Origin of the sequence: Sphingomonas sp. PP-F2F-G114-C0414 (assembly GCF_003688595.1) — a bacterium.
Taxonomy (GTDB): domain Bacteria; phylum Pseudomonadota; class Alphaproteobacteria; order Sphingomonadales; family Sphingomonadaceae; genus Sphingomonas.
The window spans coordinates 1-53,725 of record NZ_RCWT01000001.1 but is presented as its reverse complement, the minus strand read 5'-3'; the positions used below and the strand labels follow the sequence as shown (position 1 = coordinate 53,725).

Here is a 53,725-nt window from a genome sequence, read left to right as displayed (position 1 = left end):
TGCGTGTCGCTCCTCAAGCGAGGCGATGGCTGCGGAAGCCTCTGACTGCGTGACGTTTAAGGCCGCGCCGCGACGGTCATATGCTTGCGCTCGGCCACGCCGACGAAGATGCGCAGTTGCTCCAGTGTCACACCGCACCTGATATAGAAACCGATCACGATTGACGATCGGAATGACAACAAGGCTAAGTTGGAGCGATCGGTAGGCAGGGTTTAGATCGTGCGACGGAAGGAACACCGCCGTGGCCAGTTTTGCCTATCCCGATCGTATATTCCCGACCGTCCAGACTAGCAGATTGCCCGCGCTGCTGCCCGGCGTCGGCCTCTGCCTCGCCGTCACCGGCTCGGCCTACGCGCTGGAGGTGGGCGAGCGCGCACTGGCCGGCAAGGCGTGGCTGGAGGCGCTGGTGCTCGCCATCCTGATCGGCACCGCCGTGCGCAGCCTGTGGACCCCGGATGAAAGGTGGCACGAAGGCATCGCATTCAGCGCCAAATACTTACTGGAGGTGGCGGTCGTCCTGCTCGGTGCTTCGGTCAGTGCCGCGACCATCTTGGCGGCCGGGCTGCCGCTCCTCGCCGGTATCGCCGGCGTGGTCGTGAGCGCAATCCTGCTCAGCTTTGGGATCGGCCGATTGCTCGGCTTGCCAACGCGGATGGCGCTGCTGGTGGCTTGCGGCAATTCAATCTGCGGCAACTCCGCCATCGCGGCCGTGGCACCGGTAATCGGCGCCGACAGCGACGACGTAGCTGCCTCGATCGCGTTCACGGCGGTACTGGGTGTGGTGGTAGTGCTTGGCCTGCCACTGCTCGGGATTGCGCTCGGCATGGGCGGGCTCGCCTTCGGGGCGCTCGCCGGGCTCACTGTCTATGCCGTGCCGCAGGTGATCGCAGCCGCCTCGCCGTTGGGCGCCACCGCCGTGCAGATGGGTACGCTCGTCAAGCTGGTGCGCGTGCTGATGCTCGGGCCGGTGTGCCTTGTTCTGTCGCTGGTGGCGCCTCGTCTCGCGCCGCAGTCGGTTCCCGAAGGCGAGTTCGTCGCCGGTGCGCCTACGGCCAAGCGGATGGACCTCGCCCACCTCGTGCCCTGGTTCATCATCGGCTTCCTCGCACTGGTCGCCTGCCGCTCGCTAGGTCTGGTGCCGACCGTCGCCATCGCGCCGATCGGCCGGAGCGCCACGCTGCTGACCGTCGTTTCCATGGCGGCGCTCGGGCTCGGCGTGGACGTCCGCACCGTCGCCAAGGCCGGGGGCCGCGTGACCATGGCCGTCGTGTTGTCGTTGCTCGGCTTGGCCGCGATCAGCCTGACGCTGCTGGCCGCGCTGCACATCGCATGATCGGGCAAGATAGTGAAGATGAGGCCGAGGCCAAACCGATTGTCAGGCGTTACAATAGCATGAGCGAGCTGATGATAGAGCGGAACCCCGAGCCCTACAACGCCGAGCCGGTGCCCGGCGCCTTGATCGAGCGGTTTTTGACGCCACAGAACCTGTTCTATGTGCGCAGCCATGGGCCCGTGCCGGACCTGCCGGCCGATCACCGGATTGAGGTGGGCGGGATCAGTGTGGGCGAGTGCTCCATCTCGATTGCGGAGTTGAAGGCGCGCTTTCCGGTCCGGACTGTCACGGCTGTGCTTCAATGCGCCGGCAACCGCCGGACCGATCTCCAACAGGTGGGCAAGACTTCAGGCGATCCATGGGACATAGGCGCGATCGGCAATGCCGAGTGGACGGGCGTGCGGCTCGCAGACCTGTTGGATGCAGTTGGAGCATCGGACGCGTCCAACCTGTTCGTCTGCTTCACCGGCGCTGACGAGGTGGATGTGGAAGGCGAGGTGGCACCGTTCGGCGTCTCGATCGCTATGACCAAGGCGCGGGCGCCCGACGTGCTGCTCGCCTGGGCGATGAACGGCGAACCGCTGGCACCCGAGCACGGTGCGCCGTTGCGTCTGGTCGTGCCAGGCTATGCTGGCGTGCGTAGCGCCAAGTGGCTGACCCGGATCGAGGTCAAGGACACGCCCTCCGAGGCGCCGATCCAGGCGCACGATTACAAGCTTTTTCCGGCCGACGTGACCAGCGAGACGGCGGACTGGACGCAAGGGCTGACGATCAACGCCATGCCGCTCAACGCCGCGATCTGCTCGCCTGGTTCGGGCGAGAGCCTGCCCGCGGGCAAGGTCCGGATCGAGGGCTATGCCGTCGCCTATGAGCGCGGCGTGTCGCGGGTAGAGGTGTCGCTGAACGGCGGTCGAGACTGGCGGCAGGTCGATTTCTCCGACGATCCGGACGGGCAGTGGAGCTGGCAGCGCTGGTCGCTAGATGCGGAACTGCCCAAGGGGCGCCAGCACCTTGTGGTGCGCGCGTTCGACGATGCGGGCCAGGGTCAGCCCGAACTACCCGATACGATGTGGAACTTCGCCGGATACCTCTGCACGGCCTGGCACCACGTCCACGTGCTGGTCGAGTGAATCCGCCGCCTTTGTCGGTCGATCTCGCCTTCTGGGTCGACGCGATCGGCAGGATGATCGTGGCGACGGCGGCCGGCATGACGCTCGGCTGGGAACGGTCACGCGAGAACCGACAGATCATGGGTCTGCGGACGCTAGGGCTGGTCGGGCTCGCGAGTTGCATCGCCGTCCAGGCGATCGTCCACAGCGGCTTGCCGAACGTGAACGCCGATGCAGCAGGTCGGGTGATGCAGGGCATCCTATCCGGCGTCGGCTTCATCGGCGCGGGCGCGGTCCTGCGCGTCGGCAGCGGGCAGGAGGTGCATGGGCTGGCAACGGCGGCGTGCATCTGGGTGTCAGCGACGCTCGGAGCGGCAGCGGGATTGGCGGTGTGGCCACTGCTTGTGGGCGGTCTGCTGCTGGCGATGCTCGTGCTGTTCGTCGGCGCACCGCTCGAACGCCGTATCCGCGAACGCGCCCGGCAGACCCCGGCCGAAGCGGACCGGCGGGACGCCGAGCAGAAACCCTGAATAATCCTTGGCGCGAAACGGTGTACCAGTAGTTTTGCAGACGGAGGACTTCATGAGCGATATCGACAAGAAGAAGCCCACCACGCAAGAATCGGCCGAGATTCTGGAGCTGGAGGAGTCGGTCCGCGCCAAAGACAAGGCGAAGGTTGACAACGTCAAGGAAGATGATCGCTTCTGAGCCGGTTGGCGCCGCTAAGCCGGGCTGAAGGAGCGAACGAGAGCGAGGCCGCCGAACAGCGCGAGCACGCCCAGCCCAACCGATCCGACAACATAAAGGGCAGCTTGCCCGACTTCGGCTCTCTCCTAATGCAAGGCCGCTTCCAGCGAGAAGGTCGAGAAGGTCGTGACGCCGTCCAGCCCGCCGGTGGTGAGGAACAATCGCCATCCCGGGCTCGATCCGCTTCGCAACAAGAACCAGCCCCCCAGCAGACCCATAAGGAATGAGCCGAGCACGTTGATGATGGGCGTTCCGATCGACAGGTCGGGGCCGAACAGGCGCAGGCTGAGGCCGTTCAGCCCATACTGCAGCATGCCGTCGGAACCAGCCCCGGCGAACACAATCAGGTATGGCCCCATGCCTCAGCCAACCAGCTCGGCCGTATCCGCATCTTCCTGGCGCAAGCCCGCCGGGCTGACCGTCCAATGCTCCAGGTGCTTGTAGACGATGACCTTGTTCGCAAGCAGGTCGCCATGCGCCCGGCAGAAGCCTTCGAGCTGCTCGCGCTGGCCGATCAGTTCGACACACATGGTGAGGTGTGGATCGGCGATCTCGGCGCCGTTCTCATGCACCGGGCCGTGGTTGCTGTAGCCGTAGTGGGTATAGTGGGCGACAGCGTTCATGATTCCGTCCGCCTTGGCCTGCGCGACGAGCGTTCGGTCGAGCGGCTTGGCAGCCCAGCGTGAGCGCGTGCCCGGCTTTACCGCCTTATCGGCTAGCTTCATGTAGATGCGGACCAGCCGATCTCGGTCTGCGACACGTGGTGGGCGTTGGACATGGATACGCCTTCCGTGAGGTAAGGAGCGAACAGGTCTGAAAGGTCGGACACGGGACGGAGCGCGCGCGCATCGCGCAGCGTCAGGTCCGGCGGCAGGGTGCTGCCCGCCCGCTTCGGCACCGCCACCCGTTGCGACAGGTAGATGCCGTTATGCCCGGAGCAGGCGTAAGCGACGAAACAGGCGACCGCGACCGGCACTGCGGTCTCGGCGCCGAACAGCTCGACGCCCATGATCGTGCAGGCGAGCGGCGTATTGGCCGCGCCCGCGAACACCGCCACGAAACCGAGCGCGGCAAGGAGGTCGACGGGGACACCGATCGGGCCGGCGAGCGCATGACCCAGCACCGCGCCGATGAAGAACAGCGGCGTGACCTCGCCGCCCTTGGGCGGCGGCTCTTCGCCTGCTCCGCCGGCCACAGCAATCGGATGGCTGCGAGCAACAGTATCGGTCCGTCAGTTATCCTGCCGTTTCGGGCCTGTCATCCGGCAACCATACAGTTTCATTTCTACATCGGATTGACGTTGCCGCACCGCGGCGACATATAGCGGCCGAAGGCGATGGATTTCCGCCTGGCTATGTTGGCCGAACCGCCCTCGCAAGGGCCGATGATTCCTACCGGGCGCCGCAAGGCAGCAAGGAGGAATTGTGTGCGCGACGTTTCGCAATCTCTATAACGAATTAAATTTGGCCGCTTTTTTTCGCGATCGCCATGACCATGCCCTGTCGGTGTTGCGCTGGACGCTGATCCTCGTGCCGATGGCGGCGCTGGTGGGAACACTCTGCGCGGCTTTCCTCTGGAGCCTCGACGCCGCGACACAGGCGCGGTTCGACTATCCCTGGCTGCTTTACCTCCTGCCCTTAGGCGGAGCGGCGGTCGCGTTGCTCTATCACCTGACCGGCCGTTCGGTCGAAGCGGGCAATAATCTCATCGTCGAGCAGATACACGAGCCCGGAGGCGGCGTTCCGCTGCGCATGGCACCGTTGGTCTTCATCGGCACGATCGCCACTCATCTCTTTGGCGGTTCCGCAGGGCGTGAGGGCACTGCGGTCCAGCTCGGCGGCAGTCTCGCCAGCGCCGTTGCCGGCCTCTTCCGGCTCGATCCTGCCAGCGTCCGCATTCTGCTTATGGCAGGTGTCGCAGCCGGCTTCGGTGCGGTCTTCGGGACCCCGCTCGCCGGGGCGGTGTTCGCACTCGAGGTGCTGGCCGTCGGACGTATCGAATACGGCGGCATCATCCCCTGTCTGCTAGCCGCGCTGGTCGGCGACTGGGCATGTCACGCCTGGGGCATCCATCATACGCCTTACCACATCACCTATGTGGCCTCCGCGAGCGGTGCCTTGTTCGTCGAGCCGGTGTTGCTCTTCAAGGCGGCAATAGCCGGCGTAGCGTTTGGTCTCGCCGGACTTGTGTTTGCAGAAGCCAACCACGCCTTCGGCGGAGTTTTGAAGCGCCATATCCCTTACGGCCCTGCGCGTGCGGCGCTGGGCGGGGTGCTGGTCATCGCGCTGGTCTGGATCGTTGGTACACGCGCTTATCTCGGCCTAGGCGTATGGTCGGCCATTCCCGGTGATCCCACGATCGCCGGCTTTTTCACCGGCCCTGCCGATCGGTGGAGCTGGGCGCTCAAGATGCTGTTCACGGTCGTGACGCTTAGCGCCGGCTTCAAGGGCGGCGAGGTGACCCCACTATTTTTCATCGGCGCAGCGCTCGGTAATGCGCTCGGTTGGCTGCTTGGCGCACCGCTCGATCTGTTCGCGGGACTAGGCTTCATTGCGGTGTTCGCTGGCGCGGCCAATACGCCGCTCGCCTGCACGATCATGGGGATCGAGCTGTTCGGAGCGGCCCACGCCGTCCCAATCGCAGTCGCTTGTTTCATCGCCTACATCTGCTCGGGCCATAACGGCATCTACCTGTCGCAGCGGATCGCGGTGCCAAAGCGCGCGTCTCGCGCGCATACCGGGGCTGCGACCCTGCGCGATGCTCGTGCGTCACGGCGCGGCCCCCGTCCATCCCCGACCCCCGTCATCACCAAGGAGCATGACTGATGTCTCAACAGCATAAGGTGACGCCGAGCGAGATCGGTATGATCCGCATCTATCTAAAGCCATCCGACAAGATCGCGACCGGATCGCGCAGCTTCTGGTCGCGCAAGCCGCTCTACCGTGAGCTTGTCGCGCAAGCGAAGCGCGACGGCATCATGAACGCGGTCGCTCACAACACGCACTACGGCTACAGCAATCACGGCCCGGTGCGCGAAAATGGTTCCGAAATCGCCGATCCGCACCTGACCATGTGTGTCGAGTTGATCGGGCAGCGCCACGAACTGGAACGCTTCTGCGAAGCACATGGCGAGATCCTTGGTGGCAAGGTTATCGTCTACAAGCATCTCGAACACTGGAGCATTGGCTCTGCCGGTATCCGTCACGAAGATGCCGCGCCCGCGATCCTCGCGGCAGAGCCGGAGTGAGCGCGAGGATGAGAAGCACCGCTTCAGCGTCCTGGCTCGTCTGGGCATTGGGCTCCGCCGGCTTCGCCGCGATGACCGCGATTTTCGCGAAGATCGGCGTCGAAGGGATCGACTCCGATTTGGCCACGCTCTTTCGGACGCTGGTGATAGTTGCCGTGCTGACCATCCTTCTTGCGGTCACGGGCAAATTTCAGCCACTCGATGCGATCAGTCCGCGAAGCTGGCTGTTCCTTGCCCTTTCGGGCCTTGCGACGGGTGCCTCCTGGATTTGCTACTTCCGCGCCTTGAAGATCGGCGATGCCGCCCGCGTCGCACCGATCGATAAGCTGAGCGTCGTCCTCGTCGCGGTGCTCGGCGTGGCGTTTCTCGGTGAGCATCTTTCCACCCGCGGCTGGCTTGGGATCGTCCTGATCGGTGCGGGAGCCGTGCTCGTCGCCCTCGCCTGAACCTCGAAACCGGAACCCAACGATGCGCCTCCTTGCGACACTCTCTGCGACCCTGGTCCTCACGGTCTCGCCCACGGTTCAGGCGCGCACGCCAAAGCGCCACCCGGCGCCCCACAATGTCATTCTTGTCGTGATCGACGGCCTGCGAGGCAAGATCGTCACATCCCAGAGCGCGCCGACGCTCGCGCAATTGCGGGACACCGGCACCTATTTTTCCAACAGCCACTCGGTCTTCCCGACGTTCACCACCGCCAATGCGTCGGCGCTCGCAACCGGTCACCAGCTCGGCGACACCGGAGACTTCAGCAACACGATATGGACTCGTGCGCCGATTGCTGCAGCTGCCGGCAGCGTGACGCCCTTCCTCGAGAACGATGCTGTTCTGGGCGAGGTCGACGAGCATTTCGGGGGCAATTACCTCAACGAGACCACCGTTCTCGAAGCGGCGCGGCAAGCAGGGTACGGCACGGCCGCGATCGGCAAGCTCGGTCCCGCATTGATCCAGGACCATCGTGCACGCGACGGAGCCACCACACTCATCATCGACGATTCAACCGGGCGTCCCGGCGGGATTCCGCTGTCTGCCGACGTTGCCGCTCGCCTCACGCAGGCAGGGCTTGCGCTGCAAGCACCGGACCGCGGCAGTAACGGACGGTCCGGGGATGCCCGAATCCCCGGAACGACGAGTGCCAACCGCGTGCAGCAGGACTATCTCATCGACGTCGCGACCCGGGTCGCTTTGCCGGTCTTCCGAAAGCAGCACCGGCCGTTCGCCATGGTGTTCTGGTCGCGCGATCCCGATGGCACGCAGCACAATCAGGGCGACAGCCTCAATCAGCTGACGCCGGGCATCAACGGTCCCACGACCTTCGCCGCGATCCGCAATGCCGACTATGATCTAGCGAAGCTGCGCGCAGCACTCGATCGCTTGGGTCTTGCGAAGACGACCGACATCATCGTCACGTCGGATCACGGCTTCTCTACGATCTCCAAAGAAAGCCGGACCAGCTCCGCAGCACGCGGGCGCTATGTCGATGTTCCCGAAGGTTTCCTACCGCCCGGCTTCCTTGCGCTTGATCTGGCGTCCGCCTTGAACATGCCCGTATTCGATCCAGAAGCGGGCAACACGCGGGTCGCGGACGGCAAGCATCCGAGCCGCGGCAACGCGGTGCTCGGTGCCGATGCGACGAGACCTGACGTAGTGGTGGCGGCAAATGGCGGGTCCGACCTCCTCTATCTACCGACCCGCGATCCTGCCCTAGCGGCACGGGTCGTTTCCGCACTGCTGGATCAGGACTATGTCAGCGGTATCTTCGTCGATGACCGCCTGGGAGCGATCGCCGGAACACTGCCGCTTTCCGCGATCAATTTGAAGGGCGAGGCACTCCCGCCGGTGCCGTCGATCGTCGTCAACTTCCGATCCGCCAACACCGGGTGTGCGATTGCGACAAACTGCCAGATCGAAGTCTCCGATACGACCCTCCAGCAGGGGCAGGGCATGCACGGCAGCTTCGGCCGCGGTGACACATTGAACTTTACCGCAGCGACCGGCCCGGACTTCAAGCGCGGCTTTGTCGATCCAGCACCGGTCAGCAATGTCGACGTGGGCCGCACCATGATGGCATTGCTGAATCTCCTCCCCACCCCGCGCGGCCATCTGACCGGCCGGGTACTGCGCGAGGCGATGCCGGGTGGAACGGTGCCGCGCTACGAGGGTCGCGAAGAGCGCTCGCAGCCTGCTGCCAACGGCCTCGCGACCGTCCTGCAATATCAGCAGCTGGGCGGCATCCGCTATCTCGATGCCGGCGGCTTCCCCGATCGGACGCTCGGTATAGGAACAGCATCCGTCCCATCGGGTGAAAAGGCGATGCGGCGATGAACCGGCTCCCACAGATTTGGCTCGTCCGTCACGGTGAAACCGCTTGGAGCGTTTCGCGGCAGCATACGGGACGGACTGACATCTCGCTGACCGAGGCAGGAGAAGCCGCGGCGAAACGAATAGCCGAACGTCTGCCAAGCTTGGACTTTACCGCCGTCTGGTCGAGCCCTTCGATACGGGCGCGCCGGACCGGGGAATTGACCGGTTTCGCGACCCGCCTGGTGCCTGCCGACGATCTCGCGGAATGGGATTACGGCGCCTACGAGGGACGAACCAGGAAGGAGATCCTCGCCGACCGCCCGGACTGGAACCTGTTCCGCGACGGCTGCCCGCAAGGAGAGACTCCGGAGGCGGTCGCAGCCCGAGCCGATCGCGTCATCGCATCGCTGCGTGGGCGCAACGCCGATGTCCTGATCTTCTCGAGCGCTCATATTCTCCGCGTGCTGACAGCGCGCTGGCTCGGCTTACCCGTCGGGGCCGCTGCCTATTTCCTGCTCGATACGGCCAGCATCAGCGTCCTCGGGTACGAACATGATGGCGACGAGCCGGTCATTCGGTCGTGGAACCAGTCATGATGCGCCTTGTGACGCGGTACTTCGCGTATCCAAATGAGGGTGCCTGGATGGGATGGGCGGGGAAGAGCCATCCTGCGCCGTCGCAAGGGTTCAAACGATCCGGTGCCCAGCATTCCGGAAACTTCACACACGCCTTCACCCCCGCCCGGGAGACGATGCCATGAAACTGCTTGCCGTGATTGTCGGTGCCGACAGCGCTGCCGCCTGCCTCGATGCGGCGGTTCTCGCCGCCAGATCTCTTGGCGAGTCATCGATCGAGGCCCTCAATGTTGTCGTCGATCCCGAGCAGATCGCGGTTGCGAGCGAGGAGATCGACTTTCAACGCCTACGCGCGCGCGACGAGGGGACAGCCCAAGAGCGCGCGGATGCGGCGCGGGCCGCCTTCGTTGCCTGGACCGCAGCTACCAGCGATGACACACCCGAGGTCGCCTGGCGCTCGATCGTCGGCACCGAAGAAGCGACGGTCAAACAGGAGGCGGCAAATGTCGATGCGCTGATCGTCATCGCGCGCGAGCAGACGATGGACGGCGGCGACGCCCTGCACGCCGCAATTTTTTCGACCGACAAGCCCGTCCTCATCGTCCCGGCTGGGTGGAGAGCCGGCGCGCGAACCGGCTTCGAGCACATGGCCGTCGGGCTCAGCGACAGTGACACGGCGTGCCACGCCATTGAGGAGGCAGCCCCGTGGCTTCGTGTCGCCAAGCGTGTCACGGCAATCCGCATCGGTGAAGAAACCGATCCGGCGCTGGGCTTGGAAGCCTTGCTCGACGAAATCTGTGTTCGTCACGAATTGCATGTGGTGCCGCGCTCCAGCGAGAATCTGGGTGCCCAGCTCGTCGCCGAAGCGAAAGCGATCGGCGCCGAGCTTCTCGTGACCGGCGCCTATCGGCACAACCAGGTCATCGAGTGGTTCATGGGCGGCACGACGCGCCACATCCTCGCCGCTGCCGATATACCCCTGCTGATGGCGCACTGAGGGGTGACGATGCTCCCGCACGCGCGTCTGGTCCTCGTTCGACACGGCGAAAGCGAAGCCAACGCAGCCAACCGATTTACTGGTTCTGCGGATCCGGCGCTAACGCCTCTGGGGCACCGTCAGGCCGAGGCGATCGCACACCGCCTGATCGCGCAAGGCATTCGGCCTGCACGGATTTTCCGCTCTACCCTTCGGCGTTGCGCGGACACGACGGCTATCGTCACTGCCGTGATGGGGGCACCAGATGTCCCTATCACGGTAGACCGGTCGCTCAACGAGCGCGATTACGGTGCGCTCACTGGTCTCAACAAGACCGAGGCGTCGGATCGCTACGGTAAAGATCAGGTCCGCCAATGGCGACGCTCCTATGCGGCTGCCCCGCCACACGGCGAGAGCCTGCGCGACACCGTCGCGCGCGTGCTCGCCTATTACGTTCGGACGATGCTGCCTGCCGTGATGAGTGGCGGCACGACACTCGTCGTCTCCCACGGCAACGCGTTGCGGGCGCTGGTTATGGCGCTCGACGGCCTTGATGCCGCCCGGGTCGAGACCCTCGATATCCCGACCGGAGGCGCGATCCTCTACGATTTCAGTTACACGACCGCGATCATCGGTCGCGCTATCCTTCAGTGACAAGGACTCCGACCATGCCGGCCAGCAGCCACATCACCAGCCTCCGTGCCCTCGAGATCCTCGACTCCCGAGGCTATCCGACTTTGTCCGTCACCGTGACCTTGGACAACGGCATCACAGCATCGGCATCGGTGCCGTCGGGTGCGTCGACAGGCGCACATGAGGCCGTCGAGCTCCGCGACAACAACCCCGATCGTTTCGCCGGAAAGGGTGTTCGGCAAGCCCTGCAGAACGTCGAAGGCGAGATCGGCAGCGCGATCATCGGAATGGATGTCTGCGCGCAGCCGGACATCGACCGGGTGATGATCGAACGCGATGCCACGCCGAACAAGGCGCGGCTTGGCGGCAATGCGATTCTGGGTGTTTCGATGGCGGTCGCGCGCGCCGCATCATCGGTGCTCGGGCAGCCGCTTTACGAGACGCTCGCCGGTACGACCGACTACCTCCTTCCGATGCCGTGCATGAACGTCCTGAATGGTGGCAAGCATGCCGATAGCAGCCTCGACTTTCAGGAATTCATGATCGTTCCGGTGGGAGCCTCCAGCTTCGCCGAAGCGATGCGCTATGGTGCGGAAACCTATGCCGCATTGCGCGACCTCCTCCATGGTCGCGGCCTCAAGACGGCAGTCGGCGACGAAGGCGGATTTGCCCCGAACCTCAAAAGCAACGAGGCCGCCTGCGAGTTGATCGTCGATGCGATCGAAGCCGCGGGTTATCGACCGGGTACAGACATCGCCATCGCGCTCGATCCAGCCGCATCGTCCTTATCGGATGGGGAGCAATACGATCTTGCGCGGTCGGGAACGGGCCTGCTCGACCGCGCAGGCTTGCTCGCGCTCTACGGGCGCTGGATCGATGCGTATCCGATCGTTTCGATCGAGGACGGGTTCGGTGAGGAGGACTGGCAAGGGTTCATCGACCAGACCGTAAGCCAGGGTAGCCGGATCCAGATCGTCGGCGACGATCTCCTGGTCACCAATCCCCGGATCATCCGGGAAGGCATCGCTCGAAAAGCTGCCAACGCGGCCCTCATCAAACCCAATCAGATCGGCACCGTCACGGAGACGATCGAGGCGGTTCGCATCTGCCACGCTGCGGGATGGGGAACGATGGTGTCGCACCGGTCGGGCGAGACCACGGACGCCTTTATCGCCGATCTCGCGGTTGCGGTCGGCGCCGGGCAAATCAAATCCGGCGCACCCTGCCGGGGTGAGCGTTTGGCCAAATACAACCGACTGATCGAGATCGAAGCCGAGCTCGGCGCCAAAGCACGTTTCACCAATCCCTTCGTGTCGCGACCGAAGCCCCGGACGTGACGGATCTACCCTCGCTGATCGCTCCGATCGTCCTCGGCATCGTCGAGGGATCGACCGAGTTCATCCCGGTTTCCTCTACCGGCCATCTCATTTTGACCGAACGACTGATCGGCTACGAAGGGCGGCAAGCCGGGATCAGCGATGTCGTCATTCAGGTCGGGGCGATCCTCGCGATCTGCTGGTTGTACCGCGCGCGGCTCTGGTCGGTCGTCTCCGGCTTGTCGTCCGATGCCGACGCCCGCCGCTTCTCGAGAAACGTGCTGGTCGCCTTCCTTCCCTCGGTCGTGGTCGGCGCGTTGGCGCATGATTTCATCAAGCGCCTTTCGGTGCACCGTTTCCAATTGTTGGTCGCCGCTCTCCTCTCGGTGACGGCAGTTCAGATGATAGTGACGGGGTGAACGATGCCGATCTGGCTTGGCTTTCTGGTCGTGTTCCTGGGCTCGGGCGTGGGCGGCATGCTGCGTCACGGCGTCGGCATCGTGGCACTACGTCTTATGGGGCCAACCTTCCCTTGGGGAACCTTGGCCATCAACGTGGTCGGCTCGGCGCTGATGGGCATGATGATCGGCCTGTTTGCCGCCAAGAGCATCGAAAATGCGGAGTTGCGCCTGTTCGTGACGACGGGACTTATCGGCGGATTTACGACCTGGTCGACCTTCTCGCTCGATGCCGTGACATTATGGGAGCGCGGCGAGACCGGCGCCGCGATCGGCTATGTGCTGGCAAGTCTTGTTCTCTCGGTCGTCGTTCTGGCGATTGCTCTCGTTATCACCCGACGGTGGGGATGATTTCGGAACGATCGGCGCGCGGGCCGCATTGGATTCAGAGTTTCCATGGACCTTTAATCGGACGTCTTTTCCATGCTCAAATATCTCGCTGCCGGCGCGCTGGCACTCGTCATCGCTTCCCCCGCCCTCGCTGACGACGATCGGGTGACCCCGCGCCAGCGGGCCTCGACGCTTACCGCCTTGAAGCGGATCGGCTGCACTGCGCCACGCTCGATCGAGCGCGACGATGGTGGCTTCGAGGTCGACGACGCACGCTGCCGTGGCGGCCGCTATGACATCAAGCTAAACCGCAACTTCAAGGTCGTTTCCCGCGAAAAGCAGGACCGCGACGACGACTGATCCGACGCCTGCGCGTCTCCTCGCATCTAATAGCGAGCCTTTGGCGTTGATGCTTTAAAGGAGACGCATATGGCCGAGACGGACAAGGATGAGCCGACCACGCAGGAAACCGCGGAGATGGTCGAAGTTGGCGAAATGGTCGCCTCGGAGAAGCGTAAAGACGACCGATCGTCTCCAGAAGCGCCGGGGCTAGGGGACAACATCGAACGTCGCGAAGACTGATCACGTAGTCGGTTTCGACGGTCGACGACTAACAGCCCAGCAGGCCATTGGCTGGTATTGCACAGTAGCCGCTCTGATCTTCCATCGCGTCGGGGCGAGGTCAAACACCTCGAGGGGGTGCCGTGGTCGCGATAGTCGACAAGTCTGTCGTCAGGTCGATCCCTACGCGAACTTCCTTGCGCTCGGAATAGCGGTCGACGAGTTGTGCCGCGTGCGGGCGCAGCAGCACCGTGAACCGCACCAGTTCCTCCATTACGTCTACGATGCGGTCATAATAGCTCGACGGCTTCATGCGATCGTCCTCGCCGAATTCGGCGAACGCCTTGGCGACGCTCGACTGGTTCGGTATCGTCACCATTCGCATCCAGCGGCCGAGCACGCGCAGCGTGTTGACGCTGTTGAACGACTGCGAACCCGCCGATACCTGCATGACTGCCAGCGTGCGTCCCTGCGTCGGTCGCATCCCGCCCATCGAGAGCGGCAGATGATCGATTTGGAGCTTCATGATGCCGGTGATCTGGCCGTGCCGTTCAGGGCTGCACCACACCTGACCTTCCGACCACAACGACAGTTCACGCAGCTCGTGGACGGCCGGATGGTCGTCGCCGACGACCTGATCGGGCAACGGCAGCGCCGAGGGATCGTAAATGCGCGTTTCGCATCCGAAGAATTGCAGTAGTCGCGCCGCTTCCTCGACACACAGCCGCGAGAATGACCGCTCGCGCAAGGAACCGTAGAGCAGAAGGATTCGTGGCGGCGGAGCACCCGCGCCGAGGCCATGAGCAGGTCGTTCGATCGCATAGCTTCGATCGAGCGCGGGCAGATGGTCGGGGTCGGAGAGCGTTCGAACAGGCATCAGGCGGTTCGTGGTCCCAAGAGGATGATACAGGTGCCGATCAGACAGAGCGCCGCGCCGCTCACATCCCAGCGATCGGGCCGCACGCCTTCGACGGTCCAGAGCCAAGCAAGCGATGCACAGATGTAAATGCCGCCGTAAGCGGCATACGCTCGTCCCGCGGCATCGCTGTCCACGCGGGTGAGGAGCCATGCGAACAGGATCAATGAGACGACGCCCGGAGCAAGCCACAAGGGTGACTTCGCCATGCGAAGCCAGGCCCAGAAGGCAAAGCATCCGCCAATTTCAGCAAGCGCCGCGCCGATGTAGATCAGGGCTGTCATCCGATCGTGATCCTCAATGCCAAGGCGGCAAGCGTGACCAGCAATACCGGCACAGTCAGCGTGATACCGACACGGAAATAATAGCCCCATCCGATCCGAACACCTTTCTGGCCGAGGACGTGGAGCCATAACAGCGTTGCGAGCGAGCCGATCGGCGTCAGCTTGGGGCCAAGATCGCAGCCGATGACATTGGCGTAGATCATTGCTTCTTGCACGGCGCCAGTGGCATGGGTCGCGTCGATCGACAGCGCGCCCACCAGTACGGTCGGCATGTTGTTCATCACGGACGACAGGATGGCCGCGATCACGCCTGTCCCGAACGCCGCCCCCCACACGCCGCCCTGAGCGGTGCGATCGAGCAGCGCGGCGAGATGGTCGGTCAGGCCCGCGTTTCGCAGCCCGTAGACGACCAGGTACATGCCGAGAGAGAAGATCACGACCTGCCACGGTGCGCCGCGCAGCACCTTGCCGGTCTGGATCACATGGTCCCGTCCCGCAATTACCAGCAGCAGGATCGCGCCGGCAGCGGCAACGGCGCTGACCGGCACGCCGATCGGTTCGAGCAGGAAGAAGCCAGCGAGCAGCAGCGCGAGGACGATCCAGCCGGCACGGAAGGTCGCGGGGTCTCGGATGACATCGCGCGGCGCGCGGAGCGCCCCCACGTCATAGTCTTCTGGGAGGTCGCGCCGGAAGAACAGCAGCAGCACGCCCAGCGTGGCGGCGATCGACACCAGATCGACCGGGACCATCACGGACGCATATGTGCCGAACCCGATCTTGAAGAAGTCGGCTGACACGATGTTGACGAGGTTCGAGACCACCAGCGGCAGGCTGGCCGTGTCGGCGATGAACCCGGCCGCCATGACGAACGCCAGCGTCGCCTTGTCCTTGAACCCCAGCGCGCGCAGCATGGCGATGACGATCGGCGTGAGGATCAGCGCCGCACCATCATTGGCGAACAACGCCGACACCGCCGCGCCGAGCAGCACGATCAGGACGAAGAGTCGGCGCCCATGTCCCCTGCCCCAGCGCGCAACGTGGAGCGCCGCCCATTCGAAGGATCCAGCTTCATCGAGCAACAGGCTTATGACAATGATCGCGACGAATGCAGCCGTCGCGTTCCAGACGATGCCCCAAACGACCGGGACGTCGGACAGCGTGACGACGCCCGCGAGCAGCGCCAAGACGGCCCCGGCGATCGCGCTCCACCCGATTCCGAGCCCCTTGGGTTGCCAGATGACGAGCACGATCGTGACGACGAAGATCAGGACGGCAAGAAGCATCAGGCGATGCGCTGGCCCGAGGCGTTTACCACCTGTTGTCCGTCTTCCTTCGCGAACGCGCCGCGCTGATCGCCCGGCAGCAGATCAAGCACGGCTTCGGACGGCCGGCAGAGCTTCACGCCGAGCGGTGAGACGACTATCGGCCGGTTGATGAGGATCGGGTGCGTCATCATCGTATCCACCAGCGCGTCGTCGGACAGCGATGTGTCGCCCAGGCCGAGCTCCGCATAGGGCGTACCCTTTTCGCGTAGCAGCTCGCGGGGCGTTATGCCGGCGCGGTCGATCAGCTCGACCAGCAGCGCGCGCGAGGGCGGGGTTTTCAGATATTCGACCACGTGCGGTTCGATGCCGGCATTGCGGATCAGGCCTAGCGTGTTGCGCGACGTGCCGCACACGGGGTTGTGATAGATCACGATATCGACGGCCACGGGCGTCCTTTCAGCAGCATGGGGTGAGTTCGGCGATCAGCGGGGCGCACAGCTCCGCGTTGCCGGCGCAGCAATCCTTGACGAGAAAGAGCGTTAGCGCGCGCAGGCCGTCGAGATCGGCACGATAGATGATCGAGCGGCTATGACGTTCGGATCGCACCAGCCCGCCACGGGCGAGGATGCCGAGGTGTGCGGACATCGTGTTTTGCGGTACGTCGAGCTGACGGGCGATTTCGCCGGCAGCCAAGCCATGCGGTTCGTGCCGCACCAACAGGCGGAACACGTCGAGGCGTGTTCCTTGTGCGAGCGCGCCGAGCGCTGAAATTGCCGTGTTGTTTTCCATATATCCAGGATAGCAGCTATATGGTTTCGGTCCAGACGTTGATAGCACCAAGTAGGCAGGCAGTCGGCACCCTACGCTCTTTTCCGAAGTCCCCAACGAGTGGGGCGGGACCCCGCGGGCACGGCTCTATCGGCCCGCTGGGCGTGCCGACCGAGCCATCGTGCCGGCGTCTCGGCCCTGCCGGTGACGATTCTCGCGTAAGGTGTGCCACATGGCACACCTGCGAACGCGCAGGGCGCGAGCAGTGTTTCGATTGGCGTCGACGCCCTCCCCCGGAGGCCACGCCGCACAGCACTTCGCGCGCAGAACCGCGTGTCGTGAGTTGATGGGCTTAGCCTGATCCCCCCGATACGTCGGGCGCAGCCTTCGGATCGGGGTCTTGCGCCTTGCCCTTCGCGGCACCCGGCTGCTTTGCGCTCATGGCGGTCAGATAAGCGACGATCGCCGGCACGTCAGCCTGTGCAACGGGAGCCTTGTAGACCTCGCGCATCTTGGTGACCTCCGCGGTCCACTGGTCGGAAGAGAGTGGCGGCTGGTTCAGCGCCATGCTCGCCGAATGACACGAGGTGCAGTTGGCGTTGATGACGTCCGCATGCGGACCAGCCGGATATTGCCCTTCGTCGGTCGGGAGATCGACCGAGGTGGACGCCAGCGAGAAGCCGCGCGCCGAAACGCTTGGCGGCGGTGGTGCGGCCGGGGCGGCAGGCGGCGGGGCTATGCGGCTGTTCGGGGCACCGATCGCAAGTAGCAGAACGACGGTCGCGCCGACGAACCCAAACGACAGCGTGCCGATGGAAGGCGTTTTCATGGGGGAGCGCTCCTCAGCCGACGACGATGTTGGTGGTTTCAATGTTGCCGCGCATGAACCCGCCCGGGTTCCAGATCGGCGTCATCGGCTGCGCGATGCCGGCGGTGTTCCAGCAGCGCGACATCAGCCTGGTCGGGCCCGCATGCGTGAGCGGCACCTGCGCGTCCCAGCGGCGGAAACTGTATTTGCCGTGATCGGGGCCGAGCGTCGTCTTGTACCAGGTCTTGCCGTTGTCGGTCGACACATCGACCTTGGCGACGCCGCAATCGCCCCCCATCGCAATGCCGCCCAGCGGGATCGACCGGTCGAACGCGATCACCTGCCCTTCGTCGAGGCTCGTGACCCAACTGCGCGGGATCATCTTGTTGATCGGAACGGCCGGGAAATCCTTCTGGCCCGGCCGCACGTTCGCGCCTGGAGTGTCAGGGATTTTGTACGCCTTGGCCATCCAGTAACCGTCGTCGGGCGCGGCGAGCACCTCGATGTCGTTCAGCATCTTGACCCAATAGGTCGAATACCAGCCGGGTACGATCAGCCGGACCGGGAAGCCGTTGAGGAGCGGCATCTGTTCGCCGTTCATCCCGAAGGCGAGCATCACTTCGCCGTCGCGTGCGTGGTCGATCGACAGCGACTTGGCGAAATCCGGTCCACCCGCGACCACCGGCTGGTCGAGCGCACCGAACCGCACTGCAACCGCGCCCGGCTTCACGCCGGCGATGTCGAGCACGTCGCGCAGGCGCACGCCGAGCCATTTGGCGTTGCCCATGGCCCCGTGACGCCACTGCGCACCGGCAACGGGCGGCTGGAACAGCGCACGCGAATTGCCCGAGCATTGGTTGATCGCCGCCAGCTCGACGCGTGGCAACTTCAGCAGTTGCGCGAGCGAGATTGACAGCGGCCGCGTGACCGCGCCGTGCACCTTGATCCGGAACGCCTCGACATCGATCGCGGTGGGGATGTCAGCCCAGTGCCAGCGGACGAAGAACTGGTCGTTTGGCGTGAAGACGTCGCCATTGAACACGCTCATCGGCGTTTCCAGCAAAGGCGGGTGGATACGCTGGAGGATCATGTTGCCCTTGCCAGGGAACGCACTGGTCATCGGTCGTTCCGACGGACCGCCAGGCAGGTGCAGATCGACAATGCTCTGCGCCAGCGCGGGTGCGGCGATCAACGCGCCGCTGCCGATCGCAGCCTCTGCGAGAAAGCGACGGCGGTTCGTCGCCTGCGCCAGTTTCATATCCAGGCTGTCCACCAGCATTCTCCCTTCGATGTCATGCTCTTATGCGCGATCCGTCCGACGGTCTGCCCGGTACGGGTCGATCGGATGCGCCGGTTCGATCCGGCAGGACGATCAGTTCGGCCCATCAATTGGCTTGGGCGATGCAGGGCGACACGAACAGGTTTCCGCGCCAGCCGCCTGTGACCGTCTTGGCGCCGACCAGCAGCCACATCGCTGCGAGCGCGATGGTAAGGACGGTGCCGACGATCCCGAAAAAGCCGAGCTGGAGCGTCGTGCCGAGCTTGAAGGTGGCGACCGTGTAGACGCCGAGCGGGAAGGTGTAGCCCCACCACCCGAGGTTGAACGGAATGCCCGCGCGCCAGTAGCGGATCGTGATCAGCGTCGCGAGCGCCAGCCACCACAGGCCGAAGCCCCAGAGCAGCAGCCCGGCGATCGTGCCGATCCCCTGCGCTACCGCGCCGATCTGGCCGAGGCCGTTGGCGGCGAGGATCGCGGGCGCGTCGCTGCCGAGCACCAGCATCCCGAGCGCACCGGTGCCGATCGGGCCTAGTGCGAGCCAACTCGATGCGGCCATGCTCTCGTGCGGCAGCTTGTGCAGCGCCATCCGCAGGATGAGGATCGCGAGGATGCCGAACGCGACCGGCACCGAATACGCCCAGAGGACAAAGGAGGTCGCCAGCACCACGAACTGGTGGTGCGCGTCCGCCAGATGCGGTGCGAGCAGGCCTCCGCTCGCGCCTGCGACCTCGGCCGCGACCACTGGCAGGAGCCACACCGCGGTCATGCCGTCGAGCGAATGTTCGTGCCGGGTAAACATGAGGTAGGGGATCGCTACACCGCAGGCGAGCGACATCGCGACGTCGATCCACCACAATGTCTCGGCGATCGGGATAACGCCGGCGCCGAACCGCGGCAGGCCGAACGCCAGGAACCCGTTGATGATCGTCGCGAGGCCCATCGGGATCGTGCCGATGAACATCGACACGGTATTGTGCCCGAAGATCCGACGCGCCTCGTGCCCGAACATCGTCCAGCGCGCGGTGTAGAGCCCGGCGAACAGCGTGAAGAGCGCGATGTTGAAATACCACAACGCCTCGCCGACCGGGTGCAGCGATGCGCCGACGCCCGGCACCTGCGGCAAGGCCAGCGCGAGGATGCCCGTGCCCATCGTAGCGGCGAACCAGTTGGGGGTGAACTGGCGGATCATCTCGCGCGGAGAATCAAGCCGGCTGAGCGGCTTCAGACCATCGAGAACGGGTTTCAGATCGGCAGTCACTTCCCAGTCTCCTTGATGAGATCGGTCAGCGCGTCGGCCGCCCGGGTACGATAGCGCTCCTTGTGCCGCAGCGCGTAGAATGGACGCCGCGGCAGACCGAGCGGCAGATCGTGCAACGTGCCGGCCGCGATTGCAGGTGCGACGACATGCTGCGACAGCACCGCGACGCCCGCGCCGGCCTCGACCGCGCTGCGGACCGCCTCGTTCGATGGCAGGGTCAGCGCTATGGTAAGGTCCGACGGATCGACGCCGCGCTGGCGCAACACCTCCTCGAACGACGAGCGCGTGCCCGATCCCTGCTCGCGGACGATCCAGCGCGCGGTCCGGATCCAGTCCTCGTCGATCGTGTCGGCAGCGCGGTCACTCACCAGCACCATGCGGTCGTTCGCGACGGTCCAATGCGCGAGCGCGGGCTCGTCGATCATACCCTCGACGAAGCCAAGCTCGACTGCACCGTCGAGCACGCGCGCCGCGGCCCCTTCCGTGTTGTCGATCGCCAGTTCTATCGTGATGGACGGGTAGCGCGCATGAAACGCCGCCAGCTGGCGGGGTAGCCAATAGCCCGCGATCGTCTGGCTCGCGACCAGCCGCAGTGTGCCGCGCTCCAGTCCGGCATATTCGGCCAATGCAAGTTCTGCACTGGCAGCACGGCCAAGCACTGCGCGTGCGTCGACCAGAAACATACGGCCCGCTTCGGACAGTTCGATCCCACGGCCGACCCGGTGGAACAGCGGCACGCCGTGCCGCGCTTCTAGCGCGGCGATGGCAGCGCTTGCGGCCGACTGCGTCACATTGAGCGCTTCGGCAGCGCGCGTCATGTGCTCGCGCTCTGCGACACCGACGAAAATCCTGAGTTGTTCCAGGGTCATGCCCGATCTCCTTGCCCCAATGATAGGGAAAGGAGATCAATCGCACCAACCAAATATTATGGTCGTTTCAATCATAATTACAGATTGGTCATTTCAGAATGTCGATAACCGCCTCACGTTCATCGACCAGTTCGGCAATCGTGCGATCGAGCATCGTTCGCTGGAATGGATCGAGGATCAGTCCTTCGATACGCCCATAGCCACCGCTTTTGCAGAGCACCGGCACGCCGCACACCAGCCCTTGCGGGATACCGTAGGAGCCGTCTGACACCACGCCCATCGACACCCAATTGTCGCCTGCGCCGTGCACCCAATCGCGCAGATGGTCGATCGCCGCATTTGCGGCCGATGCGGCCGAGGACGCACCCCGTGCTTCGATGATCTCGGTGCCGCGCTGCGCAACGGTGGGGATCAGGGTCTCGCGGTACCAGGCCTCGTTTCCGATACGGTCGGCAAGCTTTTGGCCATCGAGTTCGGCATTCCCCCAGTCGGCAAACATCGTCGGCGAATGGTTTCCCCAGACGACGAGCTTTGTAATCGCATCGACACCGACACCCGCTTTGGCCGCAAGCTGTCCCTGCGCGCGATTGTGATCGAGGCGGATCATCGACGTGATGTTTTCGGCAGGGAAACCCGGCGCGCTTTGCGCAAGGATCCAGGCATTTGTGTTGGCGGGATTGCCGACGACCAGGATCTTGGCGTCGCGTTTGGCCACTGCGTCCAGCGCTGCGCCCTGCGTCTTGAAGATCGCTGCGTTGGCAGCGAGCAAATCACGGCGCTCCATGCCCTTCGAGCGGGGACGAGACCCGACCAGCATGGCCGCATCGATGTCCTTGAAAGCCACCATCGGATCATCAGTAATGATCACATCTGCCAGCAGCGGAAACGCGCAATCCTCCAGTTCCATGACCACGCCGCGTACTGCGTCCAGCGCCTGCGGCACGTCGAGCAGTTGAAGGATAACGGGCTGGTCCGGTCCGAACACGTCACCCTGCGCGACCCGGAAGAGCAGCGAATAGCAAATTTGTCCTGCGGCACCGCTGATCGCGATCCTGACGGGGGGCTTGGTCATTTTGGAAAGGGCTTTCGTTGGAAGATTACAGACGGTGTGAGACCGATTAACGCGCCGCCAGGGCAAGCGCCGCATCGCGCCCGGATGGCACCAGATTGGCGAGACCTTTTCCTGATCTTACGGCACCAGGAACGTAGATCAGGCTTTGCGCATCCGTACTGATCGGGATCGTCGACACGGTGGTGTACGTCAGCGTGTCGATCCCAGCGACCTTGTTGGTTCCGGCCAGGCTGGCATAGATCCTCGTACCATCGCCCGACGGCCAAACCGCACTCGGAGCCGCTTGTAGCGGGACGGTTGCCACAGCCTCCAGGCTGTCGGTTCTATAGACCTTGATTGCAGGTTGATCGCCGCCAACGCTGACATAGGCAAAGGAATCGTCTGCGCGCTGGGCGAAGTTGACCGCGCCCGTCGCTGGACCAGTGTTTATCACTTCGTGTACCGCAAACGGCGGTTTGGCAGCAAAGACCGTGGTCGTGCCGCTCTCGCGGCGTGTTGCCCAGATCTGTTTGCCATCTGGCGAGACCGCGATTGCTCCCGCACCTGCACCGTTGCTGGCAACGTGTCCGACGACGCGCCGATCCTCGACGTCGACAACCAGGATGGACGGCCTTTCAGTAAGCGATACAAAGGCATAGCGTCCGTTTGGCGACAGGATGGTCGCGCCCGCTCCGCCACTTGCTGGTACGCGGGTGATCTCCCGCGCGGTCTTAGGATCCACGACCGCGATGGCATGTTCATCGCCGAGCGAAACCCAGAGTTCGTGCCCATTGGGCGTAAACGCGACGGCGGTAGGCGACGTCTGGAACACGGTCCGGCCTCGTTCCGTGTTCGTGGCCAGATCTACGAGCGTCACACTGTGCTGCGCTGATGCCGATACCGCCAGGGTCCGCCCGTCACGCGTTGCAGCCAGGTGCTGGACTCTGGGGCTGGAAAAGCTGGGCTCAGCTATCGCGCTTTTGGCGAGGTCGATGCGTCCCAGTTCGTTGCCCGCTGCAGGATCGATGACAACGATCTTCGTCGATGTAGGGTCAGACACATAGATCCGGTCATGATGGCTGAGGTCGATATCAGCCTTCGACCACGGTGCCTGAACCGCCTTGATATCGTAGGGAAAGTCGTCCGCCGCAGGTGCAGCCCAATAGGCCTGAGCGATCACCGGGACTGGCGCTACGGAGGCCAACATCGCGGCAACCAAAACGATCGCAGCTTTCATCGTTTGATCCTTATCGCGGATCCGGCGGGTGATCGTGCCAGTCCGATGCCGTTAGATCGACCGATATGTCCCCTGCGTCCAACGCATGGTCGCGATGGTTTCAATACGAAAACGCGATCATAGATCGCCTACCGTTCTTGTTAGATGATCAGAACAACCATGCTTATGCGTTGGATCGACGGCTGCGCCGCGATCATTACGCTGTCACGCTCGGCGTTGATCGCTCGCGTGTCATAAATGGGAACACTAAAGGCATGACGATGAAATTTCGCACGGCTTTGCTAACGGCGATAGCCGTGTCCGTATCGACGGGTGCTTTAGCGCAAACGGACGGTTTCGCGTCCGCAATGGATGCGGCGATGGCGCGGATGCACGGCGCGATGATGACCGGTTATTCGAGCGATCCCGATCGCGACTTCGCCAAAATGATGATCCCGCATCATCAGGGCGCGATCGACATGGCCGAAGTCGAACTGCGGTTCGGCAAGGATGAACGCCTGCGCCGGCTCGCCCAGGGAATCATCGTCGAACAGCGTCAGGAAATCGCGGTGATGCAGGGCATCCTATCCGAAGGCGGCGCGTTGCTGCCTCACACCGAACCGACCGCGACCGGTCACCCCCATCACGGAGACCGTCCATGAAGCGTTTTACCTTAACCGCCTGTGCTGCCCTGTCTTTTTCGGCCCCGGCATTTGCGCAGCAGGTACCGAACGCGACCCCCGACATCCCTGTTAGCGCGAACGACCGGTTCTACACTTCGGACCAGTTCTCCAACACCGTGTCGGTGATCGATCCGTCGACCAACACGCTGCTCGGCGTCATCAAGCTCGGCGACCAGACCCCGGCCAATCTCAGCCCGCTCTACAAGGGGCAGCTGCTCGTGCACGGCATGGGCTTCTCGCCCGATCGCAAGACGCTGGCGGTAATATCGATCGGCTCGAACTCGGTGACGTTCATCGACACTGCGACCAATGCCGTGAAGCACACGACCTATGTGGGCCGATCGCCGCACGAAGCGTTCTTCCGCCCCGACGGTCGCGAAGTCTGGGTCGCGGTGCGCGGCGAGGATTATATCCAGGTGCTCGACGGTAAGACCTTCGCGCCGACCACGCGCATCCCCGTTCCTAATGGCCCCGGCATGACGATCTTTTCGCCAAACGGGAAATACGGTTACGTCTGTTCGAGCTTCTCGCCCGAGACAGTTGTGATCGACACCGCCTCGAAGAAGATCGTCGGTCGCGTCAAGCAGGCGAGCCCGTTCTGCCCTGACATCGCCGCGACGCCCGACGGTAAGCAGGTCTGGTTGACGCTCAAGGACGTCGGCAAGGTCATGGTGTTCGACGCCAAGCCACCCTTCGCAGTGCTCAAGACGTTCGATACCGGCGCGATCACCAACCACGTCAATATCGCCCGCAATAAGAATGGCCAGTTCGCCTTTGTGACGGTCGGCACCGAGAATGTCGTGAAGGTGTTCCGCACCACTGACTTCGTGCAGGTGGCGAGCATCCCGGTCGGCGCGCTCCCGCACGGCCTATGGCCGTCGGGCGACGGCACGCGGATGTATGTCGGGCTGGAGAACGCCGATGCGGTCGCGGCGATCGACACAGCAAGCAACACCGTCATCGCGACGATTCCAATCGGTCAGGGGCCGCAAGGCGTGGCATATGTTCCCGGCGCGGTGCCGGTAGGCGATGGCCGTGCAAACCTGGTGCCGCTCGCGCAGGCCGGCATGAAGATCCAGCTGACTCTATCCGGGACTGGGCGCAGCCAGGTCACGCTGTTCGATCAAGGCCAGGTCCAGATTTTGCAGGCGGCGGTTGCGGGCCTCAGCCCAAAGATGCCCTATGTCCTTGGATTATCCTCCCACGCTGACGGCAGCGGCGTGATCCAGCCTCTGGCGAAGTTCATGACCAATCCGGCGGGCGGCGCGATAGTAAACACGCTCGGACCGCTCCGCCAGATCGTCAGCGACGCGAAAGGCGACATGCGCCGTTACCTCGTCATTGCTCCGGGCGACCCGATGATGCCGGGCGCTGTCGTTCAGGTGCAAAAATGAGGATTCCGGTGAAACCTGCGCCCCGCTGTCCGTGTCCGGTATATTCGGCATGACGCTGGGCTAGGTCGACACGACGTCTCGAGAGTGTCGGAAAGCACTTGTTTGTCGCACAATGGTGATTACGACTGGGTTTTCTACATATCGGGCCGCTGAATGCCGACAATGGGAAGGAAAGCGGACTGGCTGCTTTAGAGAGGGCAGGTGCGCTCCACTACCTGGTGCACTTCCATTTCGTCGCAGCAGGATGCCTTTACGCCTAGCTCATTACAGGCCCCGATCCGGCGCCGCATCGGCCTTCCGTGCCTGCCCGCCTGATAGTGCTGGGGGTCGCCGTCGTGATCCACTCGATCATGTCGCAGCTGCTCTACGCCGGGCTGTTCGTCGCCATATCCGTGCCGGTTGAACAGTTTCGCCGCGGTGCGGAGCTGATGTCAGTACATGGCGCCCAACTCGCCGGAATGGGTCTGCGATGCGGCATGTTCTGGGTCAAAATCGAAGCCCGGCTTAAGCGAGACCGGTAGGACGAAGCGTTTGCTGCGTGCCGGCTGGTCAGCTTTCTCCAAACAACTCACGTTGCGCCTTGTCCAATTCCTCTGCGTAGCGGCGTCGCGCATAGCTCTCGGAGAGGATGCCGAGAACTGCCCCGTCGCTTCCAACTACCGCCAGTTCGTCCGCACCTTCGGTATCGAACGTAGTCATGACGCTTCTGATGTCTGAATCCGGCGTAAGGGCGAGACCCGTGTGGATCGCCAGCGACCCGATCGGTGCCTTCTGATCGACCTCTTCGGCAAATGCACTGGCAGTCTGTACGATACCGCCATAATTTTCGTGGTCATCGACTAGTAGGACCCGACTTGTGGAACCAAGCGGAAACGCCCGACGAAACTCGGCGATCGTCGTGTTGCACGGCGTAGCCCTTTCGACACGTCGCATCATCTTGCCCGCTGTAAGCGTTCTGACCCAGCCGACATCGCGGGCGCTTTTGATGGTTTCGCCCCGGAGATGCAGGCGCCACGTAGAAAAGGAATAGCCGAACAGCTCGCGGACGATGGTGGACGAGACCAGCGATGCTGCAATGGCCGCGCCGGCAAGGGAGAAGTCGTGGGTCGCCTCAAGGACTAGCATCGCCATCGTCATCGGCCCGCCAACTACGGCGACCGCTAATGCGGCCATCCCCACCAGGGCCGCATTGTGCGGGTCGATCACAGGCGATCCGACAATCCATTCGAGTGAACCAGCAAACAGGTGACCCAGCAGGCTGCCCAAGAACAAGGATGCGAAGAACAGGCCACCGCGGAAGCCAAAGCCAAGTGAGATGATGGAGGCCGCGCACTTGACGACGAAGATGGCGGCGAGGAAGCGCAGCGATACCTCGGCTTCAAGATTGAGGTGGAGGGCGCCGTGACCAGCAGAGAGAATTTGCGGCGTGAGCATCGCCAGAGGGATGAGCAGAAGACCGCCCAATATCGGCCGGCAAATCGAGGGTATCGGCAGTTTGCGTGTAGCTGCTTCCATCTCCGCAACAGCCCGCATCAGCAGTATACCAGCGCCAGCGGCACAGGCCCCAAGACCGGCGTAGAGAAGGTAGTGGAACGTCTCGATCTGTTCGCCTGCATTAGCCGCAACCAGATACGGTTGAGCACCAAACGCCTGCGCCACAAGGACACTCGCCAGGCACGCCGCAGCGACAGGTGCCAGCGCTGATATCGTATAGGCCCCGATTACGATCTCAAAGGCATAGAAGGCCCCAGCTAATGGAGCCCCGAATGCACCTGCGATGGCGGCGCCCGTTCCGGCGCCGACCAAGATGCGCAGATCGGACCTGCGTAACGCAAACCAGTTGCCGCTGAGCGAGGCGACGAGCCCTCCCAACTGCGCATACGCCGCCTCAAGCCCCACAGACGCACCGAAGCCGTTGGAAAGGATCGTTTGCCCGGAGATAACGAGGCTGTCGGACCATGACATGCGACCACCATGAAGGGCGTTCGCCTCTACAGCGTCGACCATCCGGCGCCGGCGAGCATGAGTAACCCAAGAGAAGAGTGCGAGGACGGCTCCACCAGCCGGCAGGGCAAGTAGAGCAAGGTAAGGGATCGTCGTGGCCGCACTCAGCCTTTCATCCGGCGACAAGGCATAAAGCAGATGCTGCATCGCCTGTGCGAGCGTACCCTGGACGACACTAAGCAATCCGGCTGCACTGCCGATCATGATGGCCAGCACGATGAGTGCAGCTTCGCTGGATCGAAAAGCTTTACGGAGCCACGATGGCGCCACCCGACCAGATCCAGGTGGACTAGCTGCGCTATCGATCAGTGGCGCTGAAGCCATGTCAGTCGGCGTCCTGCATCAAGGTTGCAAACAGGGCTGCGGCGAGAACGGCGCTCGAAAGCCACATCACAATCGACAGCGTCCAAGACGTCGCCAGTCCAGCTGCCGTGATTGTTGCAAGCAGTAGGACGATGAGAACGGGCATGGCTGCCCGCGAGTGGAAAAAACGCATGAAGCCGCCTACGCCTGCTACATCTGCGGTGCCACAACCTTCCGAGCCGCCCGGTACGCTTCCTCGCCACGGACGCCATTCAGTATCTTCGAACGCCTGCGGCTTGGCCATGCTGCCCATCAACAGTACCCGGCGATCAGTGCAGTGGCCAAGTCCACATCACTAGAGGCGTACCAACCAAGACCACCAGAACCGATAGTGGTGCGCCCAGCCGGGCGTAATCGCTGAAGCGGTAGCCCCCAGGACCAAAAACCAAGGTGTTACACTGATGCCCAATCGGCGTCAGGAAATCGCATCCTGCCCCGATAGCGGTCCCGATGAGGAAGGCTTCGGGGCGATATCCGAGGTCATGCGCGAACACCGCCGCGATTGGCGCCATCACCAAGACCGTCGCGGCATTGTTGAGAAACGGCGTCACAGCCATCGCCGCTACGAGGATCAGGGCGACCGCGCCCCATGGCGGCAAGGAGGCCGCCAGATGGGCAAGCGAGGTCGCGAGTACATCCGACGCGCCGGTGGTGCGCAGGGTTTCACTGACCGGAATGAGCGCGCCCAGCATGATGAGAATTGGCCATTCGACGCCATCATAGGCATCTCGCAGCGGTAGCGCTCCGGTCGCCATCATTAGACCGGCAGCGGCGAAGAAGGCGACGGCCACAGGCACATAGCCGGTCGCGGTTACGGTCATCGCCACCGCGAGGATGATAAGTGGTAGGAAGCGACGCTTCGAACTTCCCAGACGCAGGGCACGCTCTGCCAGCGGCAGCGTACCGAGGTCACGCATGCGTTCCGGCAAGAGTGTGAGGGGTCCTTGAAGAACAATGACATCGCCGGCGCGCAAGACGGTCTCGCTGAGCTGCTTGGTCAGCCGTTTGCCGGCGCGCGATACCGCGATGAGATTGACGCCATAGCGTTGCTGAAGCCGCAGTCGTCCAGCGGACTGGCGGACCAACACGGAGCCGGTGGTGATGACCGCCTCAATGACGCCAACCTCATCATCTTCGCTGCCTTCCGGTAGGTCACGATGCTGTCCGGCAAGTGCTAGGTGGTCACCCGCAATGACACGCTCAAGCGTATCCGGGTCACCGCCCAAGATCAGCGTGTCGCCGGCAGCCAGAAGGAACTCGGCCGTAATGCTCGTGCGCACATCGTCACGGACAACATTGGCGATCGTCACCTCATTATCATGACGGTCGATGAAGGACTCAACCGTTTCGCCGACAGCGGGCGATCCGTCTTGGATGGTCGCCTCAGTGACATAGTCCGTGATGTTTAGAGCTTCGCCCATGGTCGGCGCTGCGCGGCGTTCCCTGGGCAGGAGGCGGTAGCCGAAACGCAGGAAAATGAGGCCGACCACAAGCAGGCCCAGCCCCGTTGGCAGATAATCGAACATGCCGAACGGCTCACCGGTCATCTGCTCTCGTACTCTGCTGACAATAATATTCGGCGACGTACCAACGAGGGTCATCAACCCGCCAAGGAGCGAAGCGAACGACATCGGCATCAGGAACACCGAGGGGCTAGTGTCCGATTTCTTCGCCGTCTGCACGGCTGCCGGCATCAGCATAGCCAAGGCACCGACGTTCTTTACGAGCCCGGACGATACCCCGACTGCCGTAGTCAGCACCACGAGTTGCGACCGGACGCGTGTCACGCGCCGCGCCAGTATCCCGAGCGCGCTCTCGATTAGGCCGGAACGCTGCATTGCCGATGAGATCACCAGCGCCGATCCAACGATGATAACGATGTCATCGGAAAAGCCAGTAAATGCCGCTTTGGGCTTCACCAATCCCAGCGACAGCCCGGCAAGCAGGGCGATGATGGCCGTGACATCATAGCGAAATCGGCCCCAAAGAAAGAGGCCCATCATGCCAATCAGCAGGCCAATCGACATAAGTTGCGGCGTGGTCATGCAAGCAGAATCCGTAAAATGGCGATAGTCACGCCGGTTATTGCAGCCAAATCCCGACGAGTGCCGCCAAGACGGCAATCGCTAGGAAGCCGTTCACAGAGATCAGCAACCAAGCCGGCAGTCGCTGAGTGTCGGGCCGCGGTGGGGCGATAGGAATCATTTCACGCCAGACCGCTGCAACGAAGCAGAAGCCGCTGAACAGGATCAGGACGGTTGCGGTCGCACCGGCAAGCCAGCCGGGCACGATGTTCTCAAGCAATGCGCGGGCGCCAATTCCTGCGGCTAGAGCGGCAAGCCCGGTACGGACCCAGGCTGCGTAGGTGCGCTCCGCTGCCATGACTGTTCGATCGGCAGCAAGCTCCGTGCGCCGATCGGCGCTATCTGCTTGCTGCTTGGCGCTATGCTCCAACCGGTCCGCACCGTGAACGAATGGGCCGTTGAAATCACGGGTCAATGACAGTCGTTCGTTGGCCATGGATGATCAACGATACCCACACGCTTTCAGCACATCGAATGTTAAAAAGGATCATGCCGAATAAGTTATCGAGGTTAGCAGATCCCCCGCCTTCACAGGTGTCAAAACCGGCTGGTTGCGGCACGAAACCTTTCTCGAAAACGATCCAGACCGTGCGAAAACTCCAACCCCGAATGTAGCGTACTAATATAGCTGCGTGTCGGTTGCCAGGTGATTGGCTATCTTGCGTCGCAGCCATATCTGGCGACGTTATGTTTCGAGCATCACGTCTGTATCGGGGGCGGCGGTGAGTTTTCGCACGGTCTGGATCGAATTTCGGGAATGTCCGGGTTGGGCAGGAAAGCGGAACGGCGGCTTTCGGGAAGGTGCTGGCGATAGCCGACATTCTGTGGCGCTGCCTCCTTTTACAGGAGTATCTATCGTTACATTCACACGCTCGGCGGTCTGCTACGATCGAACTCCATTTTGAAGATTCCGTCAGACCTCAAAACATAGGTGCAATGATGCCAATCTTCCTGACTCTCTTTAAGCATGTCACGCCTTAGGGCGGATAGAGCATCATTGACGGATCGGTTCATGGTTCTCTCACCTTCCACCCCCTCAACAAGCTTACCGTTGCACACGACATCGTAGCGCCTCTGTATCCAGTCGTCATGAACTTCTGCCACGATCCATACTTCGGATACAGAAGTCGCTAGCATTGGAGCAATTGCGAGGGCGATGCTCTCCAGCTGACGGCTACTTTCCATTTCTGCATTTACCTCCGATGCCAGATTATATCAGCGTAATCGCTTTTGCGATCCATTTTACCGCGCTTGCCCATTGGCCGTAACTAGACAGCTTTACCAATCCCGAGCGCCCCGATTGCAACTCATGTCTGGAAAGTTCCCCATAATCCCACTGAACGAATGACTACTACCGGGACTCCGAATTACTAACCCGAGCGTCCGGGTGTGGGCGTGAACGGCCCTGCCGTTTTTAAGCGCCGACTAGCCCCGCCAGTGTCGGAAAACACATGATAGCCGACACCCCCGACCTGCGCTTTCGCCGAACCATACCCACCTCCACCCATAATGATCGACAAACCCTATCGCTTTGGTAAAGTGTGCGAGAACGTACTTTCGAAGGTTTGTCGTACATGTTGGTCGGATATATGAGGGTGTCGTCAGCCGACGATCGTCAGACGGTCGACCTGCAACGTGACGCGCTGGTAGCAGCTGGCGTTGATCATCGGCATCTCCATACTGACAAGGCATCGGGCGCTCGCGACGATCGACCTGGGCTGAAAGCATGCCTCGACTATTTGAACGCGGGCGACACGCTGGTTGTGTGGAAGCTCGACCGGTTAGGACGTTCGCTGCCCCACCTGCTGACGATCGTCACCGACCTGAAGGCGCGCGGCATCGCGTTCCGATCGCTGACCGAGCAGATGGATACGACCACGCCGCACGGCGAGTTGCTGTTCTCGCTGTTCGGTGCATTGGCTCAGTATGAGCGTGCGCTGACGCGCGAACGAGTGATGGCGGGACTAGCCGCTGCCAAACGTCGAGGACGCCAAGGGGGGCGGCCACCTATGATCGACGCCGAAACTCTTGAACGGATCACTGCTGCGCTGGATGGCGGAGCCAGTAAGGCGTCTGTCTGCCGGACCTTCAAGGTGCCGCGCTCTACCCTGCTTGGCACCCTAGCGCGGATCGGTTGGGCCGGTTCGGCGAAGGCCTGATTTTCGCGCCCCTGTTATTATGACCGGTAAGCCGAGGAGGAAGCTGTCGCCAATATCGTTCGCAAAGCGTGTCAGATTGCAGGCTCTTTGACGGCGCAGGGATCGCATGTGGGCAGTTGAGGCTATTATTCTGCCTCAATGCTAAGCATTTAACGGACGTTACCGGACAACATCAGGTGATGATCACCGTGGCGACACCAATGATGGACAGAACAACGCTGATTGCAACTAGCCACCGGACATGGGATCGATTCACTGGCAAGCTGGCGCGATGCACCGCTACCAGCAACAGAGCCGTACTGAGGAGTACGATCGCACTGCCTAATAAATCGCCCTGCGTCTCGGTCATGGCTGTTCCAGTCGGTTCGCTTCTTAATGAATGTACCAACCTGCGATTGTCGTCGTCATGACAGCGGGATGAAGAACGAGCGTAAGCTTCGCACTATGTGCATATTACGAACCGCCTCGGCTCTAAATGCGCATCTCCGGCAGCCTTCAACGACTTTCTGTTAGGTCGCTCGTTACACCAAGCTCAGGCAGTAGCCAGATCTGAAAAACTATAACGCCGCCCTCACCGGGTCTCAGCGCTGCGCACCGATTATTTCCAACAAAGCGTCCGCAGCTATCGAACCGTATTTTTTCATCGTAGCATCTGGTGCCAATGCTTGGCGTTCGCATATGGCCATTCCCCTCGAAGGGGCGCATGACTGAAGTCGGCAAGCGTAGACAAAGATACACTGGCAAACGTCACTTTATCAGAACGCTGGCACCCGATCCGCGAAAATATCAAGTGACCGGGAATAAACTGCCGAGTGGCGACGTCTAAGCTGACATACCGACTCTGCGTAGGAGACCATCTTGCCTGCCATCCGATCATTGGCCCGATTTTCCATAGCCATTACTCTTGCTTTCGGGGGCGGTGCCGCCTTCGCGACAGTTGCGAATGACGAGAAGCCTTATCTGACCGAGGTCAACGCCGCGATGGAGCGGATGATGGCCGGCATGATGGTCGCCCCGTCGGGCAATGTGGATGCGGACTTCGTGACGATGATGCTGCCGCATCATCAGGGTGCCATCGACATGGCTGTGGCAGAGCTTCGATACGGCAAGAACGAGCAACTCAAACGCATCGCGCAAGAGATTATCGTCGACCAGCAGCAGGAGATCGCCGCCATGCGCCTTGCGCTTGGCCAGCCGCTCCCGCCCTCTGCTCCAGTTCCTACGCAGCAGTCTGCTCTCCCCCATCCGCACATGGAGCCTTGAAATGAAGCGACTTTTTCTATTGGCAGCGAGTTTTGCCAGCGTTGCTTCTGCGCAACCGGGCGTTTGGGCATCGCCAGCCGCACTCGACATCCCAATCGTCTTTGACGACTCTGCAGCCGATCAGACAGATGGGAAGCACGGGCAGGCGCCTTGGGATCGCGAAAATCAAAAGGTCAGCAGCGGCGACCGGGTCTATGCAGCGGAGCAATTCTCCAACACGGTGTCGGTGACCGACCCGTCGACGAACACCTTGCTCGGCGTCATCAAGTTGGGTGATCCGCAACCTGGTAATTTTAGCCCGCTCTACAAAGGGCAGGTGCTCGTTCATGGTCTCGGCTTCTCGCCGGACGGCAAGACCCTTGCGGTCGTCTCGATCGGTTCCAACTCTGTCACTTGGATCGATACCGCAACGAACACGGTCAAGCATACGACCTACATCGGCCGCAGCCCGCATGAAGCGTTCTTCACGCCCAACGGCAAGGAAGTGTGGGCGACGGTCCGAGGCGAGGACTACATTTCGGTGCTTGATCCGAAGACGTACGAAGAGACGAGCCGGATCAAGACGCCTGGCGGTCCCGGCATGACCATATTCTCTCCCAACGGAAAATACGGCTATGTATGCTCGTCGTTCAACCCGGAGTTGGTGGTGTTCGACGTCGCGACCCACAAGGAAGTGGGGAGGGTGCAGCAACCTAGTCCATTTTGCCCGAACATTTCGGCTAGCCCTGATGGCAAGCAGGTATGGTTCACGCTCAAGGATGTCGGCAAGACGGTCGCCTTCGACGCCAAGCCCCCCTTTGCGATCCAGAAGGTGCTCGACACCGGTCCGATTACAAATCACGTCAATTTTGCGGTCACATCTAAGGGGCAATTCGCCTATGTGACCGTCGGCGGTCTAAACCTTGTCAAAGTATTCCGGACCAAGGATTTCAGTCAGGTCGCGACCATCCCCGTCGGGAAGCTTCCGCACGGTATCTGGCCGTCCGGAGACGGCAAGCGCATCTACGTAGGGCTCGAGAACGACGACAGGCTGGCGGTCATCGATACGGCACGCAATGTGGTGACCGGTACGATCCCCATTGGGCAGGCACCGCAGGCGATCGCCTACGTTCCAAACGCCGTTCCCGATGGTCCAGGCACGGCCAATCTTCAGCCGCTCGGCACGGCAGGGAACGCCACCCACCTCATACTTGCAGCGCCCGGCAACGCGGTAGCGAGCCCGACGAGTATCACACTGTTCGATCAGGGCCTGATCCAGGTGGTACAGGGATCGGTGACCGGCTTGGCACCCAAGCGTTCGTATATTCTCGCACTGGCCGGCAAAGCCGACGGGTCGGGGGAACTCGAACCCTTGGCAAATTTCATGACGAACCCCGCAGGCTCAGCGATCGTCAACGTTTCCGGACCGATCCGACAGATCGTCACCGCTAAAACGGTTTCCGAGCGACGCTTTCTGGTGGTGGCGGAAAGCAATGACGGTGTTCCAGGCTCAGTCTTGCAAATGCAGCAGGACTGATGGACGCACGCGCAGCCCTGATCGAGCCCCTGATCCCTGGTCTTCGACGATATGCTCGCGCTTGGCTTCGAGATGCCGCGACGGCGGACGATCTCGTGCAGGATTGTCTCGAGCGAGCCGTTGGATCTTGGCGTAAGCGTCATGGCGACGCGGTGCGCCCCTGGCTCTATGCGATTCTGCACAATCTGTTGGTCGACCATGGCAGGCGACAGGCGCGGCGTGGCACGCTGGTAGCAATCGACACGGTCGCTGACGCAGTGCTTGCGGTACCGGCCGAACAGTCGACAGGAATCGAACACAGCGACCTCATGCGCGCACTGGATATCTTGCCAGCAGACCAGCGTGCGGCGATCTTGCTCGTGTCGGTAGAGGACCTGTCTTATGCGGAGGCTGCGGCCATCCTCGGTGTACCGACCGGCACGCTCATGTCGCGCCTTTCGCGGGGGCGGGATCGCCTGTCTGAGCTGATCGGCGCTGGCGAACGTCCAAAATTGCGGAGAGTAAAATGACGACCCCGATCGGCGAAGACGATCTCATGGCTTGGGTCGATCGCCGCCTGCCCCCAGAGCGGCATGCGATCGTCGATGGATATCTCGCTGATAATCCAGATGTCGCGCGACGGCTCGCTCTGCAAGCGGAGCACCGAGCCGTCATTGCGGGCATGTTCGTCTCTGTGTCGACCGAACCGATCCCGTCGGCGATGCGGGTCGGCACGATTGTGTCGCACCATCAAACGAGGCCGCAGTGGTGGCAGGCGATTGCCGCGGCACTGCTACTTGCGGTCGGTTTCGGTGGCGGTTGGGGTATGCGCAACTCGACGCTACCACCGCGTGCCGGCATCGGTGCACTGGCCCAGGAAGCGACGGACAATTACCGGGTTTATGCCGTTGATGCGCAGCGTGGGGCCGAGTTTGGACCCCAGGCTAAGGCCGAGCTTGTCAGCTGGACGTCTAAACGGCTCGGTAGCCGTGTAGCCGTCCCCGACCTCGCCGCCGCAGGGTACCGCTTCGCCGGAGGCCGTCTGGTCGCAACGCCGCACGGTCCTGCCGCGATGTTTCTTTATGACGGTCCTTCGTCAACCCGGCTCGCTGTAGTGACCCGCCCAATGGAGATCGATAAGGCCGCTCGCATGACGGAGAGCGCGGACGGTGACCTCGGTCGGGTGAGTTGGGCTGATCGCGGTGTTGGCTTCAGCATCGTTGCCGCCCGACCAACAACAGAACTCCAGTCGGTTGCAGAGACGGTGCGGCGCCAGTCGCAACGTGTCTGAGATTCCAGGAGATCGAAGCTGAACTTCTCCCTGGTGGGGCCGTAAGGGCCGAGTAATCGCATTGCAGCGGTTTTCCATAGAAATGTTTGTGACACGATTGCGCTGTCACTTGTCATTCGCCGGTCATCTGAGATCGCCCAGTAACGTTCGTGGTAAATGGGATCAGTTACGCTTGGATAAGGCCCTTTTAGCGTCGTTCAAGGATAATTGGCGAGACGCGCCCGAGACCGAATTGAAAGTTCGTGTCGGCCCTTCGGTAAGTGGCTCGGCAGTATTGGCAGATGGCAGCACGATTGAACGTATCAAGCAACAACATCGTTCACTACTCGCAGTCGAAATGGAGGCATTTGGCGTCTTCTCCGCCGCGCAGATGGCTTCGTCCCCGCGGCCTACTGCTTTCACGTGCAAAGCTGTTTGCGATTTTGCAGATGAAATAAAGGACGACCGCTGGCAGTCATATGCGGCGTATACTAGCGCCTGCGCCCTTACGGCTTTCTGTGAAAGGTATATGGGTACGCTTACATGAAGAGGGCGGTTATGGAGCGAGTTGAGTCTGGCAACGGCCGACGGCGAGCGGCGCCTTTCTGAGCACGAACGTGCGCGCCGCGCAGCAGCGTAAGCGCTATTACAAACACACCCAAGTTTGCACAGACCGAAACCCACTCCGGGGGGCTCCCCAAATTCATCGCCACGCGCTCTTGTTATCGAGCCGCTTCATAGCGGTCCTCGGCAATTAGCATAGGGCCACGCCCCGGAAGGTCGTGTCGTCGACTATGATTTTGGCTAACCCCGGACCGACAATAGTGTTTACCTTGCCGAGTGCCGTTTCGATGGCATCGCCAGGGAAATTGATTTCGACGACATGTGAATTCGGCACCGGCTGGTTGTCTGCGTCGATAACCATCGGCAAGGGCGTAAGCTTTACCCGATAGATGGCCGACTCCGTCTGGTTGCGTGCGGTCACAAGCTGATGTTCCGTTTCGCCATTTCGGCAGACGCCATTTCCTTCAACGTCGTTACCGTCTCGCCCGAGAAGATATCCGCCAGATCGAGGAGGTCCTCGTCCTTAAGTGCAGCAACCGCGGCTTCGATCTCAGCGAGACGATCGACAGCGCGGCCACCTACGGCAGCACGCCGCTTGATCCGTAATTTGAGCATCCACGATCGATAGCAGAGTCAACGCAGGATTGGCAGTGAGATCAGCTAACGCGATTACGCAGCCTGGGATCGGACTCAGACGCAACCGAACTGACTATGACTGTGGGACGGCATCCTTCTGTGCAGGCGCTTCGGCCGCCTGCGGCCTATTCATGCTCTCGACCTCCGCGGTAGTTTTAAAGTCCAAAAGCTCGACCTGAAACACAAGATCGGAGTTGGCCGGGATCGGGCCTGACGCTTGCGACCCATAGGCCATCGCCGCAGGAATACAGAACCGTGCGACGCCATTCTTGGCTAGCATCTGCAATCCTTGAGAGAAGCCCGCGATCACGCCGTTGACCGGCAATGGGGACCGCATCCCTTGATCGAACACTGCCCCAGTCGTTGCCAGGTAGCCGATGTAGTTCACTAGCGAGACATCGCCTTGGGTGGGCTTCGCGCCAGATCCGGGACGCAGCATCGTATATCCCAACCCGGTAGGCGCGCGTGCCGAACACAAGCGCTGCCCCTTTGGCACTATGGGAGTCAAAGGTAGTGCGATGATAGCACTGCTTGCCTTCACCGGCGCAGGTACTGAACCGCGCGGCTTCCCTTTTTGAAGCGCCGCCCCGTTGACAGGTAACGGTGCTGCCAGCAGCGGCAGGACAACGGCGATAACGAGACGGCGCAAGGCACGTGGGGATAAGCTCATTTCCGGGGCTATATCCAGGCCACGGGCGACGCGCCACCGGTTCCATCCCGATATCATCGTGCGCATATTGGCGAGTGATCACCGGCAGGTACCGGTATCGTCGGCCGGTTCGCAACTCAGCGGTTTGTTGGATCGTTTGATGTAATCAAGGAGAGCAACAATGCCGATTACCCCGCACGACGAAGAACCTGGTTTTGAAACCGACGTCAACGAACTGCCAGATAGCGACAACGGTCCAGAAGATAGTCTAGAAGACAAACCGGCGCAAGACGTACAGCGCTCAGACGATCTCGAGGAAGCTCAGAAGGAAGGAGCCGAGGAGAGAGAAGAGGGCGGATTGTATTGAAATTGGGGCGGGACGTTCCGAACTTTTTCTGTGAATGTGTAATCGAAACGTCCCACCCCGTTTTGGCGACGCCAAGACGTTTCTAATGAACTGCAAACCGAGGTTATCAGCTGGGAGCGACTTCTTTCTTTAGCATCGCGTCCTTGAGCGTATTGCCTGCGATCCCCCCGGCAGCGACCGCAACAACGACATTGCCGACGAAAAACTCCACAATACCAACGACGCTGCCGAACGCGATCAGCGCCGAAGTCGTCACCGGTAGCGCGGCCGTTGCCTTACCGATCGCGACTTTCGCCTCTTGGCGGACAAGCCGAAGCCGTTCGAACACCGGCTCGAGCGATCGACCTTGATCGACTGCCGCGATCAGATCGCCCAGCGCACGATGCAGCGCCTTCAGTTGCTGCAGCGCTACCGCGCGATCGGCATCGACCGGTCCACCGTTGTCGCGGGCGAGTTCTTCATCGTCGATCAGCCGTTGCACGGCTTCCAGGGCAACAGGCGCTAACGCCTGAATGACAGCGGCATGCTCGCGCAGAGAAGGGCGCCCGGTCCATGTCGCCGAACTGACGGCATCCGGTCCGCGAACCTCGTCCCAGAGCGCCTTGAACTGCTCACGGACCATCTCACGCCGCAGGGTGCGATCCTTCGTTTCCCGAGCATGGCGTACAAACGCCTCAAGGCTCGGCTGCGCCGCGACAAAGGCCGGCGCCAACGGTCGCAGGTCGGTCCGGCCAAGCAGCGCCCGGCGCAGCGCCTTGTAGCGCGTGTCGTCCGCCAGATCCTGGATCCCATCGCAGGCACCCAGACATAGAGTTTGCAGACGCTGCAGCGCCTCTTCGTCGTTCAGCCCTTCCGGCCAGTGTGTTCCTGAATAGCCCATCGCATTCGATCCGTTTCGACTCAGCTGGCTGTCGAATGCACGATTACGTGGCTGTAGGACATACCAAGAACATCGAAGCGTCAGAACGTCATAGACATACCGCTAACGATGATGTTGGTAGACCGGACCGATGCCGATCCGCCCCGAACATGTCTTCTTGTATCCCATCGACTGGCCCCAGCTATCGCATTTGGTCCGCTTCGTACGGGCAGGCGGACGCTGCGAACATTGCGGGCGCCCACATGGGCAGCGGGTCTTCCACCTCGGAGACGGACGCTGGTGGGACAAAGGCAGGTCGTATTGGCGTGACGGCGACGGCCGGCGTGTTCGTCGACCGACTGAGAACATCCTTCAGATGGGAAAATGGACACCGGTGGTCTTGGCCTGCGCGCATCTCAATCATGATCCCAGCGACAGCGCGCTTCACCAGCTGGCAGCGCTCTGCCAGCGCTGCCACATGATTTACGACGGTCCTGAGCATCGCCGTCGACGTTGGATGAACGCGCATTACCGGCGTGCGCTCGGCGATCTGTTCTACGGCCCATATCCGATGCGAGGGGCGGACTGGATCACGCCGACACCCATCAGCATGCTCGACGACAGTAGATCACTATACGCGAGCGTCCGGTAGCGGAGCACCGGATACGCTGAGCGGCCTGGGTTCAGACAAAAAAAGGGGCCGCCAAAAGCGACCCGGGAGGTTTTAGGAGAGGATGCCTGAAAGGCGTCACCTTGGTATCCGCCAGGCAGGGCAATGGCGAATGCAAATCTGTCTAATCTGGATTGCATTTCATGCACTTGGCAGAAGGTTGTGGCCAAATTCATTCCCTGCCGAGCTCGACGACAGGGTTACTGACGAAGGTACGACTGCGCGGGAAACGGGCCGGATTCCCCACGCCGATCGCCATGCCCAACGGCCGTCGTTTGCATATTCGCAAGGGCGTTAGCGCGGCTCCGCAGCCCATAGCAAAACGTGCTTCGCAGCGTCAGTAGCTGGAACCTTATCCACATGAGTATCGAGTCTGACGCTTGACCAAACGGTTCTGGTAACGGAACATAAAGGGAACAGGTAGAGTCTAGACATCATGATCACCGCCCTCGAGTCCCTGCCGACCACCATCGCCCACCTGCGGACAATCGCCACGCCTGTGGTGGATCACCGCATCATGCCATTCGGTATCCCTGCGCTCGACGATCGCCTCGCAAGCAGGGGCCTTCGCGCTGGAGCGCTGCACGAGGTCGCCGCACAAAGCTGTTCGATGGTCGACGATGCCGCAGCAACGCTGTTCCTGGCGGGCATTGCCGCGCGAGAGGCAGCCCAAACCGGCGGACCGGTGCTGTGGGTGAGCTGTCGCAACGATCTCTATGCGCCGGGCTTGGAGCAGGCGGGGCTATCATCTGCCGACTTGATTCACGCACAACCCCGTGACGATGCAGCCTTGCTGGCCGTCGTCGAAGACGCGGTGCGCGACGGAACGCCGTCGGCGGTGATCGCCGAGGTTAGCCGGATGGCGATGGTCGCGACCCGGCGCCTGCAACTGGTCGCGGCCGACGCCGACATTCCCGTTCTCATCCTGCGACGCAGACGTAATCGCGACCAGGATCCGCTCGCCGAGCCGTCTGCGGCCTGGACCCGCTGGCGGATCGCCAGTGCGTCGTCCGAGCCCCTGGGTGTCGCCGGCGTCGGCCGATCCCGGTGGCAGGTCGCGGTCGCACGGCAGCGTGGCGGCGAAGCATTTTCGATGATTTTGGAGGGCTGCGATGAGACGGGTTGTCTCGCTGTTCCTGCCGCACTTGGCCATCGAGCGGCTGAGACGGCTGGACCGGCACGCCACGCGGCCGCCTGAGCGGCCTGCCCTTCAGCTTCCCGTCGACGACGATCCCGGTGCGTGTTCGGTACCGCGGGGCGGCGGGTGGCGGCCGGGTGCGCGGTGGGCTCGTGCCGACATGCCAACCAGGCAGGATGTGGAAGGTGAGATCGAAGCGCTACCCGCGCATGCGAAACCACCCATGCGTGAACTTGGCCGACGATCGGAGGCGGCGAACCATCCGTTTCATGGGTTTGCGCAAGCCGACAGTCACGACAGGGTCGCGGCGACCGTTGCCGCGTTCCACAGGGCGCCGCTCGCGCTGGTGGGCAAGGTCGGCCGGCGCGAAGAGGTGGTTGCCGCCTGCGATGGCGCTGCCGCGTTAGGGATCACGATCGGGATGGCCGCGACCCATGCGCGTGCGCTGGTGTCCGATCTCGACATCCGACCTTCCGAGACCGAGGCGGATGCCGCGATGCTGGATCAGCTCGTGCTACGCGCGGTGCGCCGCTGGTCGCCGATCGCAGCCGCCACACCGCCCGACGGGCTATGGCTCGACCTGACCGGCTGTGCGCATCTCCATGGCGGGGAAGAACGGTTCTGCCGGCGTCTGCGCGCGTTTTGCCAGCGTGCCGGGTTCACCGCGCGCGTGGCGGTTGCAGACACACCGGGCGCGGCCCACGCTATTGCCCGGTTCGGGCCTGCCGACATCGCGATCGTGCCCACAGGGCGGACGGTCGAAGCGCTCAGCGGCCTACCGGTCGCGGCCTTGCGCCTAGCAGGCACCGCGCTCGTTGCCGCCCGCAAGTTCGGCTTCGAACGCGTCGCCGATCTTCTACCGGTCGCGCGCGGGCCTTTGGCACGCCGGCTCGGGCTGGCTGCGATCACGCGGCTCGATCAGGCACTCGGCGCGGTCGCCGAACCTATCACGCCGCGCACCGACGAGGTCATGCCGATCGTCGAGCGCCGGCTGCTCGAACCGATCGTCACCGCAGACGCGATCGCGCAGGTCATGGAGGATCTGCTCGGCGACATGGCCGAACTGCTGCGCGCAAAGGGACTCGGCGGACGGTCGCTGCGCCTCGGTGGCTTACGCGTCGATGGCAGCGAGCAGGTCGTCGCCGTCGGCACCTCACGCCCGACGCGCGAGGTCTCGCACCTGCTGCGGCTCATGAAGCTCAGGATCGAACGGATCGATCCAGGACTGGGGCTCGAGCAATTTTATCTGGCGGCGCCGCACACCGAGCCGCTCGACGCGGTCGATCTCGGCGCGGTTCTCGCCGGTGAGGTTCTCGTGCGTGATCCGGCCCGTCTCGTCGACGTCGTTGCCGGCCGCATCGGCGCTGACGCCGTATTCCGGATCGCGCCGGTCGAAAGTCATGTGCCTGAGCGTGCCGTCATGCGGGCCGACCCGGTGGTGGCGCCCGCGGGCTGGCCGAAATGGCGCCGACCGACGCGCCTGCTGACGAGGCCCGAACCGCTGTGGGGCGTGATCGCGCTGATGCCCGATCAGCCGCCCCGGCGGTTCGAGTGGCGCGGCCGGCCGCACAAGGTCGTCGCTGGCGACGGCCCCGAGCGGATCCACGGTGAGTGGTGGCGCCGTGACGCGGAAGTGTGGGCTGTCCGCGACTATTACCGCGTCGAGGACGATACCGGCGGTCGCTACTGGGTGTTCCGGCGTGGCGACGGGTTCGTCGAGGATACCGGCGATCTCAGCTGGTGGATGCACGGCGTGTTCGCATGACCGACTATGTCGAACTTCAGGTCCTCACGCATTTCTCACTGCTGCGCGGCGCGTCGAGCCCCGAGGAGTTGTTCGCGGCTGCGGCGCTGCTTGGCTATCCCTCGATCGGGGTCAGCGACATCGGCACCGTCGCGGGCGTGGTGCGCGCCTGGGAAGCGCAGAAGGCGACGGGCATACGCTCGATCGCCGGCACACGCGTCAATCTATCCTGCGGCCGGCAGTTGCTGCTCTACCCGACCAACCGCCCCGCCTGGTCGCGCCTGACGCGTCTGCTGACAGTGGGCAAGAAGCGGGCGGGGAAGGGCGGGTGTCTTCTCCACTGGCATGACCTCGAACCCTGGTCGGAGGGCATGATCGCCATCCTGCTGCCGCACGAGGCAGACGAGGATAATCTGGCAGCGCTCGCGGACCTGAAGACTCTCTATGGCCGTCGCGGGTATATGGCACTGTTCCAGCGGCGCCGGCCGGACGATGCCGTGCGGATCGACGCGCTGGCGCGGCAGGCGGGCGGCGCTGGCGTTCGTGCGGTGGTGACGGGGGATGTCCTCTACCACGCGCCCGAAGCAAGGCTGCTCCAGGACGTGGTGACGGCCGTGCGCGAGAAATGCACTGTCGACGAACTCGGCTACCGGCGTGAGGTCAATGCCGACCGTGCGCTCAAATCCCCCGACGAAATGGTCCGGCGGTTCAAGGCGTATCCCGATGCGCTACGCGCGAGCGTCGACATCGCGCGTCTGTGTACCTTCGATCTAGGTGAACTGGCCTATCAGTATCCGCACGAGCGGCTGATCGACGGGCTGACCGCGCAAGAAGCCTTGCAGAAGCTGGCGGAAGACGCTGTCGCTGCCATGTTCAACGGCGCGGTGCCGGCTGCCTATACCGAGCAGATCGCCCACGAGATGCGGCTGATCGGCGAGCTCGGCTATGCGCCGTATTTCCTGACCGTTTACGCGATCGTCCGCGAGGCGCGCCGGCGCGGGATCCTGTGCCAGGGGCGCGGTTCGGCTGCCAATTCCTGCGTCTGCTTCGTGCTAGGCGTCACCTCGATCGACCCGATCAAGCATGAGTTGCTGTTCGAGCGGTTCGTCAGTGGCGAGCGCCGCGAGCCGCCCGATATCGACGTCGATTTCGAGCATGAGCGTCGCGAAGAGATCATCCAGTGGATCTACGAAACCTATGGCCGCAACCACTCGGCGTTGACCGCGGTCGTCACACGCTACCGGGCGCGCGGCGCGGTGCGCGACGTCGGCAAGGCGCTCGGCTTGCCCGAAAACCTGACCTCGTCATTGGCCGGCCAGGTCTGGGGCTGGTCGGCCGAAGGCGTCGGCGAAAAGCAGGTCAACGAATTGAACCTCGACATCGGCGATCGTCGCCTGCGCCTCACGCTCGAGCTCGCCCGCAAGCTGATTGGCGTGCCCCGCCACATGTCGCAGCACCCGGGCGGCTTCGTGCTCACCCATGACCGTCTCGACGATCTGGTCCCGATCGAACCCGCTGCGATGGAAGACCGGCAGATCATCGAATGGGACAAGGACGACATCGACGCGCTGAAGTTCATGAAGGTCGACGTGCTGGGTCTCGGCATGCTCGGCTGCATGAACCGCGCCTTCAACATGCTCGAGGCGGACAAGGGGCTGTGCGTTGGCCTGGCCGACCTGCAGGACGACGATCCCGACGTCTATGCGATGATCTCGAAGGCCGACACGCTCGGCACCTTCCAGATCGAGAGCCGCGCGCAGATGTCGATGCTGCCGCGCATGAAGCCGCGGCGCTTCTATGATCTCGTCATTCAGGTTGCGATCGTACGACCAGGACCGATCCAGGGCGACATGGTCCACCCGTATCTGCGCCGGCGCGAAGGGCTGGAGAAGCCGGAATACCCACGGCCCGAGCTGCGCGGGGTGCTGGAAAAGACGCTCGGCGTGCCGCTGTTCCAGGAACAGGCGATGAAGGTCGCGATTGTCGGTGCCGGGTTCACGCCGGCCGAAGCCGATCAGCTGCGTCGCGCCATGGCGACGTTCAAATTCACAGGCGGCGTGTCGCACTTCAGTGAAAAGCTGATCGGGGGCATGGTCGAGCGTGGCTACCCGCGTGAGTTTGCCGAGCGCACCTTCCGGCAGCTCGAGGGCTTTGGCTCTTACGGCTTTCCCGAAAGCCACGCGGCGTCGTTCGCCAAGATCTCCTACGCCTCGTCGTGGATGAAGCATCATCACCCGGACGTATTCTGCGCGAGCCTCATGAACGCGCAACCGATGGGCTTCTATGCGCCCGCACAGATCGTACGCGATGCGCGCGAGCACGGCGTTGTGGTTCGCCCCCCTTGCGTCAACGCAAGCCGCTGGGACTGCACGCTGGAGCCGTATGGCGGGCGGTACCTCGCCGTACGGCTGGGGCTCCGGCAGATCCGCGGGCTGTCCAACGCGGACGGCGCCAAGATCGTCGGTGCGCGCGAGCTGACCGCGTTCGAGAGCGTGGAGGACGTATGGCGCCGATCAGGCGTGCAGCGCGCCGCGATCGAGAAGCTTGCGGATGGCGATGCCTTCCACAGCTTCGGTGCCGATCGTCGGCAAGGCTTGTGGAAGGTGAGGGGGCTCGGCGAAGCGCCGTTGCCGCTGTTCGCCGCGGCCGACCGCGCGGATCAGGCGGTCAGCGCGGAAGGGATTGAACCGGATGTCGAACTGCGCCCACTGACCGACGGTCGTGAGGTGATCGAGGACTACCGCGCGCTGCAACTCTCGCTGCGCGCGCATCCGCTGACCTTCGTCCGTGATGAGCTGGCCAGACGCGGCGTGACCAAATGCGCGGACTTGGCGACGATCCGTGACGGACGGCATGTCGAGGTCGCCGGCATCATCCTCGTTCGCCAAAAGCCCGGGTCTGCCAAGGGTGTGCTGTTCATCACGATCGAAGACGAGACCGGAATCGCCAACGGCATTCTGTGGCCCGATCGGTTCGAGCGGCAGCGCCGCACCGTCATGTCCGCGTCGATGATCGGCATGAAGGGCAGGGTGCAGAAGGAAGGTGAGGTCATCCACGTCATCTGCGACCGGATCATCGACCACGGCGATCTGCTGCACCGGGTCGGCGAGATGTCGTTCCCGCACCGGACCGGCCGCGGTGACGGCGCGAAGCATGCCGGCTCCCCCGACCGCGGGGACAAGGGCTGGAGCCCGAACCCGCGCAATTCCTACTGGCCACCCCATGCGGACGGCATGGATCCGGAAGCTGTCGTGAAGTTCAAATCTCACGACTTCCACTGATGGCCAAGCTCGTCCGTCATCAGCGCGTTGTCATCGCACTATCGGTGCATATCTTGCGGGGCGGCGTTGCGCGTTGCTCGGACGCTCGCGTCGATGTCGTCGAAATCCGGTTGGCGCTGCGCTGCCTGCTGCCGCACTGCCCGGAACGCTGGCCGCTCGAACTCTACTGGGATGCCGCAGCCCAAGAGAACGAGATCGGCAGGGCACAGGGCGTGACCGCGGCGTTCAACGGGATCGTCCGCCAGCTGCGGCGCGCCGGCTGTTATGAAGAGGTAACCGAACCGTGAGTATGCGACTACCGCGAGCAGCCATTGCTCGCGTTCCCGAAGGCACGCGGATCGTCAGCGTTGAGCGCATGTCGCGGGCGTTCACCAAATATCATCTCGACGACGGCCGCGCGCTGCACCGGTTCAAGATGGAAGAGCCGCACGCCACGCCGCATGATCACCCTTGGAGTTTCGAGACGGAGATCCTCGATGGCGGCTATGTCGAAGAGGTGTTCCACCTGGATCCGAGCGGCGGTTGGCATAGCGAACTCGTCCACCGCATCCCGGGCAAAACCTACCATGTCGACGCCGCGCACATTCACCGCATCGTCGAACTGCCGACGGGTGAATGTTGGACCCTCGTTCGTGCAGGTCACCACACCCGGGAAACTCGGTTCTGGCGGTTCGGAGACAGGGTTCAGTCCCGGGCGTGGCATGAGCGCCGATGGACGCGCTTCGGATAAGCCATTACGGCGAGAGCCAGTCCGCCCCGACTTTCATGACGGCGTTGGCCGGGGAAGGGCATCGAGCGCTGCCGATACCTGCAGGCGCAGATCGTCGTCCCGGGTGATCTCCAACATCGCACTGAGGCTGCTGCGGGCGCCGGCCACATCACCTGCGACCAGCTGAAGTCTGGCGCGCTCCCACCAACCATGGGCATGCGTAGGTGCCACGATCGTCATGCGATCGTACAGGACCAGTGCGCGCGCAGGGTTGCCAGCCTGCTCGGCACGGGTTGCCTGGTTAAGCAACAGTCGAACGAGCGCCGATCGGTTCGACAGGGGAAGCATCCCGTCGGAAAACCGCGCCTGACCCGTCATCTGCTCCAACAACGCTTGCACCTGTTCCGGGGCGACGATGCGACCATCGTTGAAGGGATCGATGATCAGCGCATCCGACGCGTCGCCAAGGCGCACCAGGACGTGACCGGGGGTATTGAGCGGCATTGCCGACCATCCGAGACGTCGTGCCATCGCCACATAGAGGATCGACAGACTGATCGGCAGACCGAGCCTGCGATCGACGACAGCAATCAGGTCCGCATTCTGGGGATCGTCGTAGTGCGTACGGTCGCCGGAGAATCCGAACTCTTCAACCATCACGCTGCTCAGGGCTTGGGCCTGAGCAGCGCTGCCCACTGCATCGCCGTCAGCAGCGCGCAGGGCTATTTCTATGTCGGTCAGCTCGTCGATATATTCATCGAGATCGACACCGGGGTGATCGAGCGCTGCGAGTTCAATTGCAGCCAGATCAAGCTCGATCTCTGTGTCTTCCATCAGCCCGAGATGAAGAATGCTATTGGTCATGAGTCGTTAGATGGGAGGCTGCTTCGACGGTTTCTATGGCGACGCCAGGATACGGCGCGCCTGATCCATGACCAGTTTATGATACGTGAGCAGCGACTGTGCGGCACAGCCGGTTCCGCCCCTGATCACGATCCTGGACCCTACCGACATTGATACTGGCTGCGTGAAACCTACGACGATATCGTTGGCCTGCAGAAACCCTACGACCCTGCCAAAATGACCGTCCGGGGGCCTGTCTTCCCGACACGCAGCAAGGAACGGTAGCATTCGGCTATCCTTGGCATTCGAAATGACCGCGCCGAACGATCCATTGTGTCCGCTGCGTGTTGTAAGACGGTGACAGGGAGCCAAGATGATGACGCAGGATGACGAACGCTGGATGCGCGAAGCGATCACGATCGCCCGGTCGAAGGGATCCGACCCCTCGACCTCACCGCTGGGGTGCGTGATCGTACTCGATGGCAAGGTTATCGCGGGCGAGCGCAATCAGACCATGGAATTGCCGGACGCAACCGCGCATGCCGAGATGATGGCGATCAGACGGGCGTGTGAAAGCACCGGGGAATTGGAGCTGCGCGGTGCGACGCTCTACTCCACGCTGCAGCCCTGCGGCATGTGCACGATGGCGTCGATCTGGTCGAAGGTCGGGCGCGTTGTTTACGGGGCGGGCCGCGATGATGTCCACGAGATGTATTTCGAAGCACAGCACGTCGACACGCTGACGTTCATCGGCGACGCCTACCGCGACGATATCGTCATTGAGGGAGGCTGCCTTCGCGACGACTGCGCCAAGCTCTATTATGGTCCGGACGCAGAGCTGCCAGTCGACGAGCAGGCAAATCTATAGCGTGCTGCGGCTGCGCTAAACCGAACGAAACTTACCCTGGAGTCGGCGCGTTGCGGCGGTGCCGGAGCAGTTTACTTCGCGGCTATCCGCTCAGCGAGGACACTATCATGGGCTTGTTTTCCAAAGACATCGTGACGTTCGACGACCTGTTCCTGCATCAGCTGCAGGACGTTTATTACGCGGAAAGCCAGATCACCAAGGCGTTGCCGAAGATGGTCGACAAGGCGACGGCGCCAGCCCTGAAGCAGGGCTTCGAAACCCATCTGCGTGAGACGGAAGGGCAGATCACGCGCCTCGAGAGCATCTTCGACCTGCTCGGCGAGAAGGCAAAGGCAGTGACCTGCCCGGCGATCGACGGCATCATCAAGGAAGCCAACGAAGTCGCCGGCGAGATCGAGGACAAGGCGGTGCTCGATGCCGCGCTGATCGCGTCGGCACAGGCCGTCGAGCATTACGAGATCACGCGGTACGGTACGCTGATCGCCTGGGCGAACCAGCTCGGCCGCGCCGATATCGCAGCGATCCTGAAAGAGACGCTCGACGAGGAATATGCGACCGACGGCAAGTTGACGGCGATGGCAACGTCGAGCGTGAACGCCAAGGCGGAAGCGGTCACCGCATAAACGTTACGGTGTCGGGGGGCCGATGCTCCCCGACCATTTTTCCGCTTTCATAAAAGGCACGTTCGATGGCTGATGATATCGCATTCACGCTTCCCGAAGCTTTGCGTGCGCAAAAGCATATGCGCGATGCGCTGGGCCTGGGCGAGGAGCGGTTCCCGGTGCCGGCCTTCATCAACATGGTGAGCGACGAGATCGAGCAGCTGCGCGACGCTGGCAGGACCGATGGCGAAATCGCTGCGCTTGTCGAAGAATCGAGCGGTCATGCGCTCACCGAAGCGGATATCGCGCGCTACTACACGCCAGCCGAAGACCGGCACTCCAACGAGCATTGAACCGCCCCTTCCAGGTCAGCGATCGCGTCCCTTGCCGGGGGCAGGGGACACGGAATTACTGTCCTGAGCGCGACTACCGACACCCGCGTCGAGCGTCCCACCGGTTCTGATATTATCCGCGATACGCTGGCGCGCGGCTTCCCCTTGTGCGGTAATGCTGCGCGCGCTGTCGCCGCGGTCCCGCGCTAACTGCATTGCCGCATCGACGATCGTTTGTGCGGGTGCGAGGCGCGGATCGGCTAGGTTTTCCCAGGCGCGTTGTTGAGGAACAAAGCGGCAAGCCATCCTTGTCCAGGGGAATGGCCCTGCGGCAGGATCGGTCGTTCGAGCGAGCGTACCGCGCGCTGCAGTTGGGGGGGCGGCTGAGCATTGATCTGGACGCCAAGCGCGGCGCCGATCTCGCGGACACGCTCGAGCGGCGTCTGCTTGGGACCGATGACCGCGTCGACCTGCCGTATCCCGAGATAGGTTAAAGGTGCGACTGATACACCGGGCCTTTGGGATGCCGGACATAGGCGAGCTCCGTGCGCGCATGTGCTATCGCTGCCGATGGCGCCTCTGCCCGGACAAGCGCATGCAGACGATCGGCTGCCTGCTGGCGCGCGGCGGGCAGGTACCCCAAGCTGGGAAGCAACTGGATCACGCCAACCCCGCTCAGCATGCTAATGATCACCGCAGTGGAACGTCTTCCCGTAGACACTCGTTTTACTTATTGCGTTTACAAGTTGCAATCACTAGATGGCCTCCGCCCTGGGAGACGAAACATGGCTGCCGTGGCCTTCAATATCGACGAGGCCTACGAGCCCACTGCACACGAAATCGAGGCGGCCGGTAACGCTGCGCGTGCGCTGTCGAGGGTAGATTCCAGCCGCCCCATTCACCTGACTGTAGAAGGGGCAGGCGAGGACGTTATCACCCTACCGTCTGGTGTGTTCAACAGCATCGTCAAGATGCTGGTTGAGATCGGCAACGGTCATGCCGTCACTGTTGTGCCAGTACAGGCAGAACTTACAACCAGCCAGGCAGCCGACCTGCTCAACATGTCGCGTCCGCACCTCATCAAACTAGTAGAACGCGGTGACCTGCCGTTCCGGATGGTCGGCACGCATCGTAAGCTGCTCGGGCGCGACGTGCTGACCTACCGCAGCCGCATGGATGCGGCCCGGCATGAGGCCTTGCAGGGGATGGCGGACCTGGATCAGGAAGCTGGCCTTTTCGACGATCACGCGCCCCTCGATCGTCCCTGATGCTGGTCGGCCGCTACACCGTCCTGCTCGATGCCAACGTCATGCATCCCTCCATCGTGCGGGGTGCGCTTTTGTGGTTCGCCGCCAGCCGGCTGTTCCGGCCGCTTTGGAGCGAGGCGATCTTAGCCGAGTGGGAGGAAAGCCTGAGGCGGCGGTTTCCCGATCTGGCAGCTGACCATTTTCAACGCCAGCGGGCTTACATGGGCAGCTTCGGGGAGGCGCTGGTGGAAGGCTATGAACCGCTGATGCCTGCCCTGACGCTGCCTGATCCCAAAGACGTCCATGTTCTTGCGGCAGCGATTCACGGCAGAGCGGATGCGATCGTCACTTACAACCTCAAGGATTTTCCGGTCGAAGTGGCTGCCCGCCACGGTATCGAGGTAAAGCATCCCGACGACTTCATCGTCAATGTCATCGATCTTGATACGGCCAAGGCTCTGACCGCGATCGGTAGCCAGCGCCGTCAGTTTCGCAATCCAGTTGTAACCGCCGAAGATTACCTCGACCGCTTTCGGAAAAGCGGCTTGGTCCAAGCGAGCCACCGACTGCAACCCCTCGCCGAGCTATTTTGATAGAGGGTTCTGACACTAGTAAGCAGTTGAAGGCGTTGACCCATCTGAAGCGTCACTACCGTCCGGTTGTGACACTTGATCGTTCTATCAAAGACGATCATTTTAGCGCAGCGTTGATTGAGGCGGACGCCCGCCCTTCCTAGCTCCGCATTGACCCCGTGAGACCGGTCGGCGACATTGGCGTCCCAATCGTCGAGGTACTGATGACAGGATTGAATTTCGGCATACCGCGTCCGATCGGCACCGGGCTGCCGACCGAGCAGCCAATCCTGCTGACCCACGCCGCCAGCACCTTTCTCGATGCCCATGCGCGCATCGTGGCGGCAGGCAAGGTGATCAAGGCCAGGATAGACAAACGAGAGACGCAGATGGTGGCCGTGCCGGGGCTGATTGCCCTGGCGACCCTGCTGTATTGCGTATTCCACGGCTACATCGTGTCAGGTGTCATTCTGGCGGCGATCGTCGGATTTGGGGCGCTCTGCCTGGCAGGCATGGTCTCGGCGGTCATCGGCAAGCCGACCGATCCAACGCCTGCGCAGTTGATCGCCATTGGCGTCGAGGAGGTGCAGCGCTTCGCCCCACTTATGAACCGCGGACGCTATCAATGGGTTCGTCGGGACTATGATTTCGTCGGCGTGTTCCCCGATACGGGGTTCGTCTATTATTTCGGTCCGACAACCCGCTGGCAGCATCTGCTGATGGCAGGCCGCCAGACCGTCCGCCAGGTCCGGGTCAACATAACGACAAAAATCAGCCAGACCTCCACCAGCACGACCGCGCACGGCCGGCGTTATGCCTTGGCACCCACCCGCAACGTCGCGGTGCTGTCCAAAGGTAAATCGACCACCACGCACCAGACTTCGACGACCACGCGCACCAGCCATGTGCTGGAGATCCAGTATCAGGCCGGGGCAGGAACGGCACCGGCCTGGTTGTCGTTGAACTTCGGCGAAGACGGACGACTTGCCGAGGATTGGCGACTGATGATCGCTCAGACGGCGGGGCTGGCCTAGCTTCAGACTACCATCCTGGTCCGGCAACCGCCCTAATTACTGATCCTGGACGAACGATCGACGGCAAGGTCATCTCCTGCCACCTCTGTCTACCATTCAGCTTCGCCCCGTTACACAGACAGGGATACTGTCGCTGACGGAGATACGATGATGACGAAGAACGTGTTTTGCATGCTGGTGCCGGTATTGGGCCTCGCCATCCTTGGCGCATGTGCAACGACCGGAACCACCGAACCCGGACGTACGGTCTGCCGCCCCGCCGCTGCAGCAACGCTGGTCGGCAAGGCCGCTCCCGACGATGCTGCCATCCTCCGGACGACCGGAAGCTCGATCGTACGCCGCATCGCCCCTGGTGATGCGACCACGAAGGACTTCCGCGAGGAACGCGTCACGGTCACGATCGCCAACGGTCAGGTGGTTGCCGCGTCCTGTGGCTGAGCGTCACCGGTTGGTAAGAATGGTCCCGACCATGCTGTTTCTCATCGGCTGCGCTTCTACCCGCCCGGTGGAAGGGCCGGTACGCTTAGGACAGATGGCAGCCGTCAACGGCCCGCGGGTCCGGGCGGATCGCGTGATCGAGGACAGCCGCTGCCCGACTGACGTGCAATGCGTCCAGGCGGGTCGCCTGATCGTGCGGGTGACCGTATTCGGGGGTGGGTGGTCCCGACAGTTCGATCTACAGCCCGGCGTCCCCGTCCATGTCGCTGACGGCAGCCTGACGCTGGTCGAGGCTACTCCGCTCCCGCGCACGACGCGGCCTCGAACTAGGATGCACGCGTACCGCTTCACCTTCAATTTTCAGGGAGGGTTGTGACTAGGTGGCAAACTACCCGATCTCCTCGACCTTTACGATCGTGGGAATGGAAGATCCGCCATGCTCGACCGCTTCCTTTCCCAGCGCCGCGTCGCGCGCGTCCTCTTCGGTGGCTTGATGGACCTCGAATACCTTCTCGAGCGGTTTTCCCATCGGAAAGAGGCAGCTCACCGTCACCTTCCAAAGCCTGTCCGTCATTGTGACTTCTCCCTTGCCAGCTGATCCCGCCTGTCGATTGCAGCCGGCGTATCCGGCCGCGACAGGGTAATAGTGCATTTCGTGGATTTGGCGTTCTTGCCCATAGCCCTGCGGCATCCGTCCACCGCATCGCGATTGTCCTGCACGATGATCGCACCCTCCACCATTGTGTCCCAATTGACCGGCAATGCTGCCGCACCGAGCCGCCCGGCCCCGTTCCACATGCCATCCGTACCGAGCGTGCTCGTCGTCATCCGCTCGGGCCAGTGCCTGCTCGTTGGAGCGACGTTGCGCGCCACGAACCCCGGCAGCACTGACCATATCCAAACCGATCGAGCGTGTCGGTGTGGCAGTGACCTGCTCCCCGTTTTCAGGCCGCTGATAACTTAGCTTCGGTGTCCATATGCCCGTGGCGGGGGCGGTTCGTAAACTCGGCGGGTGCCATCCCGCCAAGACTGCTGTGCGGACGCACGGTGTTGTAGTCGGTCCGCCATGCCTCGATGATCCGTCTCGCCGCAGCCAGCGAGGGGAACAGGTGTTCGTTCAGACACTCGTCGCGCAAGCGACCATTGAACGATTC

66 protein-coding genes, 2 pseudogenes and 1 riboswitch (1 of these 69 cut by a window edge) are annotated in these 53,725 nt (G+C 62.6%); of the genes and pseudogenes, 40 read left to right on the top strand and 28 right to left on the bottom strand.

Annotated features, from left to right (window positions below):
• Positions 1–131, bottom strand: a pseudogene (locus tag C8J47_RS00320) (LysR substrate-binding domain-containing protein); it reaches 747 nt to the left of the window's first position.
• A 110-nt stretch (positions 132–241) separates the two neighbouring features.
• Here C8J47_RS00320 and C8J47_RS00315 point away from each other — a divergent pair.
• The 4 genes from C8J47_RS00315 to C8J47_RS19400 are packed head-to-tail and all read left to right on the top strand — an operon-like array spanning position 242 to position 3,150.
• Positions 242–1,333 (top strand): YeiH family protein, encoded by a 1,092-nt coding sequence (locus C8J47_RS00315; RefSeq protein ID WP_183128971.1) that lies wholly within the window; start codon positions 242–244, stop codon positions 1,331–1,333.
• Between the two features lie 59 nt (positions 1,334–1,392).
• Complete coding sequence (locus C8J47_RS00310; RefSeq protein ID WP_031440360.1) at positions 1,393–2,463, top strand: sulfite oxidase; 1,071 nt, start codon at positions 1,393–1,395, stop codon at positions 2,461–2,463.
• Entirely contained in the window at positions 2,460–2,972 is a 513-nt protein-coding gene (locus C8J47_RS00305) for an MgtC/SapB family protein (protein ID WP_107963382.1), read from the top strand. Before C8J47_RS00310 ends, C8J47_RS00305 begins: the two co-directional genes overlap by 4 nt.
• Before the next feature lie 52 nt (positions 2,973–3,024).
• On the top strand, positions 3,025–3,150 hold the full coding sequence (locus C8J47_RS19400) for a hypothetical protein (RefSeq protein ID WP_259467273.1): 126 nt from the start codon (positions 3,025–3,027) through the stop codon (positions 3,148–3,150).
• A 125-nt stretch (positions 3,151–3,275) separates the two neighbouring features.
• Here the strand turns inward: C8J47_RS19400 and C8J47_RS00300 are convergent, their stop codons facing one another.
• The 3 genes and pseudogenes from C8J47_RS00300 to C8J47_RS00290 form a co-directional block, all read right to left on the bottom strand.
• On the bottom strand, positions 3,276–3,548 hold the full coding sequence (locus C8J47_RS00300; protein WP_220683320.1) for a CrcB family protein: 273 nt from the start codon (positions 3,546–3,548) through the stop codon (positions 3,276–3,278).
• A 3-nt stretch (positions 3,549–3,551) separates the two neighbouring features.
• Positions 3,552–3,914, bottom strand: coding sequence for a DUF190 domain-containing protein (locus C8J47_RS00295; RefSeq protein WP_082471096.1), 363 nt, complete (start codon positions 3,912–3,914; stop codon positions 3,552–3,554).
• A gap of 104 nt (positions 3,915–4,018) precedes the next feature.
• Positions 4,019–4,351, bottom strand: a pseudogene (locus C8J47_RS00290) (chloride channel protein); the annotation flags it as partial.
• Between the two features lie 161 nt (positions 4,352–4,512).
• Positions 4,513–4,590: riboswitch (Fluoride riboswitch) on the top strand.
• Between the two features lie 23 nt (positions 4,591–4,613).
• On the opposite strand from C8J47_RS00290, the gene C8J47_RS00285 reads away from it, so the two are divergent.
• The 12 genes from C8J47_RS00285 (at position 4,614) to C8J47_RS19055 (ending at position 13,610) form a co-directional block, all read left to right on the top strand.
• Positions 4,614–6,014, top strand: a complete 1,401-nt coding sequence (locus tag C8J47_RS00285) for a voltage-gated chloride channel family protein (RefSeq protein ID WP_121883987.1) — start codon at positions 4,614–4,616, stop codon at positions 6,012–6,014.
• Between the two features lie 38 nt (positions 6,015–6,052).
• Positions 6,053–6,436 carry a DUF190 domain-containing protein gene (locus tag C8J47_RS00280; protein ID WP_236698802.1) on the top strand — a complete coding sequence of 128 codons (384 nt, stop codon included), beginning with the start codon at positions 6,053–6,055 and terminating at the stop codon, positions 6,434–6,436.
• An 8-nt stretch (positions 6,437–6,444) separates the two neighbouring features.
• Entirely contained in the window at positions 6,445–6,882 is a 438-nt protein-coding gene (locus C8J47_RS00275; RefSeq protein WP_056056364.1) for an EamA family transporter, read from the top strand.
• A complete protein-coding gene (locus tag C8J47_RS00270) occupies positions 6,851–8,761 on the top strand; it encodes an alkaline phosphatase family protein (RefSeq protein WP_220683319.1) in 1,911 nt (636 codons plus the stop codon). The genes C8J47_RS00275 and C8J47_RS00270 overlap by 32 nt, the downstream gene beginning before the upstream one ends.
• The gene (locus tag C8J47_RS00265) at positions 8,758–9,336 is read left to right on the top strand and encodes a histidine phosphatase family protein (protein ID WP_121883986.1); all 579 of its coding nucleotides are present in this window, start codon (positions 8,758–8,760) and stop codon (positions 9,334–9,336) included. The genes C8J47_RS00270 and C8J47_RS00265 overlap by 4 nt, the downstream gene beginning before the upstream one ends.
• Before the next feature lie 160 nt (positions 9,337–9,496).
• Positions 9,497–10,312 carry a universal stress protein gene (locus C8J47_RS00260; protein WP_121883985.1) on the top strand — a complete coding sequence of 272 codons (816 nt, stop codon included), beginning with the start codon at positions 9,497–9,499 and terminating at the stop codon, positions 10,310–10,312.
• Between the two features lie 9 nt (positions 10,313–10,321).
• The gene (locus C8J47_RS00255; RefSeq protein WP_056056401.1) at positions 10,322–10,945 is read left to right on the top strand and encodes a 2,3-bisphosphoglycerate-dependent phosphoglycerate mutase; all 624 of its coding nucleotides are present in this window, start codon (positions 10,322–10,324) and stop codon (positions 10,943–10,945) included.
• 14 nt (positions 10,946–10,959) lie between these two features.
• Entirely contained in the window at positions 10,960–12,261 is a 1,302-nt protein-coding gene (gene eno / locus C8J47_RS00250) for a phosphopyruvate hydratase (protein ID WP_121883984.1), read from the top strand.
• A complete protein-coding gene (locus C8J47_RS00245; protein ID WP_056056372.1) occupies positions 12,258–12,659 on the top strand; it encodes an undecaprenyl-diphosphate phosphatase in 402 nt (133 codons plus the stop codon). Before eno ends, C8J47_RS00245 begins: the two co-directional genes overlap by 4 nt.
• 3 nt (positions 12,660–12,662) lie before the next feature.
• Positions 12,663–13,049 carry a fluoride efflux transporter CrcB gene (crcB, locus tag C8J47_RS00240; RefSeq protein WP_056056373.1) on the top strand — a complete coding sequence of 129 codons (387 nt, stop codon included), beginning with the start codon at positions 12,663–12,665 and terminating at the stop codon, positions 13,047–13,049.
• Positions 13,050–13,121: 72 nt separating this feature from the next.
• The gene (locus C8J47_RS00235) at positions 13,122–13,388 is read left to right on the top strand and encodes a PepSY domain-containing protein (protein ID WP_056056375.1); all 267 of its coding nucleotides are present in this window, start codon (positions 13,122–13,124) and stop codon (positions 13,386–13,388) included.
• 69 nt (positions 13,389–13,457) lie between these two features.
• Positions 13,458–13,610 carry a hypothetical protein gene (locus C8J47_RS19055; RefSeq protein WP_156364448.1) on the top strand — a complete coding sequence of 51 codons (153 nt, stop codon included), beginning with the start codon at positions 13,458–13,460 and terminating at the stop codon, positions 13,608–13,610.
• A gap of 100 nt (positions 13,611–13,710) precedes the next feature.
• Here C8J47_RS19055 and arsH read toward each other — a convergent pair whose 3' ends face one another.
• From arsH to C8J47_RS00180, 11 genes are all read right to left on the bottom strand, one after another.
• Positions 13,711–14,466, bottom strand: a complete 756-nt coding sequence (gene arsH, locus C8J47_RS00230) for an arsenical resistance protein ArsH (RefSeq protein WP_056056376.1) — start codon at positions 14,464–14,466, stop codon at positions 13,711–13,713.
• A complete protein-coding gene (locus tag C8J47_RS00225) occupies positions 14,466–14,789 on the bottom strand; it encodes a YnfA family protein (RefSeq protein ID WP_056056378.1) in 324 nt (107 codons plus the stop codon). Before C8J47_RS00225 ends, arsH begins: the two co-directional genes overlap by 1 nt.
• Positions 14,786–16,072 (bottom strand): arsenic transporter, encoded by a 1,287-nt coding sequence (locus C8J47_RS00220; protein WP_121883983.1) that lies wholly within the window; start codon positions 16,070–16,072, stop codon positions 14,786–14,788. The genes C8J47_RS00225 and C8J47_RS00220 overlap by 4 nt, the downstream gene beginning before the upstream one ends.
• Positions 16,072–16,500, bottom strand: a complete 429-nt coding sequence (gene arsC, locus C8J47_RS00215) for an arsenate reductase (glutaredoxin) (protein WP_056056381.1) — start codon at positions 16,498–16,500, stop codon at positions 16,072–16,074. The genes C8J47_RS00220 and arsC overlap by 1 nt, the downstream gene beginning before the upstream one ends.
• A 10-nt stretch (positions 16,501–16,510) precedes the next feature.
• A complete protein-coding gene (locus C8J47_RS00210; protein WP_056056382.1) occupies positions 16,511–16,843 on the bottom strand; it encodes a helix-turn-helix transcriptional regulator in 333 nt (110 codons plus the stop codon).
• 331 nt (positions 16,844–17,174) lie between these two features.
• Positions 17,175–17,651, bottom strand: a complete 477-nt coding sequence (locus tag C8J47_RS00205; RefSeq protein WP_031439129.1) for a hypothetical protein — start codon at positions 17,649–17,651, stop codon at positions 17,175–17,177.
• A 13-nt stretch (positions 17,652–17,664) separates the two neighbouring features.
• A complete protein-coding gene (locus C8J47_RS00200; RefSeq protein ID WP_220683318.1) occupies positions 17,665–18,909 on the bottom strand; it encodes a molybdopterin-dependent oxidoreductase in 1,245 nt (414 codons plus the stop codon).
• A gap of 106 nt (positions 18,910–19,015) precedes the next feature.
• On the bottom strand, positions 19,016–20,167 hold the full coding sequence (locus C8J47_RS00195; RefSeq protein ID WP_056056383.1) for a TDT family transporter: 1,152 nt from the start codon (positions 20,165–20,167) through the stop codon (positions 19,016–19,018).
• Positions 20,164–21,036 (bottom strand): LysR family transcriptional regulator, encoded by an 873-nt coding sequence (locus tag C8J47_RS00190; protein ID WP_121883982.1) that lies wholly within the window; start codon positions 21,034–21,036, stop codon positions 20,164–20,166. The genes C8J47_RS00195 and C8J47_RS00190 overlap by 4 nt, the downstream gene beginning before the upstream one ends.
• Positions 21,037–21,124: 88 nt before the next feature.
• Positions 21,125–22,108, bottom strand: a complete 984-nt coding sequence (locus tag C8J47_RS00185; RefSeq protein ID WP_121883981.1) for a malate dehydrogenase — start codon at positions 22,106–22,108, stop codon at positions 21,125–21,127.
• A 46-nt stretch (positions 22,109–22,154) separates the two neighbouring features.
• Entirely contained in the window at positions 22,155–23,324 is a 1,170-nt protein-coding gene (locus C8J47_RS00180) for a YncE family protein (protein WP_056056388.1), read from the bottom strand.
• Positions 23,325–23,461: 137 nt separating this feature from the next.
• Between C8J47_RS00180 and C8J47_RS00175 the strand changes: the two genes are divergently transcribed.
• The 3 genes from C8J47_RS00175 (at position 23,462) to C8J47_RS00165 (ending at position 25,901) form a co-directional block, all read left to right on the top strand.
• Positions 23,462–23,965 carry a DUF305 domain-containing protein gene (locus C8J47_RS00175; RefSeq protein WP_259467272.1) on the top strand — a complete coding sequence of 168 codons (504 nt, stop codon included), beginning with the start codon at positions 23,462–23,464 and terminating at the stop codon, positions 23,963–23,965.
• Entirely contained in the window at positions 23,962–25,380 is a 1,419-nt protein-coding gene (locus C8J47_RS00170; RefSeq protein WP_121883980.1) for a YncE family protein, read from the top strand. Before C8J47_RS00175 ends, C8J47_RS00170 begins: the two co-directional genes overlap by 4 nt.
• A gap of 299 nt (positions 25,381–25,679) precedes the next feature.
• Positions 25,680–25,901 (top strand): hypothetical protein, encoded by a 222-nt coding sequence (locus C8J47_RS00165; protein WP_056019259.1) that lies wholly within the window; start codon positions 25,680–25,682, stop codon positions 25,899–25,901.
• 28 nt (positions 25,902–25,929) lie between these two features.
• On the opposite strand, the gene C8J47_RS00160 is transcribed toward C8J47_RS00165, so the two are convergent.
• From C8J47_RS00160 to C8J47_RS00150, 4 genes are all read right to left on the bottom strand, one after another.
• Positions 25,930–27,588 carry a chloride channel protein gene (locus C8J47_RS00160; RefSeq protein ID WP_243693493.1) on the bottom strand — a complete coding sequence of 553 codons (1,659 nt, stop codon included), beginning with the start codon at positions 27,586–27,588 and terminating at the stop codon, positions 25,930–25,932.
• A gap of 121 nt (positions 27,589–27,709) precedes the next feature.
• Positions 27,710–28,000 (bottom strand): hypothetical protein, encoded by a 291-nt coding sequence (locus C8J47_RS18775; protein ID WP_183128970.1) that lies wholly within the window; start codon positions 27,998–28,000, stop codon positions 27,710–27,712.
• Positions 28,001–28,016: 16 nt separating this feature from the next.
• The gene (locus tag C8J47_RS00155) at positions 28,017–29,792 is read right to left on the bottom strand and encodes an SLC13 family permease (protein ID WP_056019265.1); all 1,776 of its coding nucleotides are present in this window, start codon (positions 29,790–29,792) and stop codon (positions 28,017–28,019) included.
• Positions 29,793–29,829: 37 nt separating this feature from the next.
• Positions 29,830–30,267, bottom strand: coding sequence for a DUF202 domain-containing protein (locus tag C8J47_RS00150; RefSeq protein WP_056019268.1), 438 nt, complete (start codon positions 30,265–30,267; stop codon positions 29,830–29,832).
• 1,138 nt (positions 30,268–31,405) lie between these two features.
• Between C8J47_RS00150 and C8J47_RS00145 the strand changes: the two genes are divergently transcribed.
• Positions 31,406–31,990 (top strand): recombinase family protein, encoded by a 585-nt coding sequence (locus C8J47_RS00145; protein WP_121883979.1) that lies wholly within the window; start codon positions 31,406–31,408, stop codon positions 31,988–31,990.
• Positions 31,991–32,162: 172 nt separating this feature from the next.
• On the opposite strand, the gene C8J47_RS19050 is transcribed toward C8J47_RS00145, so the two are convergent.
• Positions 32,163–32,339 carry a hypothetical protein gene (locus C8J47_RS19050; RefSeq protein WP_156364439.1) on the bottom strand — a complete coding sequence of 59 codons (177 nt, stop codon included), beginning with the start codon at positions 32,337–32,339 and terminating at the stop codon, positions 32,163–32,165.
• A 509-nt stretch (positions 32,340–32,848) separates the two neighbouring features.
• Here C8J47_RS19050 and C8J47_RS00140 point away from each other — a divergent pair.
• Genes C8J47_RS00140 through C8J47_RS00125 form a run of 4 tightly spaced genes read left to right on the top strand, consistent with a single transcriptional unit; the run spans position 32,849 to position 36,039 of the window.
• Positions 32,849–33,253, top strand: coding sequence for a DUF305 domain-containing protein (locus C8J47_RS00140; RefSeq protein WP_056056293.1), 405 nt, complete (start codon positions 32,849–32,851; stop codon positions 33,251–33,253).
• 1 nt (position 33,254) lies between these two features.
• Positions 33,255–34,769 (top strand): YncE family protein, encoded by a 1,515-nt coding sequence (locus C8J47_RS00135; protein ID WP_121883978.1) that lies wholly within the window; start codon positions 33,255–33,257, stop codon positions 34,767–34,769.
• Positions 34,769–35,278 carry an RNA polymerase sigma factor gene (locus C8J47_RS00130; protein ID WP_121883977.1) on the top strand — a complete coding sequence of 170 codons (510 nt, stop codon included), beginning with the start codon at positions 34,769–34,771 and terminating at the stop codon, positions 35,276–35,278. The genes C8J47_RS00135 and C8J47_RS00130 overlap by 1 nt, the downstream gene beginning before the upstream one ends.
• A complete protein-coding gene (locus tag C8J47_RS00125) occupies positions 35,275–36,039 on the top strand; it encodes an anti-sigma factor (protein WP_056056297.1) in 765 nt (254 codons plus the stop codon). Before C8J47_RS00130 ends, C8J47_RS00125 begins: the two co-directional genes overlap by 4 nt.
• Positions 36,040–36,772: 733 nt before the next feature.
• Here C8J47_RS00125 and C8J47_RS00120 read toward each other — a convergent pair.
• The 3 genes from C8J47_RS00120 to C8J47_RS19045 all read right to left on the bottom strand — a co-directional run bounded on the left by C8J47_RS00120 (position 36,773) and on the right by C8J47_RS19045 (position 37,657).
• The gene (locus C8J47_RS00120; RefSeq protein ID WP_056056301.1) at positions 36,773–37,003 is read right to left on the bottom strand and encodes a hypothetical protein; all 231 of its coding nucleotides are present in this window, start codon (positions 37,001–37,003) and stop codon (positions 36,773–36,775) included.
• On the bottom strand, positions 37,000–37,197 hold the full coding sequence (locus tag C8J47_RS00115; RefSeq protein WP_056056303.1) for a hypothetical protein: 198 nt from the start codon (positions 37,195–37,197) through the stop codon (positions 37,000–37,002). Before C8J47_RS00115 ends, C8J47_RS00120 begins: the two co-directional genes overlap by 4 nt.
• Positions 37,198–37,291: 94 nt before the next feature.
• A complete protein-coding gene (locus C8J47_RS19045) occupies positions 37,292–37,657 on the bottom strand; it encodes an FKBP-type peptidyl-prolyl cis-trans isomerase (RefSeq protein ID WP_056056305.1) in 366 nt (121 codons plus the stop codon).
• Between the two features lie 391 nt (positions 37,658–38,048).
• Between C8J47_RS19045 and C8J47_RS18770 the strand changes: the two genes are divergently transcribed.
• Entirely contained in the window at positions 38,049–38,234 is a 186-nt protein-coding gene (locus C8J47_RS18770) for a hypothetical protein (RefSeq protein WP_147454240.1), read from the top strand.
• 106 nt (positions 38,235–38,340) lie between these two features.
• On the opposite strand, the gene C8J47_RS00105 is transcribed toward C8J47_RS18770, so the two are convergent.
• Complete coding sequence (locus C8J47_RS00105) at positions 38,341–39,114, bottom strand: hypothetical protein (protein ID WP_056056307.1); 774 nt, start codon at positions 39,112–39,114, stop codon at positions 38,341–38,343.
• A gap of 457 nt (positions 39,115–39,571) precedes the next feature.
• Here C8J47_RS00105 and C8J47_RS19395 point away from each other — a divergent pair, with 457 nt between their 5' ends.
• The 6 genes from C8J47_RS19395 (at position 39,572) to C8J47_RS00075 (ending at position 46,656) form a co-directional block, all read left to right on the top strand.
• On the top strand, positions 39,572–39,745 hold the full coding sequence (locus C8J47_RS19395; RefSeq protein ID WP_259467271.1) for a hypothetical protein: 174 nt from the start codon (positions 39,572–39,574) through the stop codon (positions 39,743–39,745).
• 454 nt (positions 39,746–40,199) lie between these two features.
• Positions 40,200–40,961 (top strand): ImuA family protein, encoded by a 762-nt coding sequence (locus C8J47_RS00095; protein ID WP_259467270.1) that lies wholly within the window; start codon positions 40,200–40,202, stop codon positions 40,959–40,961.
• Between the two features lie 163 nt (positions 40,962–41,124).
• Positions 41,125–42,666, top strand: coding sequence for a DNA polymerase Y family protein (locus C8J47_RS00090; RefSeq protein ID WP_121883976.1), 1,542 nt, complete (start codon positions 41,125–41,127; stop codon positions 42,664–42,666).
• Positions 42,663–45,926 (top strand): error-prone DNA polymerase, encoded by a 3,264-nt coding sequence (locus tag C8J47_RS00085; RefSeq protein WP_121883975.1) that lies wholly within the window; start codon positions 42,663–42,665, stop codon positions 45,924–45,926. The genes C8J47_RS00090 and C8J47_RS00085 overlap by 4 nt, the downstream gene beginning before the upstream one ends.
• Complete coding sequence (locus C8J47_RS00080; protein ID WP_056056312.1) at positions 45,926–46,213, top strand: hypothetical protein; 288 nt, start codon at positions 45,926–45,928, stop codon at positions 46,211–46,213. The genes C8J47_RS00085 and C8J47_RS00080 overlap by 1 nt, the downstream gene beginning before the upstream one ends.
• A 68-nt stretch (positions 46,214–46,281) precedes the next feature.
• A complete protein-coding gene (locus tag C8J47_RS00075) occupies positions 46,282–46,656 on the top strand; it encodes a hypothetical protein (protein ID WP_056056315.1) in 375 nt (124 codons plus the stop codon).
• A 33-nt stretch (positions 46,657–46,689) separates the two neighbouring features.
• Here the strand turns inward: C8J47_RS00075 and C8J47_RS00070 are convergent, their stop codons facing one another.
• A complete protein-coding gene (locus C8J47_RS00070; RefSeq protein WP_121883974.1) occupies positions 46,690–47,499 on the bottom strand; it encodes a SirB1 family protein in 810 nt (269 codons plus the stop codon).
• A 355-nt stretch (positions 47,500–47,854) separates the two neighbouring features.
• Between C8J47_RS00070 and C8J47_RS00060 the strand changes: the two genes are divergently transcribed.
• The 9 genes from C8J47_RS00060 to C8J47_RS00020 all read left to right on the top strand — a co-directional run bounded on the left by C8J47_RS00060 (position 47,855) and on the right by C8J47_RS00020 (position 52,947).
• Positions 47,855–48,346: a nucleoside deaminase gene (locus C8J47_RS00060; protein WP_404969230.1), complete on the top strand. Its 492-nt coding sequence runs from the start codon at positions 47,855–47,857 to the stop codon at positions 48,344–48,346.
• 107 nt (positions 48,347–48,453) lie between these two features.
• Positions 48,454–48,969: a ferritin-like domain-containing protein gene (locus tag C8J47_RS00055; RefSeq protein ID WP_121883973.1), complete on the top strand. Its 516-nt coding sequence runs from the start codon at positions 48,454–48,456 to the stop codon at positions 48,967–48,969.
• A gap of 65 nt (positions 48,970–49,034) precedes the next feature.
• Positions 49,035–49,301 (top strand): hypothetical protein, encoded by a 267-nt coding sequence (locus C8J47_RS00050; RefSeq protein ID WP_056056324.1) that lies wholly within the window; start codon positions 49,035–49,037, stop codon positions 49,299–49,301.
• A gap of 299 nt (positions 49,302–49,600) precedes the next feature.
• Complete coding sequence (locus C8J47_RS19040) at positions 49,601–49,774, top strand: hypothetical protein (protein WP_156364443.1); 174 nt, start codon at positions 49,601–49,603, stop codon at positions 49,772–49,774.
• Between the two features lie 291 nt (positions 49,775–50,065).
• Positions 50,066–50,548, top strand: coding sequence for a helix-turn-helix domain-containing protein (locus tag C8J47_RS00040; protein ID WP_056056328.1), 483 nt, complete (start codon positions 50,066–50,068; stop codon positions 50,546–50,548).
• Positions 50,548–51,120 carry a putative toxin-antitoxin system toxin component, PIN family gene (locus tag C8J47_RS00035; protein WP_056056331.1) on the top strand — a complete coding sequence of 191 codons (573 nt, stop codon included), beginning with the start codon at positions 50,548–50,550 and terminating at the stop codon, positions 51,118–51,120. The genes C8J47_RS00040 and C8J47_RS00035 overlap by 1 nt, the downstream gene beginning before the upstream one ends.
• A gap of 158 nt (positions 51,121–51,278) precedes the next feature.
• Positions 51,279–52,133 (top strand): hypothetical protein, encoded by an 855-nt coding sequence (locus C8J47_RS00030; RefSeq protein WP_121883972.1) that lies wholly within the window; start codon positions 51,279–51,281, stop codon positions 52,131–52,133.
• A gap of 147 nt (positions 52,134–52,280) precedes the next feature.
• The gene (locus C8J47_RS00025) at positions 52,281–52,571 is read left to right on the top strand and encodes an I78 family peptidase inhibitor (RefSeq protein ID WP_056056335.1); all 291 of its coding nucleotides are present in this window, start codon (positions 52,281–52,283) and stop codon (positions 52,569–52,571) included.
• A gap of 94 nt (positions 52,572–52,665) precedes the next feature.
• Positions 52,666–52,947, top strand: coding sequence for a hypothetical protein (locus C8J47_RS00020; RefSeq protein ID WP_201780754.1), 282 nt, complete (start codon positions 52,666–52,668; stop codon positions 52,945–52,947).
• Between the two features lie 12 nt (positions 52,948–52,959).
• Here C8J47_RS00020 and C8J47_RS00015 read toward each other — a convergent pair whose 3' ends face one another.
• The 3 genes from C8J47_RS00015 to C8J47_RS00005 all read right to left on the bottom strand — a co-directional run.
• Positions 52,960–53,145, bottom strand: coding sequence for a hypothetical protein (locus C8J47_RS00015; protein ID WP_056056337.1), 186 nt, complete (start codon positions 53,143–53,145; stop codon positions 52,960–52,962).
• Positions 53,142–53,459 carry a DUF6118 family protein gene (locus C8J47_RS00010; RefSeq protein WP_056056339.1) on the bottom strand — a complete coding sequence of 106 codons (318 nt, stop codon included), beginning with the start codon at positions 53,457–53,459 and terminating at the stop codon, positions 53,142–53,144. Before C8J47_RS00010 ends, C8J47_RS00015 begins: the two co-directional genes overlap by 4 nt.
• 56 nt (positions 53,460–53,515) lie before the next feature.
• Positions 53,516–53,725 (bottom strand): integrase core domain-containing protein (locus C8J47_RS00005; protein WP_147454239.1); only part of this gene is annotated, 210 nt, incomplete at its 5' end.

What these genes read in the sequence shown, in the direction of transcription:
- C8J47_RS19400 (WP_259467273.1), top strand. Translation starts at nt 3,025, where the DNA reads ATGAGCGATATCGACAAGAAGAAGCCCACCACGCAAGAATCGGCCGAG.
- C8J47_RS00070 (WP_121883974.1), bottom strand. Translation starts at nt 47,499, where the DNA reads ATGACCAATAGCATTCTTCATCTCGGGCTGATGGAAGACACAGAGATC.
- C8J47_RS00090 (WP_121883976.1), top strand. Translation starts at nt 41,125, where the DNA reads ATGCGTGAACTTGGCCGACGATCGGAGGCGGCGAACCATCCGTTTCAT.
- C8J47_RS00155 (WP_056019265.1), bottom strand. Translation starts at nt 29,792, where the DNA reads ATGACCACGCCGCAACTTATGTCGATTGGCCTGCTGATTGGCATGATG.
- C8J47_RS00205 (WP_031439129.1), bottom strand. Translation starts at nt 17,651, where the DNA reads ATGAAAACGCCTTCCATCGGCACGCTGTCGTTTGGGTTCGTCGGCGCG.
- arsH (WP_056056376.1), bottom strand. Translation starts at nt 14,466, where the DNA reads ATGCCTGTTCGAACGCTCTCCGACCCCGACCATCTGCCCGCGCTCGAT.
- C8J47_RS00300 (WP_220683320.1), bottom strand. Translation starts at nt 3,548, where the DNA reads ATGGGGCCATACCTGATTGTGTTCGCCGGGGCTGGTTCCGACGGCATG.
- C8J47_RS00185 (WP_121883981.1), bottom strand. Translation starts at nt 22,108, where the DNA reads ATGACCAAGCCCCCCGTCAGGATCGCGATCAGCGGTGCCGCAGGACAA.
- C8J47_RS00190 (WP_121883982.1), bottom strand. Translation starts at nt 21,036, where the DNA reads ATGACCCTGGAACAACTCAGGATTTTCGTCGGTGTCGCAGAGCGCGAG.
- C8J47_RS18770 (WP_147454240.1), top strand. Translation starts at nt 38,049, where the DNA reads ATGCCGATTACCCCGCACGACGAAGAACCTGGTTTTGAAACCGACGTC.
- C8J47_RS00105 (WP_056056307.1), bottom strand. Translation starts at nt 39,114, where the DNA reads ATGGGCTATTCAGGAACACACTGGCCGGAAGGGCTGAACGACGAAGAG.
- C8J47_RS00145 (WP_121883979.1), top strand. Translation starts at nt 31,406, where the DNA reads ATGTTGGTCGGATATATGAGGGTGTCGTCAGCCGACGATCGTCAGACG.
- C8J47_RS00060 (WP_404969230.1), top strand. Translation starts at nt 47,855, where the DNA reads ATGACGCAGGATGACGAACGCTGGATGCGCGAAGCGATCACGATCGCC.
- C8J47_RS00170 (WP_121883980.1), top strand. Translation starts at nt 23,962, where the DNA reads ATGAAGCGTTTTACCTTAACCGCCTGTGCTGCCCTGTCTTTTTCGGCC.
- C8J47_RS00020 (WP_201780754.1), top strand. Translation starts at nt 52,666, where the DNA reads ATGGCAGCCGTCAACGGCCCGCGGGTCCGGGCGGATCGCGTGATCGAG.
- C8J47_RS00115 (WP_056056303.1), bottom strand. Translation starts at nt 37,197, where the DNA reads ATGCTCAAATTACGGATCAAGCGGCGTGCTGCCGTAGGTGGCCGCGCT.
- C8J47_RS00080 (WP_056056312.1), top strand. Translation starts at nt 45,926, where the DNA reads ATGGCCAAGCTCGTCCGTCATCAGCGCGTTGTCATCGCACTATCGGTG.
- C8J47_RS00125 (WP_056056297.1), top strand. Translation starts at nt 35,275, where the DNA reads ATGACGACCCCGATCGGCGAAGACGATCTCATGGCTTGGGTCGATCGC.
- C8J47_RS00210 (WP_056056382.1), bottom strand. Translation starts at nt 16,843, where the DNA reads ATGGAAAACAACACGGCAATTTCAGCGCTCGGCGCGCTCGCACAAGGA.
- C8J47_RS00040 (WP_056056328.1), top strand. Translation starts at nt 50,066, where the DNA reads ATGGCTGCCGTGGCCTTCAATATCGACGAGGCCTACGAGCCCACTGCA.
- C8J47_RS00160 (WP_243693493.1), bottom strand. Translation starts at nt 27,588, where the DNA reads ATGATCGGCAGTGCAGCCGGATTGCTTAGTGTCGTCCAGGGTACGCTC.
- C8J47_RS00260 (WP_121883985.1), top strand. Translation starts at nt 9,497, where the DNA reads ATGAAACTGCTTGCCGTGATTGTCGGTGCCGACAGCGCTGCCGCCTGC.
- C8J47_RS00035 (WP_056056331.1), top strand. Translation starts at nt 50,548, where the DNA reads ATGCTGGTCGGCCGCTACACCGTCCTGCTCGATGCCAACGTCATGCAT.
- C8J47_RS19045 (WP_056056305.1), bottom strand. Translation starts at nt 37,657, where the DNA reads ATGCTGCGTCCCGGATCTGGCGCGAAGCCCACCCAAGGCGATGTCTCG.
- C8J47_RS00295 (WP_082471096.1), bottom strand. Translation starts at nt 3,914, where the DNA reads ATGAAGCTAGCCGATAAGGCGGTAAAGCCGGGCACGCGCTCACGCTGG.
- C8J47_RS00075 (WP_056056315.1), top strand. Translation starts at nt 46,282, where the DNA reads ATGTCGCGGGCGTTCACCAAATATCATCTCGACGACGGCCGCGCGCTG.
- crcB (WP_056056373.1), top strand. Translation starts at nt 12,663, where the DNA reads ATGCCGATCTGGCTTGGCTTTCTGGTCGTGTTCCTGGGCTCGGGCGTG.
- C8J47_RS00085 (WP_121883975.1), top strand. Translation starts at nt 42,663, where the DNA reads ATGACCGACTATGTCGAACTTCAGGTCCTCACGCATTTCTCACTGCTG.
- C8J47_RS00280 (WP_236698802.1), top strand. Translation starts at nt 6,053, where the DNA reads ATGATCCGCATCTATCTAAAGCCATCCGACAAGATCGCGACCGGATCG.
- C8J47_RS00150 (WP_056019268.1), bottom strand. Translation starts at nt 30,267, where the DNA reads ATGGCCAACGAACGACTGTCATTGACCCGTGATTTCAACGGCCCATTC.
- C8J47_RS18775 (WP_183128970.1), bottom strand. Translation starts at nt 28,000, where the DNA reads ATGGGCAGCATGGCCAAGCCGCAGGCGTTCGAAGATACTGAATGGCGT.
- C8J47_RS00050 (WP_056056324.1), top strand. Translation starts at nt 49,035, where the DNA reads ATGGCTGATGATATCGCATTCACGCTTCCCGAAGCTTTGCGTGCGCAA.
- eno (WP_121883984.1), top strand. Translation starts at nt 10,960, where the DNA reads ATGCCGGCCAGCAGCCACATCACCAGCCTCCGTGCCCTCGAGATCCTC.
- C8J47_RS00200 (WP_220683318.1), bottom strand. Translation starts at nt 18,909, where the DNA reads ATGCTGGTGGACAGCCTGGATATGAAACTGGCGCAGGCGACGAACCGC.
- C8J47_RS00015 (WP_056056337.1), bottom strand. Translation starts at nt 53,145, where the DNA reads ATGACGGACAGGCTTTGGAAGGTGACGGTGAGCTGCCTCTTTCCGATG.
- C8J47_RS00275 (WP_056056364.1), top strand. Translation starts at nt 6,445, where the DNA reads ATGAGAAGCACCGCTTCAGCGTCCTGGCTCGTCTGGGCATTGGGCTCC.
- C8J47_RS00055 (WP_121883973.1), top strand. Translation starts at nt 48,454, where the DNA reads ATGGGCTTGTTTTCCAAAGACATCGTGACGTTCGACGACCTGTTCCTG.
- C8J47_RS19040 (WP_156364443.1), top strand. Translation starts at nt 49,601, where the DNA reads ATGGCCCTGCGGCAGGATCGGTCGTTCGAGCGAGCGTACCGCGCGCTG.
- C8J47_RS00225 (WP_056056378.1), bottom strand. Translation starts at nt 14,789, where the DNA reads ATGACAGCCCTGATCTACATCGGCGCGGCGCTTGCTGAAATTGGCGGA.
- C8J47_RS00135 (WP_121883978.1), top strand. Translation starts at nt 33,255, where the DNA reads ATGAAGCGACTTTTTCTATTGGCAGCGAGTTTTGCCAGCGTTGCTTCT.
- C8J47_RS19050 (WP_156364439.1), bottom strand. Translation starts at nt 32,339, where the DNA reads ATGACCGAGACGCAGGGCGATTTATTAGGCAGTGCGATCGTACTCCTC.
- C8J47_RS00265 (WP_121883986.1), top strand. Translation starts at nt 8,758, where the DNA reads ATGAACCGGCTCCCACAGATTTGGCTCGTCCGTCACGGTGAAACCGCT.
- C8J47_RS00220 (WP_121883983.1), bottom strand. Translation starts at nt 16,072, where the DNA reads ATGCTTCTTGCCGTCCTGATCTTCGTCGTCACGATCGTGCTCGTCATC.
- C8J47_RS00095 (WP_259467270.1), top strand. Translation starts at nt 40,200, where the DNA reads ATGATCACCGCCCTCGAGTCCCTGCCGACCACCATCGCCCACCTGCGG.
- C8J47_RS00255 (WP_056056401.1), top strand. Translation starts at nt 10,322, where the DNA reads ATGCTCCCGCACGCGCGTCTGGTCCTCGTTCGACACGGCGAAAGCGAA.
- C8J47_RS19395 (WP_259467271.1), top strand. Translation starts at nt 39,572, where the DNA reads ATGATTTACGACGGTCCTGAGCATCGCCGTCGACGTTGGATGAACGCG.
- C8J47_RS00310 (WP_031440360.1), top strand. Translation starts at nt 1,393, where the DNA reads ATGAGCGAGCTGATGATAGAGCGGAACCCCGAGCCCTACAACGCCGAG.
- C8J47_RS00180 (WP_056056388.1), bottom strand. Translation starts at nt 23,324, where the DNA reads ATGAAAGCTGCGATCGTTTTGGTTGCCGCGATGTTGGCCTCCGTAGCG.
- C8J47_RS00235 (WP_056056375.1), top strand. Translation starts at nt 13,122, where the DNA reads ATGCTCAAATATCTCGCTGCCGGCGCGCTGGCACTCGTCATCGCTTCC.
- C8J47_RS00130 (WP_121883977.1), top strand. Translation starts at nt 34,769, where the DNA reads ATGGACGCACGCGCAGCCCTGATCGAGCCCCTGATCCCTGGTCTTCGA.
- C8J47_RS19055 (WP_156364448.1), top strand. Translation starts at nt 13,458, where the DNA reads ATGGCCGAGACGGACAAGGATGAGCCGACCACGCAGGAAACCGCGGAG.
- C8J47_RS00025 (WP_056056335.1), top strand. Translation starts at nt 52,281, where the DNA reads ATGATGACGAAGAACGTGTTTTGCATGCTGGTGCCGGTATTGGGCCTC.